Origin of the sequence: Gemmiger sp. An120 (assembly GCF_002160955.1) — a bacterium.
Classification (GTDB): Bacteria; Bacillota; Clostridia; order Oscillospirales; family Ruminococcaceae; genus Gemmiger_A; species Gemmiger_A avium.
Genome location: NZ_NFLN01000007.1, coordinates 1 through 55,291, shown reverse-complemented (window position 1 = coordinate 55,291; position 55,291 = coordinate 1). Strand labels below are relative to the sequence as shown.

The following is a 55,291-nucleotide window of genomic DNA, read 5'->3' as shown; positions in this document are numbered from 1 at the left end:
CTACACCACCCTGCGGGACTGCTATACCGACGCGGGCCCGGGCCGGGCGGCGGAGGCGCTGGCCGGGACGCTGGGGATTGAGGTGCGGTATTATCTGGCGGCTACCCGGCAGGGCTGGGGCACCATCGGCGACGGGCTGGGCCAGGTGCGGGTGAACCTGGACGGGGTGGCCGCCGCCGACAGCCTGGCCCGGGCGGGGCTGGCGGATGACCCGGTGGCGCAGCTGGCGCCCGCCAAACTGGACGAACTGCTGGAAAAACTGGGCTGCGAAAGCCCGGAGAGCGATGGGGTGCGGGCGGCGGTCTGGCTGGCGGCGGCCCGGCAGAAGGCCGAGCAGCTGCCCACCGTGATGCCGGACGGAATCCGGGCGGCGGGCGGCCTGCTGACCAACATGACCGCGCTGGACATCAACACCCTGGCCCAGACGCTGGAGTTCTGGGTGAACGGCCAGGGCGAGGTGGATGGCGGCGTGCTGCCCGGAGAATGGAACGCCCGGGACGGGCGCTATGAATTCACCGACGAGACCCTGACCTTTGCCGCCGAGCGGCTGGGCGCGGCGGACGCCGGGACCGGGAAATCGGGTGAATCGAGACCGCGGGAATGATATAAAACAAGGCCCGCGCAGACCTTTTGGGGTTTGCGCGGGCCTTTTGCTGGTTGGGCAGTATTGCCGTCGCCCGGGATGAATCGTGTTTTTGGCTATTTCTTGCGCAGCGTGCGGGCGTAGGCGGGGCGGCCGGGCTCGGGGGCGGTGATGGGTTCCAGCAGGCCGCGACGGATGAAATTCTCCATGCGCCCGGCCAGCCAGCCGTCGCCAATACCCGGCCGGTACCGGCCCAGCACCTGGCCGATCACCTCCGCTTCCCGGAAGGTCTCGGGCTGGCGGGCGATCTCCCGCAGCAGGAGAAAGTCATAGAAATCTTCGGGGACGCTCCGCAATTGGCCATTTACCACCGCCCGCAGCGGCGCGTTTTCCCGGCACAGCGCCGCCCAGCGGTGGCCCCACATCCGCAGCACCGGCCCGGGTACCGGCCTGACCCTTGCGGCCATCCGGCCCCAGTCGTAGGGGCTGACCTCGCCCCAGCCGGCGTATTCCACCACAGTTCCGTCTTCCCGGACTTCGTATTCCGGCAGGGTTACCCGTTCCACCGCTGCATCGGCAAGACCCGCGTTTTGCAGCTGCCAGGCCAGCCAGAAAAGACCGCATACCTCGTCCGGTTCCGGCCCCTGCCAGACGCGCACCGGTTCCCCGGCGCGGACCCGGCGAAGCAGTTCGGCCAGATTTTTCTGCGCACCGGCCATCGATCCGGCGGCCTGCCGGGGGCCTTCCGGCCAGTGGGCACAGAGGGCGGTCAGGGCTTCCAGCCGGCGGGGGCCGGGCGCGTCCTCCTCCAGAGGGCCCACGCTCAGCGCCAGCGGAAAGGCCAGCACGTCCGCCGGGCTGCCCTCCATGGGTACTGCCGCCGCCCGGGCCCGGCGTTCCTGTTCCTCGGCCCGGCGCTGGGCGGCAAGGCGCTCGGCGGGGGAGGGTTCCCCGCCCAGAAACGCCACCGCGGTGGCCCCGCCAATACACCCGTCCAGCGACAGGGCCATCTTCAGACTGCCCGCCGCGCTTTCGGAAAACACCACCTGTACCATGGACATGGCCTCCTTATAGGCAATACTGTATAATTCCAGTAGAATACAATCAGGATAGCACGGCGAAAAAAGTGGGTCAATGGGCTGTAAGGTTTTGGGGCCAGAGGAGTCATACAGGGTGAAAGGGGGCGGCGGCGGTGACCGGGTTCGAGCAGATTTACCGGGACTATTTTCAGCCGGTGTACCGGTACATACGGCGGCTGTCCGGGGACGAGCTGCTGGCGGAGGAGATCACCAGCGAGACCTTTTTCAAGGCCCTGAAAGCGGCGGGAAAGTTCCGGGGCGAGGGCGAGATGCAGGCATGGCTGTTCCGCATTGCCCGGAACTGCTATTTCACCCACCGAAAAAAGGCGCGGCGGCAGGAACCGGCCCGGCCGGAAACACTGGTCCGCCTGGCCGGGGCGGAGGAAAGCCCGGAGGAACAGCTGGCCCGGCGGGAGGACGCGGCCCGGGTCCGGCGGCTGGCGGACGGATTGCCGGAACCCTACCGGGAGGTATTGCAGCTGCGGATTTTCGGGGAACTGAGCTATAAACAGATCGGGGAACTGTTCGGGAAAACGGAGAACTGGGCCTGTGTGACCGGGTGCCGGGCCCGGAAGATGCTGCGGGAACGATGGGAGGCGGAAGAAGCATGACACGGGATTGTTACATAGTGCGGGACCTGCTGGCGCTGTGCCGGGAGGATCTGGTGAGCGGGGAGACCCGAACGTTTGTGAAGGAACATCTGGCCCGGTGCCCGGCCTGCCGGGCGGAGTGGGAGGCGCTGGACGGGCCGGCTCTGCCGCCGTTGGAGGGGGAAGAACCGGAGAACGGGCAGCCGTTCCGGGCGTTTGCGGCCCGGTGGGCGCGGCGGCGGCGGGCGGTGGCGGCGGCGCTGGCCGCGCTGGCGCTTCTGGCGGCGCTGCTGGGCGGGTGCCTGGCCTCGTACCTGGTTTTTGACACGCCGAACCTGTGCGCGGCGGCGGCCGGGGCGGCCCGGGTGCTGTGGACCGATACGGAAACGGTGACCCTGCGGCAGCAGCCCCGGGTGGTGCTGGCGAAGCCGGACGGCAGTTTGCTGGAAACCTACATGGCCGAACGGGGATTTACGGAGCTCGAGGAGGAACGGATGGGCGCGCTGCGGGTGTTCACCAACGGCGAGACCCGGGAAGCGGTGCTCTGTTCCCAGAACCGGTATTGGTGCCTGTGGAGCTGGCGGTGAAAGCCAATCTGGGGGGGACAACGTCCCCCCGGCGCTGCGGGCGCAACAAGGATGCGCCCGCCCGGCTGCGCCGACCGCGCTGCCGGTCTGGGTCTCCACCGGAGACCCAGCTGCTTCGCAGACCCGGCCCCCGGAAATCGGGCCGAATACTCGGCCCTCAGGAAAATAAAAAAAGACAAGGCCGGTGCGTGTTCCATTTGCGCACCGGCCTTGTCTATGTATAAAATTCCTATGGCCGAAGATATTCGGCCATGATTTCCAGGGGGTCTGGGGGAGATGTTATCTCCCCCAGATCAGCCTCTCACTTGAGCAGATCCCGGAACAGTCCGGCGCGCTGGAGGGCGGGGCGCAGGGCCAGGTAGGCGGCCACGCCCACGGCGGTGCTGATTACGGCGTTGATGCAGGTGGCACCCACGTTCCAGGCCAGGGTCAGGTCGGCGGCGGGCTTGCCCAGAATCAGCAGCTTATAATAATACCCGAACAGCGGATCAAACACGCAGTTGAACGCCAGGCCCGCCGCTGCCGAGATGACGGCATACAGGCTGCGGCGTTTCGGATCGGTCTGCTGGCTTACGTGCAGCACCCGATGAGCCACCACGCCGGTAATCAGGCCAATGCACAGCTTGGTGATCAGGGTTTTGGGCACATAGGTAATATAGGTAGGATCAAACAGGTCCCCCAGGCTCATGCCGATCGCGCCGCCCACGCCGCCGTACATCCCGCCGAACAGCAACGCCCCCAGCACGCAGATGGAATTTCCCAGATGAATGCTGGTGGCGTCCCCGCCCGGCAGCTGAATCCGGAACTGCAGCACCGCGAATCCCACATAGGCCAGCGCCGCCAGCATCGCCAGCACCGTCAGCCGCCGGATATGTCTGTCTTGATTTCGCATACAACTTTCCTCCCCGCCGGGGTTTTTGGGGCAACTCCGCACAATTCGCGCCTGACGGCTCAGACGGCGTATCCCGCCTAAAAATTCCGTGCTATTTTCCAAAAATACTCGGCAAACCACCCAGGTTTGCCTGCGTTTTTTGATTCATATCACAAAAAATTTTTCTGGCGCGCTCCACCGCCTGGAATTGTGCGGAGCTGCCCTTGACTTTTTTCGCCCCGGTCTGTATGCTCTATTATAGCGAACTCTGACCCCATTGAAATGGTCAGAATACATATTTTTTATGGTATCAGATGGGAGGGGCCGCCATGCCGACACCGTTGCTTTCTCTCGACCCGGCGGGGGAACTGCCGCTGTACGAACAGCTGTACCGGGCGCTGGCCGGGCGCATCCGGGCGGGGGAACTGCCCGCCGGCCGCCGCCTGCCCGGCAAACGCAGCCTGGCCGAACAGCTGGGGGTCAGCGTGAACACGGTGGACACCGCCTACCAGCTGCTGGCCGCCGAGGGCTGGCTGGACGCGCGGCCCCGGTCGGGCTTCTTTGTGGCCGGGCGTGCCTCGCTGCCGCTGCCCGGTCTGCCCCAGGCCGCCCCTGTGCCGCCCGTCCCGACGGCGGCCGCCGCGCCGGTCTGGCAGTTCGACTGCGGCACCAGCGGGGTGGATACCGGGCTGTTCCCGTTCCGTACCTGGGGCCGCATCCAGAAAGAACTGCTCTACGCCCAGCCGGGTCTGCTGGCCCACGGCCATCCCCAGGGGGACGAGGAACTGCGCGCCGCCATTGCCGACTATCTGCAAAGCTACCGGGGTGTGGTCTGTACGCCGGACCAGATCGTGGTGGGGGCCGGGGCGGAATACCTGCTCAGCCTGCTGGCGGTGCTGCTGCCCGGCGGCTCCGCCGCGCTGGAGGACCCGGGCTACCTGCGGCCCCGGGCGGTGCTGGGCAACTGCGGCGTGGCCTGTCTGCCGGTGCCCATCGACGCGGGCGGCATGGACCTGGACGCGCTGGAAGCCTCCGGGGCCCGCATCGCCTATGTGACCCCCAGCCACCAGTTCCCCACCGGGGTGACCATGCCCGCCCCCCGCCGGGCCGGGCTGCTGGCCTGGGCGATGGCTGCGCCCGGCCGGTATATTTTAGAGGACGACTACGACTCGGAATTCCGGTTCGACGTGCGTCCGCTGCCCAGCCTGCAGGGGATGGCCGGGCCGGACGGGCCGGTGGTGTACCTGTCCACCTTCTCCAAAAGCCTGGCGCCCAGCATCCGTATCGCCTATATGGTGCTGCCCCGGCATCTGCTGGGGGCTTACCGGGCGCGGTTTTCCGCCTACGCCTCCACCGTGAGCCGGTTCGAGCAGCAGACTTTGTACCGGTTCATGGCCGAGGGGCACTTCACCCGGCATCTGGCCCGGATGCGCAAGGAGTACCGGGCCCGGGCCGCCGCCCTGACCGGCGCGCTGGAATCCGCCTTCGGCGCCGACCGGCTGACCTTCGGCGGGCGGCAGGCGGGGCTGCATTTCCTGTTGCGGGTGGCGGGCGGCCCGCCGGAGGGGGAGATGGTGCGTGCCGCCCGGGCCGCCGGGGTGCGGCTGGCGGGCCTGAGCGAGTTCTGCCAGGCGGCCACCTGCCCGCCCTCCACCGTGGTGCTGGGCTACGGCGCCCTGGCTGCCGGGCAGGCCGAACCGCTGGCGGCGCGGCTGGCTGAACTGTGGCGATAACAAAACGGGACGTTCCTGCGCGGAACGTCCCGTTTTTCATTCAATATCCAGATCCGGCGGCACGTCCAGTTCATGGGGAACCGGACGGCCGTTTTTCTTGCGCTGGCGCACGCACTCGGTGAGGAGGTACTCGATCTGGCCGTTCACCGAGCGGAAATCATCCTCCGCCCAGGCCGCAATGGCCGCGTACAGGCTGGCGGACAGCCGCAGCGGGATCTGCTTTTTCTCCCCGGCCATCAGTACAGGCTGCCGGAATTGACCACCGGCTGGGCGTCCCGGTTGCCGCAGAGCACCACCAGCAGGTTGGACACCATAGCGGCCTTGCGCTCCTCATCCAGGTTTACCACCTGGTTTTCACTCAGACGCTCCAGGGCCATCTCCACCATGCCCACGGCGCCGTCCACGATCATCTTGCGGGCGTCGATGATGGCCGACGCCTGCTGGCGCTGCAGCATCACCGCCGCGATCTCCGGCGCGTAGGCCAGGTAGGTGATCCGGGCTTCCAGAATCTCCAGACCGGCCTGCTGCACCCGGGCCTGGATCTCGTCCTTGATCCGGGCCGCCACGATCTCGCTGGAACCCCGCAGGCTGCCGTCGTCCGCCTGGCCGTCGCCGGTGGTGTCCACATTGGGGGCCACATCGTAAGGGTAGATGCGCACGATGTTCCGCAGGGCGGTGTCGCACTGCAGGGACAGAAACTCCTTATAATTGTCCACGCTGAACACCGCCTTGGCAGTGTCCACGATGCGCCAGGTCACCGCAATGCCGATCTCCACCGGGTTGCCCAGGCAGTCGTTGATCTTCTGGCGGTTGTTGTTCAGGGTCATGACCTTCAGGCTCAGCTTGTTGCTGACCGGTGTTGCGCTCAGCTCGTTTTTGCCTGTGGGCACCGGCCGCTCGCTTACGTCGCCGCTCTGGTTCAGCCGGGTACGGGCCGCCGGGTTCACGCCGGAACAGAAGGGATTTACATAATAGAAGCCCTCGCCCTTCAGGGTGCCGATGTAGTTGCCGAACAGGGTCAGCACCAGGGCCTCCTGGGGCCGCAGTACCTTCAGGCCGCAGGCCAGGATCCAGCCCAGGCACAGCCAGGCCACGCACACCGCCATGAGCACGCCGGTCAGTGCGGACAGATTCTCCGGCACTGCCGCTTCCCCGAAAGCGCCTGCCGCCCACAGCACTACCAGGATGGCCACAACATACCCCGCCAGGATCGCCAGCAGGATCGGCATACCGTTCTTTTTATTCTGCAACAGTTTTTCCGTCATGATTTGTTCCTCCTTGTGAAAAGGTAGTTATCTGATATCAAAATAATATCACTATGATAGTTACTTGTCAAGGAGGAGGAAGAAAAGAAATTTCACGATTCACAAACAGCACGGTTGCGGGCATTTTTGGTGGCGGGTTTGCCCGGAATGACGCTTTTCGACAGGGAAAGGCGGGCGGTATAATAATATGGAGAATTTGTGAACACGGGGCGAGGCCCCGTGATGGGGAGAAAGTTTCATGAGCGTTTTGACCGATACCGGCATCCCGGCCGAGGTTCTGGGGCAGGATCTGGTGGATGTGCGCCCCCTGAACCAGGAGGGCGGATTCAGCAGCCTGTTCCGGGCCCACAAGCAGGGGCTGGATGTGGACGTAGTAATCAAGCGGGTCAAGAGCCAGTTCAAGGGTAAGATGGACGAGGGCAGCGAGGCCCGCATCCTGACCGGGCTGCGCCACCAGTATCTGCCCCGCATCTACGATTTCAAGCGTGCGTCGGACGGGTACTGCTATACCATTATGGAGCTGGTGCCCGGCTGCACCCTGCGGGAGTATGTGCAGGCCCACGGCGCGCTGGACCAGAAGCAGACCCTGGCCTGGACATTGCAGCTGTGCCAGGTGACCGAGTACATGCACGGGCGCAGCCCGGCCATCATCCACAGCGACCTGAAACCGGAAAACGTGATGATCACCCCCGACGGGGACATCTGCGTCATCGACTTCAACGCCTCGCTGGTGGCCAAAGAGGAAGAGATGGAGGCCATCGGCGCCTCCTCCGGCTATGCGGCGCCGGAACAGTACAATTTTGCGCCGGAGCTGTTCCCGGCGGACAGCCCGCTGCGGGCGCTGGCCCAGGCGGCGGCCGGATTCGGCCATGTGACCACCCGCACCGACCTGTACGCCATCGGCGCGCTGGCCTACTACATGATCACCGGGTACGACCCGCTGGTCTGGGCCCAGGGCGTGGTGCCGCTGGAGCGGTACGACATCCAGCTGGGCGACCCCTTCCGCCAGGTGATCGAGCGGGCCATGACCCCCGACCCGAAAGACCGGTTTGCCTCCGCCTCCGAGATGCTGCGGGCGCTGAACCGGCTGGAAAAGATGGACAAGCGCTACAAGCGCTGGGCGGCGTCCTGCTGGGCGGCGGCCGGGCTGTGGAGCCTGGCGCTGGCGGGCAGCCTGCTCTGCGCGGCGCTGGGCTGGCGGGGGATGCAGCAGGATACCCGCACCGAATACATAAGCCTGGTGCAGCAGGCCCAGACCTTGATGGAACAGATGCAGTACGCCGACAGCGAGCAGCTGCTGATGCAGGCGGTGCAGCTGGAGCCCAAGGCCACCGAGGCTTACGCCCGGCTGGGCGGGCTGCTGTTCCGCACCGGGCAGTACCAGCAGGCGGTGGATCTGTTGTCCGGCCAGACCTTTGAGCCTGACCCGGGCATGAGCGAGGAGCAGTTCCGCCAGGCCCAGGCCGAGGTGCAGTATGTGCTGGGCTCCTGCCATTATCAGCTGGAGGAGTACACCGACGCCTTGCAGGCCTACCAGAACGCCGTGTATCTGGACGGCACCCAGCTGGCCTACCAGCGGGATCTGGCGGTGGCCTGGGCCCGCACCGGCGAGCCGGAACTGGCCCGGGAAACGGTGGAACAGCTGCGGGGCCAGGGATGCCCGGAGGCAGACCTGGCGATGGTGAGCGGCGAGATTGAATTTGCCTATGGCAACTACGAGGCCGCGCTGGAACAGCTGAGCCTGGCGGCCAGCCGGTCGGAGGACGACACGGTGGTGAGCCGGGCCTCCCAGCAGGCGGCTCGATGCTGCCAGCAGCTGGGGGACGCCTGGCTGGGGCAGGAGATCGATCTGCTCACGGCGGCCTGCAGCCGTCTGGGCGCGGCGGGCAACAGCCTGCAATTGCAGATGCTGAGCGAGGCTTATCTGCGCCGGGGCGCCGCGGGCGGCGAGGGCTGGCAGCAGGACTACGAGCAGGCGCTGGCCTGCCTGCAGCAGCTGCTGGACCGGGGCTACGCCACCTTTGCGGTGCGGCAGAACGCCGCCGTGGTGCTGCAGTATCTGGACCGGTACGACGAGGCCGAGCAGCAGCTGCTGGCACTGGAACAGGATTATCCCGGCGACTACCGGGTGTATATGCGGCTGGCGCTGCTCTACGCCGACCGGGAGGGCGCCAAGCCCACCGAGCAGCGGGATTACACCGCCATGGGTGCGGCCTGGCGGCAGGCGCAGCAGCTGTATGCCAGCGCTTCGGTGCAGGATGCGGAGATGCTGCGGCTGGAGGAACTGGTCAATCAGCTGATTGCCGCCGGCTGGGCGATGGAATAAGGAGGAACGGCAATGGAGATGGAACTGACCCGCAGCATGCTGCTGTTTTACGGCGGCCTGGCCGGTGCGGGGATCTCGGTGCTGGGGGCGCTGATAACGGCGGTGCTGCTGCGCCGGGCCCGGCGGCGGATCACCCAGGCGGTGCGCCGGGAGTATCAATAAACCGGTAAACGGCCCCTGGCGGGCCGTGGGGAATATATCGCACACAGAAAGGAATCACAACTATGAAACTGGAACAAGTTTGTCAGACCCTGAACGCCTACCTGAGCCAGAAGGCGCTCTTCCGCACCCTGATGCCTCTGGGCGCCATCATGGGCATCGTGTTTGCCGCGCTGAGCCTGATCAGCAACTTTATCTATCTGGGCGGCTTTGTTACCGCCCTGTGCTTCTGGGGCTTTGTGCTGGGCATGCTGCTGGCTTTGTCCCTGTGCCAGTTCCAGATGCTGGCCATCGCGCTGGGTATCTGGGCTGTGGATTACGCCTACGGCTTTTTGTCCAGCCTGATCCGCTTCCACTCCCTGTCCTACGGCACCCTGCTGTATCTGGTGGTGTACGGGCTGCTGGCGTTCCTGGCGTACAAGAAGTCCCTGGCGAAGTAAACCGCCGTTTTACGGCATCATAAAAAGGAGGTAACCCTACATGGCAGGTTGGAAAGAGAGCGTGGGCCGTTTTGCCCAGAGCGCGGTTAGCAAGAGCAAGGAGATGGCGGAGATCACCCGCCTGAATATGGAGATCTCCAATCAGGAGCAGCGCCTGCGGGAGCTGCACAGCCAGCTGGGCCAGTTCCTGGTGGAGCATCCGGAACTGGTGCCCGTTGACGCGGCGGACGCCCAGGCCCTGCTGCAGGAGGTGGCCCAGGTCAAGGCCGGCATCGAAGCCAGCAAGGCTACCCTGCTGGAGGTGCGCAACGTGAACATCTGCCCCGGCTGCGGCGCCGAGGTAGCCCGCACCAGCAAGTTCTGCCCCTCTTGCGGCGCCCAGATGGACCGCAGCGTGATGGAGCGCCTGGCGCAGACCCCCGTCTGCCCGAACTGCGGCGCGGAACTGGAAGCCGGTGCGGCGTTCTGCGGCAACTGCGGCTCCAAGCTGTAAGATTTGGCAAGGTACGGGCGCGGGCGTTGAACCGGCGTCCGGCCTGAAGCGACAGGTTCTCTCCTTTTTTACCGAAAGGGGAGAGGGTGTGGGAGAGGACCATCAGGGCCCTCTCCCACTTGCCATATTTCCGTTTTTGCTGCTGCAACGGCAGCAAAAACGACCCGCCAGGCTGGCAAAATTTTTTGACAGCCTGGCGGGCGCGGGCTTTCGGGCCTGCGCCCGGTTTGATTTTGTGATACAGGAGTGTGCAGGCGGATGAAACGACGTTTTGGATGGGTCCTGCCGGTGCTGATCGCCCTGACGGTGGTGCTGGCGGCGTATACCATCGCGGCCGCGGTGCTGCTGCGGGGGCTGGGCGCCTACCGCATGGGCACCGGCCTGGGGCAGGTGCTGGCGGTCAGCCGGCCCTATACCCTGGCGGCGGCGGTGGTGCTGGCGGCCGGGCTGCTGATCCGGCTGGCGCTGCGGCGGTGTAAAAAGGCAAAAGAAGCCGCCCGGCAGGACAAGGTGGCCCCCGCGGCTGCTACCGAACTGATGCCCGGCAACGCCGGCAAAAAGATCGCCCCGGCCCGCCCGGTGCCGGAGAAAAAGCCGGCCCGCAAGGGCAAAAAGGTTCAGCCGGTGGAAAAGCTGGCCCCCAGCGCGGCGGAACTGGGCGGGGCGGACAAGATCGCCCCCGCGGGCAAGATTGCCCCGGCAGCCCCCACCGTGCCTATGGCCCAGGCGGCAAAGGCAGAGGAGAAACCCGCCCCGGCGGCTACTGAACTGATGCCGGAGGCAGCGGCAAAGCGGGAAGAGAAGCCCGAACCCGCGGCTACGGTGCTGATGCCGGAAGCGGCGGCAAAGCGGGAAGAGAAGCCCGAACCCGCGGCTACGGTGCTGATGCCGGAAGCGGCGGCGAAGCGGGAGAAGAAGCCCGCGCCGGCGGCCACGGAACTGATGCCGGAGACGGCCCCGGCAAAGCTGCCCACGGCCGGGCCGCGGGTCTGCGCCGTGTGCGGCGCGCCGCTTAAGGCGGGGCAGAAATTCTGCGTAAAATGCGGCGCGCAGGCGCCGGAAGGAGGCGCGGTATGACCGGCTGGATTATGGCCATCGGCTTTCTGGTGCTGGGCGTGGCAGGCCTGGCGGCCGGTGTGCTGCTGCGCAAAAAACTGTCCCGGGTGTGGATGGCGTCCTTCTGTGTGGCCGGGGTGCTGCTGGCGGTGCTGGGCGGCGCGCTGGGCGTGGGCCAGTGGAACCAGACCCGGGAGGAACGCACCTGGAGTTACCTGGCCCTGTGCTATCTGGAGCAGGGCCAGACCGAACAGGCGGCCCAGTATCTGCTGAAAACCGACCGGCAGGATCTGGAGACCACCGCGGCCCAGCTGCTGCTGGAACGGCTGCGGGGCAACGATACCATCGCCCGGCTGCGGGCGGATACCCTGAACAACCTGGCCCGCACCGACAGCGAGAAAAACCTGTGCAGCATGGTGTCCGGCGTGGCAGCCGGGGACTATGAGGCGGTGCGTACCGCCGCCGCCCTGCTGCGGGAGCAGTCGGCCCTGACCGGTGCGGCCCGTACCCAGGCTGACCGGCGGTTTGCCGCCGAGACCGGCGTCTGGCTGGGCGATCCGGAGGACCCCACTGCCTATGACCAGGAGCTGCCCGAGGCTGAGCGCCTGCGCCAGCAGGTGGATCAGGCGCTGAACAACGGCTCCAATCGCTGGGCGGTGGAGAGCGCGGCCCAGCTGGTGCAGCTGGCCCCCAGCGCCGACAACCGTCTGCTGCTGGCCAGCGCGGTGGCTGAGAGCGTCTACAGCGGCGACTATCTGGATGCCTCCTGTTTTGCGGCCGACGGGCAGGAGCCGGACGAGAGCGCCACGGCCGAGCGGGAAAAGCTGGCCGGGCAGATTGAAAAACTGGAATCCCAGCAGGCCCAGCTGGATCTGGCGCTGGAAGGCGCCTCCGATGAAGCCGAGAGCGAGCGGCTGGCCGACGAAAAGGCCCAGCTGTTTGCCCGGCAGGAGGAACTGCAGGCCGAGAGCGACAACCTCTACGCCCGGCGGGCGCTGAGCTCCATCGCGGACATCCACAGCCTGGAGGCGGAGATCGTGCGCGCCCGGCTGCAGTATGCCATGCGGGACTACGAGCGGGCAGTGGATCAGCTGCTGAGCGCGGCCGGTTCGCTGCAGTGCCGCCTGAGCCCCTCCAGCAGCCTGACCAACGGGCTGAACGCCGTGCGCCGCGCCTATGAGGGCGGCTCCGACGCGGTGGGGGTGGAGTCGGATCAGTTCCGGGACACCATGGTGGCGCTGCTGTCCAGCGGTTCCGACAGTGTGGCCCTGGCCTCCGGCAGCCTGACCCAGAGCTTTGCCGACCGGATCGTCAGCGACCAGAAGGTCTACGGTAAGGATCTGTATGCCTCCGGCATTGATCTGAGCGAATTCCCCCAGGTGACCCTGCTGCTCAGCGGCCGGGCCGAAGCCATGCAGCAGCTGGTGGACGGCCAGGGCCAGGTGAAGGACACCCGCGCCGAGGTGGACTGGCAGGCGGAGATGCTGGACGCCGAGGGCGTGACCAACCAGCTGTGCTGCGTGGTGGACTGCAGCGGCAGCATGGGCGGCGAGCCCATGGCCAACCTGCAGGAGGCCCTGATCCGGTTTGCCCAGAGCGATCTGAACGGGGCCTACACCTCGCTGGTTACCTTTGAGGATACCGGGCGGGTGGCGTCGGAGCTGTCCGCCGATCCCACCCGTCTGCAGGCGGCCGCCCGGGAACTGGTGGCCAATGGCGGCACCAACATCTCCGCCGGGCTGGAACAGGCTCTGGCGGTGCTGGGCCGGGCCGACGGCGCCCGCACCGTGCTGCTCATGACCGACGGCCAGAGCAGCCTGGACATGGGGGTGGTGCAGCAGCTGGCCGCCCAGGGCATCGTGGTGCACACCATCGGCTTCGGCCAGGTGGACGACAACCTGCTGCAGACCATCGCCGACGCCACCGGCGGCCAGTACATCCGGGCGGATTCGTCCTCGGAGCTGGAGAACGTCTACGCCAGCCTGGTGGGGCTGATCGGCAACCGGGTGCAGCTGCGCTACACCGCCGCCGACACCGACACCGCCGAGGGCCGCTACGTTTACGTGACCACCGGCGAGGGCTCGGCCAGCGTGCGGGTGGAGTACTCCCTGCAGGACGAGGGCTCCGACGGGCGCGGCCTGCGGGAACTGGATCCGGATTTTGTCACCACCGACGACATGGCCACCCGGCTGGCGGAGGACGGATCCCTGACCATAACCCTGTGGCTGGAACCGGTGCTGGGCGCGGAACACCTGACCGGCGTACAGCTGGGCGGGCAGGACGTGAACTTTATTGCCCGGGAAAATGATGCCTACACGGTGGATCTGACCCTGCCCGCCGCCCCGGCCGCGGGCGGCCACACCCTGACCCTGACCTGGGACGACGGGCTTGTGCAGGAATACCCCGACGCGCTGCTGGTGGGCGCCCGGCTGAACACCGGCTCCTTCCGGCTGGGACGGCTGCGGCTGTCCGCCACGGCGCTGCTGACCGGGGACGGGCGGCTGGCGCTGCGGGATCCCTGGCTGACTGAAGAGGTGGCCGAGGGGCAGGAGAGCGCGTTCAGCCTGTCGGTGCAGGGCAACCTGACCCTGCCGGTGGACGAGGCGGCCATCCTGGCGGCCGACGCCGCGGGCGGCACCATGGATCTGGGCCAGAGCGGCGTGCTGACCGGGTACGGCATGCTGAACCTGAACAGCGGCGACAAGGCCTATACCTGGAACGCCCCCGCCCTGACCGGCGGCACGCCGCAGAATTTCCAGGTGGAGGCCACCGCTGAGTATGTACGGTTCCTGACCGGGGCCGAGGAAGGAGGGGAGACGGATGGAACGGTTCCGCAGGAATAAAGGCCCGCTGCTGCTGCCGGTGCTCTGCCTGGCGGCGGCGCTGCTGATCTACCTGGTGGTAAACAGCCTGTGGGGCGCGGCCAGTGTGGCGCGGCAGCTGTCCCTGGGGCAGCAGTACCTGACCGACATGAACTACAACGCGGCCATCCTGGCCTTCAACAACGCCATCCGCACCGATCCCGTCAGCAAGGAGGCCCACATTGGTCTGGCCAAGGCCTACGCGGGTACCGGCGAATACCAGTTTGCCGGGCAGATGCTGGAGGATCTGAACCAGGGCCCCGTGCCCGATGAGGAGATCAGCGACACCCTGATCGACATCTACACCGACGCGGGCGAGTGGGAACGGGTGATCCGGCTGATCCGGGAACTGATCGATTCCACCGACCGGGACGAATACTACGATCTGCTGCAACAGGTGCTGGCGGCCTATTTTGACCAGCCCCATTCCTATGGCGTGGGCACCGACCAGCGCCTGGTGCTGAAAAACGGCCAGGTGCTCAGCGCCGGGTCCAACAGCCTGGGGCAGCTGGGCGTGGCGCTGGCCGCCGCGCCGGAACAGCCGGAGGCCCAGCCGCTGGCGGATGCCGGATTTAACGGCACGGCGGCGCGGGTCTGGTGCGCGGGCCGCACCAGCCTGGCGCTGGACGAGGCGGGCAACCTGTGGGCCGCCGGTGAAAACCGCTGGGGCCAGATGGGCCTTGCCTACGCCGACGGCACCACCCGCACCGGCTGGACCTGCCTGACCGATACCGGCGACGTGGCCGCGGCGGCGGGCACCACCGGCCATCTGCTGGTGCTGCGCACCGACGGCAGCCTGTGGCAGTCCGGCAGCGAGACCGGCGGACAGCTGGAACCGGTAAGCCGGTTTGCCACCGTGATCCAGCTGGAGAGCAGCGGCGAAACGGTCTGGCTGCTGTCGGCGGACGGCGGGCTGTACACCAGCAACGCGGGCGATCCCTATACCTGGACCCGCGTGGCGGAGGATGTACTGCGGTTCGGCCTGGGGCCGGACGGCGGCGCGGTCTGGCTGGCTTCGGACGGCGGTATCGGCAGCAACCGGTACAGCGTGGAACAGCCGGAGGACTGGACGGCGCTGGAGAGCGGCCGGATGCAGCCGGACTTTGCGGTACGGCAGCTGGCCCAGAGCGAAAGCGGCCTGCTGCTGACCGATGCGGCGGGCACCCTGTACCTGGCCGCGGGCGGGCAGTGCGCCCCGGTGAGCACCGCCAGCCCGGTGGAGACCCTGTACCGCCAGGGCGAGGGCGTGGTGCTGGAACTGCGCACCGGCGAGGTGCAATACTGGGCGGACGGGGATACGGCCCCCGCCCCGCTGGCCTGAGTTTTCCACAGGGAATCTGCTTTTTGTGGAAAACCGGACCGCTGAATCATACAAAACAGGCGCGCCGCCCGGCATCTCCCGCCGGGCGGCGCGTTTTTTGCTGCCGGGATGCAATCCGCCTGCATAAACCGGGGCGGGGCAGAGGATACTAAATCCAAAACACACCGCGCCCCCGTCCCGGCGGGGCGCGCAGACGGAGGCGTTTGGCTATGAAAGCAACCGGCATCGTGCGCCGTATCGACGATCTGGGGCGGGTGGTGATCCCGAAAGAGATCCGCCGCACCCAGCATATCCGCCAGGGAGACCCGCTGGAGATCTATGTGGGCGGGGAAGGCCAGGTGATCTTTAAAAAGTATTCGCCGCTGGGCGAACTGAACGACTGCGCCGGGCTGTACGCCGAGGTGCTGGCAAAAAGCCTGTCGGCTACGGCGCTGGTCTGCGACCGGGAACGGGTTCTGGCCGCCGCCGGGCCGGGAAAACGGGATTACCAGGACAAGCCGGTGTCCCAGCCGCTGGAGCGGCTGATGGAACAGCGGGCGCCCTACCGGCACAGCGGCCGGGCCGAGGACTGCCTGTTCCCCTGCCAGGGCGCCGACCGGCATCTGCTGGCGGTGGCCCCCATCCTGAGCGGCGGCGATATCGCCGGGGCGGTGGCGGTGCTCAGCGCCGACAAGAACGCCCGCCCCGGCCCGGAGGTGGAGCGGGTGGTGGCGGTCTCCGCCGCCTTCCTGGCCCGGCAGCTGGAGGAATAGGGTACCAGGGGCCGATCTGGGGGACCGGTCCCCCAGCCCCCCATTCAGCGAGCCGGAATTCTCCGGCTCGCGGGAAAAATCTGTCCGGACGGCGGGCTTATGGACGAATGCTTCCTGTATTTCTTTGCGGGCCAAGGATTTGGCCCGCGATTTCCAGGGGGACCGGGGGAGATGTCATCTCCCCCGGACCGGCCCTCTGTACAGCTTCGCCGGGGTGTGGTATGCTGGCAGTGTGCGGAAGGCTTTCCGCGCGGAAAGGAGCCATGCCATGTCTGCCCGATCATCTGCCGCCGCCGGGCCGGTAGCCCATCCGCTGGCCCCGGTCTGGGACGCGGACAGCCGGGTGCTTATTCTGGGCACCCTGCCGTCGCCCGCCTCCCGGCAGGCCGGATTCTACTATATGCATCCCCAGAACCGGTTCTGGCCGGTGCTGGCCGCCCTCTTTGACCAGCCGGTGCCCCAGGGCCCCGAAGCCCGCCGCGCCTTTGCGCTGGCCCACCGCATCGCGTTGTGGGACACCCTGGCCTCCTGCACCATCACCGGCGCGTCGGACGCGTCCATCCAGGACCCGGTACCCAACGATCTGGGACCCATCCTGGCCGGTGCGCCCATCCGGGCTGTGTTTACCACTGGCGCCGCGGCCGACCGGTTCTACCGCCGGTTCCAGTACCCCCGCACCGGGCTGGCCGCCCACCGGCTGCCCAGCCCCAGCGCCGCCAACTGCGCCACCCCCTTTGACCGGCTGGTGCAGGAATACACCGCCATCCTGCCCTTTTTACAGCCCTGATCCGCCCCCGTGCCCGCCCTGTTGCGGTCACGGGGGTTTTTGGCAGACAGGCCCCGCCGCAGCCTGCCCGCGCCCGCCGGCAGCGCCGCCGCGCCGGGGGCGGGCGGCCCCCGCAAACCTCGGCCCGGGGCGGGTTTGTGTCTAAACTGTTAAACTTGAAAAAATTTTGCGAAGAGGTCTTGACAGCGGCATCTTTTGGAGTAGAATAAGATTAGCACTCGGGGATAAAGAGTGCTAAATCAATACGAAACGAGGTGGCGGATATGGCAATGGACGACCGAAAGCGCCGGGTGCTGCAGGCAGTCGTTACCCTGTACGGGATAGACGGCGAGCCGGTGGGCAGCGGGCTGCTGTGCCGGTATTTTGACTCCGCCGTGTCCAGCGCCACCTTGCGCAACGAGATGGCGGCGCTGACCAAGCTGGGATTGCTGGAACAGCCCCACACCAGCGCCGGGCGGGTGCCCAGCGCCAAGGGCTACCGGTACTACCTGGATCATATGGATGCGCCCGCTGCGCTGCCTGCCGCTGAAAAACGTAAGATCGACCGGCTGTTCGCCGGGATGGATTACGAGCCCGACAAGCTGACCCAGAGCGCGGCCAAGGCCCTGAGCGACTGGGCCGGGTTCACGGTGGTAGCCACCACCCCCGCCGCGCCGGATCTGTGCATCGCCCACTTTGAGGTGGTGCAGGTGGGCCGGTACTCGGCGGCTGTGCTGGCCGTGACCGGTGCGGGCGGCGTCCGTACCCGGGTGGCCCGGGTGGAGGGCGGTTTGAGCCGCACCGACGCGGTGCAGCTGGCCGGTCTGTTGAACCGGAGCCTGACCTTTGTGTCCCCGCCGGATCTGACCGAAGCGCTGCTGGCCGAGCTGGCCATGAGCCTGGGCCCCCGCCGCAAGGAGCTGTGGGGCGTTGTGCAGGCGGCGGCCGATCTGCTGGAGGAGGCCGCCAAGCCGCGGGTCCATGTGGAGGGCATCGCCCATCTGCTGGAATGGCCCGAACTGAGCGGCGATCTGGCCCGGGTGCTGGAACTCTTCGGCGACGAAGAGACCGCCTGCCGCCTGTGTGCCCCCGCCGGGCAGCGGGGCGACGTGCTGCTGGGCGAGGATCTGAGCGATCCGATCCCGGGGCTGTCGGTGATCCGCAAACGGTATCTGGCAGGCGGCGGCCTGATGGGCGGGCTGGCCATTATGGGCCCGGCCCGGATGCCGTTCCAGAAGCTGATGCCCGGCCTGGACTATTTTGCATTGAAACTCGGTCAGAGCATGGCCGGTAATCTACAGGAGGACGCAACATGAGCGAAGAAACCAAGCGCACCGACGCCCCGCAGCCGGAACCGGCTGAACAGCCGGCCCCCGAAACGGACGCTTCCGAGACCCAGGCCCCCGAGAACGGGGCGGGCAGGGAGAACCGGCCCGACGAGGCCGCCGTGCAGGCGCTGCAGGCCAAGCTGGACGCGGCAGAGAAAAAAGCCGCTGAACTGAAAGACCAGCTGCTGCGCACCGCCGCCGAGTACGACAACTTCCGCAAGCGCAGCGCCCGGGAGCAGGATGCTTCCTTCAACAACGGCGTGGGCTTTGCGGTGAATCAGATCCTGGGCATCCTGGATACGCTGGAGATGGCGGCCAATGCCCCCACCACCGACGAGAACTACAAAAAGGGCGTGGTGATGACCCTGGATAAGGCCGCCGCCGCCCTGAACACCCTCAAGGTGGAGGAGATCCCCGCCCAGGGCCAGCCGTTTGATCCCAACGTTCACGCGGCGGTACAGCAGGTACCGGCCGAAGAGGGCGTGGAGAGCGGCACCGTGGTGCAGGTATACCAGAAAGGCTATCGCCTGGGCGACCGGGTGATCCGCCACGCCACCGTTGTGGTGGCCGAATAAACCGGCATAAAAGGCCGAACAGCCTTTTATCATACACTAAGAAGAACAACCAAATTTTGAATACGCGGTTTGCATAAAAAGGAGAGAACGATTATGAGCAAGATCATTGGTATCGACCTGGGTACTACCAACAGCTGTGTGGCTGTTATCGAGGGCGGCGAGCCCGTTGTCATCGCCAACGCCGAAGGCGCCCGCACCACCCCCAGTGTGGTGGGCTTCACCAAGACCGGCGAGCGTCTGGTAGGTCAGGTGGCAAAGCGTCAGGCCATCACCAACCCCGAGCGCACCATTTCTTCCATCAAGCGGGAAATGGGCACCAACTACAAGGTCAACATTGACGGCAAGGACTACACCCCGCAGGAGATCAGCGCGATGATCCTGTCCAAGCTGAAGGCGGACGCCGAGGCTTACCTGGGCGAGAAGGTCACCGAAGCGGTCATCACCGTGCCGGCCTACTTCAACGACAGCCAGCGTCAGGCCACCAAGGACGCGGGCACCATCGCCGGCCTGAACGTGAAGCGTATCATCAACGAGCCCACCGCGGCCTCCCTGGCCTACGGCGTGGACAAGGAAAATGATCAGAAGATCATGGTTTACGACCTGGGCGGCGGCACCTTCGATGTGTCCATCATCGAGATGGGCGACGGCGTGACCGAGGTTCTGGCCACCAACGGCGATACCCGCCTGGGCGGCGACGACTTTGACCAGCGCATCATCGACTGGCTGGCCGACAACTTCCAGAAGGAGAACGGCATCGACCTGCGCAAGGACAAGATGGCCGCGCAGCGCCTGAAAGAGGCTGCCGAGAAGGCCAAGATCGAGCTTTCCGGCGTGGCTTCCACCGCCATCAACCTGCCCTTCATCACCGCGGACGCCACCGGCCCCAAGCACCTGGACATGACCCTGACCCGCGCCCAGTTCGACGCCATGACCGCCGATCTGGTGGAGCGCACCATGGGCCCCGTGCGTCAGGCTATGCGTGACGCCGGCCTGAAGGCCAGCGACCTGAGCAAGGTTCTGCTGGTGGGCGGTTCCACCCGTATCCCCGCCGTGCAGGAAGCGGTCAAGAAGGAGATGGGCATGGAGCCCTTCAAGGGCATCAACCCGGACGAGTGCGTGGCCATCGGCGCTGCCATCCAGGGCGGCGTGCTGCAGGGCGACGTGAAGGGCCTGCTGCTGCTGGACGTGACCCCGCTGAGCCTGGGCATCGAGACTCTGGGCGGCGTGTGCACCAAGATCATTGACCGCAACACCACCATCCCCACCAAGAAGAGCCAGGTGTTCTCCACCGCGGCCGACAACCAGCCCAGCGTGGAGGTCAACGTGCTGCAGGGCGAGCGTGAGTTTGCCCGCGACAACAAGAGCCTGGGCACCTTCCATCTGGACGGCATCGCGCCGGCTCCCCGTGGCGTGCCGCAGATCGAGGTTACCTTTGACATCGACGCCAACGGCATCGTGCACGTAAGCGCCAAGGATCTGGGTACCGGCAAGGAGCAGAGCATCACCATCACCGCCTCCACCAACATGAGCAAGGAGGATATCGACAAGGCTGTCAAGGACGCCGAGCGGTTTGCCGATGAGGACCGCAAGCGCCGCGAGGAAGTGGATCTGCGCAACGGCGCCGACCAGATGGTGTTCCAGACCGAGAAGGCTCTGGGCGAGCTGGGCGACAAGATCGACGCCTCCGAAAAGGCCGACGTACAGGCCAAGCTGGACGCCCTGAAGGAAGCCCTGAAGGGCAGCGACACCGAGGCCATCAAGGCCAAGCAGGAAGAGCTGCAGAAGGCCTTCTACGCCGTGAGCGAGAAGGTATATAAGGCCGCCGCCGAGGCCCAGGCCGCCCAGCAGCCGGGCGCGGGTGACGCCGGTGCGCAGAGCGCCGGTCAGAAGCCGGACGACGGCGTGGTGGACGCGGACTTCAAGGAAGTCTGATCCAACCAGGAACGGTAAGAAAGGCCGCCCGGCGGAATTTGCCGGGCGGCTGTTCCCGTCAATATACACCGCGCGGGGCTGATGCGTCCGGCGCATGACAGGTGGAGAGGTATATGGCAGACAAACGTGATTATTATGAGGTTTTGGGCATCGCCAAGGGCGCGTCCGAAGCTGAGATCAAAAGCGCCTACCGCAAGCTGGCCAAAAAATACCACCCGGACCTGAACCCCGGCGACAAGACCGCCGAGGAGAAGTTCAAGGAGGTAGGCGAGGCCTACGAGGTGCTGAGCGACCCGGACAAGAAGGCCAAGTACGACCAGTTCGGCTTTGCCGGCGTGGACCCGAGCTACGGCGCGGGCGCCGGCGGGGCGGGATTTGGCGGCGGATTCGGCGGGGTGGACCTGGGGGATATCTTCGGGGACATCTTCGGCGGCGGATTCGGTTTCGGCGGCGGGCAGCGCACCTCCAAAGCCAATGCGCCCCGCAAGGGCGCGGACCAGCGGGTCAGCGTGGTGCTGAGCTTTATGGAGGCGGTGCACGGCTGCACCAAGACCATTACATTGACCCGGCAGGAGACCTGTCCGGACTGCGGCGGCACCGGTGCGGCCAAGGGCACCAGCCCCGAGACCTGCCCGGACTGCGGCGGCCGCGGGTATGTGGTGCGGCAGACCCGCACCCCCTTTGGCGTGATGCAGAGCCAGCAGCCCTGTACCCGCTGCGGCGGCAAGGGCAAGATCGTCAAGACCCCCTGCGAACACTGCCACGGCAGCGGCCGTACCCCAGTGAAGAAGCGCCTGGAGGTGCGGATCCCGGCGGGTATCAACGACGACCAGAGCATTGCGCTGCGGGGCCAGGGCGACGCGGGCACCAACGGCGGACCCAACGGGGACGTGATCGTGATCGTGACCGTGCGGCCGGATCCGATGTTTGAGCGGGACGGCTATGATGTGTGGGTCACGGTGCCCATCACCTACAGCCAGGCCGTGCTGGGCGCCGATGTGGTGGTGCCCACCGTGGACGGCAAGGTGGAGTACACCGTGCCGGAGGGAACCCAGAGCGGTACCACCTTCCGGCTGCGGGGCAAGGGTATCCAGTACCTGGGCGGCCGGGGCCGCGGCGACCAGTATGTGAAGGTTACCGTGGAGATCCCCAAAAAGCTCACCCGCGCCCAGCGCGACGCCCTGAAAGCCTTTGAGAACAGCCTCAAGGACGACAACTACGAACAGCGCAAAGGCTTCTTCAAGAACCTGCGCGAAAAGTTCGAAAAGGGCGACAATAAGTAACGAGAGGCCAATATGGGGGGAATCAACGATTCCCCCCATGCCCCCTGGAAATCGGGCCGGAATACTCCGGCCCTGGGGATAAGACAAAAGATAAGGCCGGTGCGTAATCCGTTTACGCACCGGCCTTGTTTTATATTATATCCTGAGGGCCAAGTATTTGGCCCTCGATTTCCGGGGGTATGGGGGATATGTTATATCCCCCATATTAGCCAATTTACGATTCGCCTACCCAGCGGGGAGCGGTGACCCAGGCGGCCTGACCGGCGGCCAGGCTGGCGGGCACGTTCAGGATCCGCTGGTTGCGGCTTCCGCGAAACCGCAGTTCCAGGCTCATCTCCGCCTGCACAAACGGCCCGTCCACCAGCACGTCCAGATTCTGCAGCAGCGCCCGGCGATCCTCGTCGGCGTTCAGCAGCTGCTCAAAGGTGAATCCCGTATAGGCGGCCACCTCATACCCCGCGGCTTTCAGCGCCGCGGCCAGCTGCGCCGCTTCGGCGGCCTGATCGAACGGTTCCCCGCCCGACAGGGTCACGCCCCGGCACAAAGGGCTTTCCTTCGCCTGCGCCACCAGCTGCTCCACGGTGTACTCCTCGCCGCCCTCAAAGGGCCATGTGGCGGGGTTCTGGCATCCCGGGCAATGATGATGGCAGCCCTGGAAAAACACCGTCAGACGCAGCCCCGGGCCGTCCACGATGCTGTCGTGGGCAAGTCCTGCGATCCGCATGGCTTACAGATGCTTCACGCGGTCGCGCTCTTCCGCCTTCTTGGCGTCGTTCCACTTGTCCATGGTGCCCACCAGGTACCCGGTGATCCGGCGGATCCGCTCAAAGGGCACGTCCTTGCCCACGACCGACTGTTTTTGCATTGCAGACATTTTCTTTTCCTCCTCACAGGTATGATTCGTTTTCTTCCCGCTTAGTATAGCAGGGGAACAGGTAAAAGGATGTTGCGGCGGCAACCCTTATTCGCAGCCGCAGAAGGTGGGCACGGTGGGGAACTTCTTGCGCAGTTCCGCCAGCTTCTCCGGGGAGAGCGCTTCGCCGCTGCGGCGGCCGCACCGGGGGCACACGTCCCCGATCACGCCCACATAGCCGCACACCGGGTCCCGGTCCACCGGGTGGTTGATGCTGCCGTAACCCACGCCCGCGTCGTGCATGCAGCGCACCACGCTCTCAAAGGCTTCCAGGTTGTGGGCGGTGTCGCCGTCCAGCTCCACGTAGCTGATGTGGCCCGCGTTGGTCAGGGCATGGTAGGGGGCTTCCTTCTGGATCTTGTCGTAGGCCGAGATGGGATACCACACCGGAATATGGAAACTGTTGGTGTAGTATTCCCGGTCGGTCACGCCCGGAATGGTGCCGTACCGCTTCTGATCCATCCGGGTGAACCGGCCGGAAAGGCCCTCCGCCGGGGTGGCCAGCAGGGTGAAGTTCATCTTCATGGCCTGGCTCTTGTCGTCGCAGAACTGGCGCATATGGCCCACGATCTCCAGGCCCTTTTTCTGCATCTCGTCGCTCTCGCCGTGGTGGTGGCCGTAGAGGGCGGTCAGGGTCTCGGCCAGGCCGATAAAGCCGATGGACAGGGTGCCGTGCTTCAGCACCTCCCGCACCTCATCGGTGGGGCCCAGCTTGTCGCTGTCCAGCCAGACGCCCTGCCCCATCAGGAACGGGTAGTTGTACACCCGCTTGGCCGCCTGGATCTCATACCGGTCCAGCAGCTGCTTGGCCACCAGCTCCAGCTTTTCGTCCAGCATCTCGTAGAACTTGGCCTCGTCCCCGTGGGCCTCGATGGCCAGACGGGGCAGGTTGATGGAGGTGAAACTCAGGTTGCCGCGGCTGTAGGCGATCTGACGCTCCGGATCATAGACATTGCCCATCACGCGGGTACGGCAGCCCATGGTGGCCACCTCGGTTTCCGGATGGCCGGGCTTGTAGTACTGCAGGTTGAAGGGCGCGTCCAGGAACACGTAGTTCGGGAACAGCCGCTTGGCGCTGACCTTCATGCTCAGCTGGAACAGATCGTAGTTGGGATCGCCCTCGTTGTAGTTGACCCCTTCCTTTACCTTGAAGATGTGGATGGGGAAGATGGGGGTCTCGCCAAAGCCCAGGCCGGCGTCCTCGGCCATCAGGATGTTCCGGATGACCATGCGGCCCTCGGGGCTGGTGTCGGTGCCGTAGTTGATGCTGCTGAAGGGGGTCTGGGCGCCGGCGCGGCTGTGCATGGTGTTCAGGTTATGCACAAAGCCTTCCATGGCCTGGTAGGTCTCCCGGTCGGTCTGCTTCCAGGCACGGCGGCGGGCGGTGGCCACCAGACGGGTGGAGGTCTCGCTGTCCAGACGGGTGGCGCGGGCCAGAGCCTCGGCCACGATGCGGTCAAACTCCGTCTCGCTGTCGCCCTCACCCAGGCGGGCCCCATGGCCGGTGGCCTGGGCGGCCTCGGTCACGGCGGCGCGGGCGGCGGCGCTCTCGTCTTCGGTGTTCAGGATATCCTCCATGCTCTCGGCCAGCTTGGCGGCGTAGGCGCGGGCAAAGGTCTTGGCAACGCCCTCGGCCATGCCGTAGTCAAAGTTCGGGATGCTCTGGCCGCCGTGCTGGTCGTTCTGGTTGGACTGGATCGCAATTGCCGCCAGCGCCGCATAGCTGCCGATGCTCTTGGGTTCCCGCAGGAAACCGTGCCCGGTGGAGAACCCGCCGTGGAACAGCCGCAGAATATCGATCTGGGTGCAGGTGGTGGTCAGGGAATAGAAATCGAAATCGTGGATGTGGATATCGCCCTCCCGGTGGGCCTTGGCCTGCTCCGGCGTGAGCAGATAGGCCGCGTTGTAGGACTTGGCACCCGCGGTGCCGATCTGCAGCATGCTGCCCATGGCGGTGTTGCCGTCGATGTTGGCGTTGTCGCGCTTCATATCGGACAGCCGGGCGTCCACGTTGGTGATCTCGTCGATGGTCTTCATCAGCTGGGAATTGGCTTCCCGGATGCGGGTACGGTTGGCCCGGTACAGGATATACCGCTTGGCCGCCTCGTCGTGGCCGCATTCCATGAGCTGCCGCTCCACCAGGTCCTGGATCTGCTCGATCCGGGGGGTGTTGGCACCGCATTCCAGCGCCAGTTCCCGCTCCACACGGTTGGCAACGCGGGCGGCCTCGGCGGCGTCCCCCTCGCCGGCGGCCTCCAGGGCTTTCAGGATGGCGGATGCGATCTTGCCTGCGTCGTACAGCACCACGCGGCCGTCACGCTTCATAATGCTCGTGATCATGACGTCTCTCCTTGCCTACGGTTTCGGTCCGTCTCCGGCACAGGAGCAGAACGAATCCATATATCTTGTGTTTTTTGCTAACGATTCATATTATGCCACCATATTTAGTACCCTGTCAAGGAACGGGGGTGCCAACATTTTGTGTGTATTTTTGGCGAAACTGTAGCACAGTGCCAAGAATGCGTGAGACGCCCGGGTGCGCGTTCCTTGTTTGCGCCGGGGAATTGTGGTACAATACACGGAAAAGGGGGCAGGCGGATGGCACAATCGGAAACACAGCACCGCACGGCCGGCGGGGTGGAGTACGAGCTGACCCGCAAACGGGTGCGCAACATCAACCTGCGGGTACGGGCGGACGGCACCGTGGCGGTGAGTGCCCCGGCCCGCACGCCGCTGGGCCGGGTGGACGAATTTGTGGCTGGCCGGGCCGGCTGGATCGCCGACGCCCGGCAGCGGCAGGCCCAGCGGGCCGCCGCCGAGGCCGCCCGCCCGGTGCCGGACAAGGCCGCTGCGCTGGCACTGTTTGAAGCGTCCAGCGCCCGGATCTGGCCGCTGTTTGCTGAGATCCGGCCCGCGCCGCCCGAAATCCGGGTGCGGGACATGCGCAGCCGGTGGGGTGTGTGCTGCCCGGCCAAAAACCGCATCACTCTGGCGCTGCGTTTGGCCGCCCGGGAGCCGGATCTGATCGACTATGTGATGCTGCACGAATACTGCCACTTTGTCTGGCCGGATCATCAGCCCCGTTTCTGGGCGCTGGTGGCCCGCTATATGCCGGACTGGAAAGAACGCCGGGCCCGTCTGCGGGGATGAGCGCCCGGGTATCCTATTTATAAAAGGAGGCTGCGCCGTGGCCGAGCAAGACCGATACAAAAAACTGGCGGGGAACACGGTGATCTTCGCCATCAGCAATTTTTCTTCCAAGCTGCTGAGCCTGTTTATCCAGCCCTTCCTGACCTACGCCATGAAGGAGGTACAGGAGGTGGGCGTCACCAAGCTGACCAGCCAGTGCGCCAACCTGCTGATCCCGCTGGTCAGCCTGGGCACCAGCTTTGCGGTGATCCGCTTCGGGCTGGACCGGGCCAACAACAAAAAGCAGGTGTTTACCAGCGGGCTGGTGACCATCCTGATGGGCTTTGTGCTCATGCTGCTGGCCTATCCCATCATCCGGCTGCTGCCGGTGTTCTCGGACTACGCGGCGCTGCTGTACGTGTATGTGCTGGTAAGCTGCCTGCGCACCCTCTGCACCCAGTTTGTGCGCAGCCGCCAGCTGAACCGGCTGGTGGCCATCGACGGCATCCTGTGCACCGGGGCCACCCTGCTGTTCTATGTGCTGTTCCTGGTGGTGAAGCCGCTGGGCGCCACCGGCTATCTGCTGGCCATCATCTGCGGCGACGGCTGCAGCACCCTGTTTGTTTTCTGCGCCGCGGGGCTGTGGCGGTATATTGATTTCCACCATTTCAACCAGCGGCTGTGGCGGGCCATGCTGCGGTACGCGCTGCCCATGATCCCCGCCCAGATCAGCTTCTGGATCATCAACGCCAGCGACCTGTTCTTTGTGGCGGGCATGATGGGGGACGAGGGCACCTACTGGTCGGGCCTTTTGGGCACCGGGTACTTCCTGCCCACCATCCTCACCACCCTGGGCACCATCTTCTACGAGGCCTGGCAGCTGTCGGCGGTGACCGAGCGCAGCCGCCGGGAAGCCTTCTTCAGCCGGGTGTTCGGGGTGTACCAGGCAGTGATGTTCTGCTGCGGGGCGGGCATTATCTGGCTGTGCCGGCCGCTGATGCTGATGTTCCGCTCCAACTTTTACGAGGCCTGGCAGTTTGTGCCGCTGCTGGCCATTGCCACCGTGTTCAGCTGCTTCAACCAGTTCCTGAACACCATCTACGTGGTGGAAAAGCGCAGCACCCTGAGTTTGTACACCATGCTGGCGGGCGCGCTGGCCAACTGCGTGATGAACTGGCTGATGATCCCGGTGATGGGCCCCAACGGGGCCACCGTGGCCAGCCTGCTGAGCTACGTGCTGGTGTTTGCGCTGCGGGCGGTGAACACCCGGGGCCTGCTGCGGGTGGATTTCAGCCTGCTGCGGATGTCCGCCAACACCCTGCTGCTGCTGGTGGAGGCCGCCGTGATGCTGGCCCAGCCGGTAGGCTGGCCGGTCTGGACCACCCTGCTGACCGGTATCGTAATTCTGTTCAACTTCAAGGGCGTGTGGAGCCTGACCAAACTGATGGGCCTGCGGCTGCCGGGGCAGCGGCGGCACGCACGGTGATCTGTGTACCATAAGCGGAAAACGCCGCCCGGCGGTCCTTTGAGGACCGCCGGGCGGCGTTTGGCTATTGGGGATTATTTCTCCGCCTGGGTTATGGTCAGTTCGTCCAGGCCGTTGCTGGTGAAGGTCAGGTCGCCGTCGGCGGTGCAGTACAGGTCCCGCAGCTTCAGGTCCTCCATGCCGTTCAGCAGGGTGAGCAGCTCTTCACTGGGGGCCTTTGCGCCGGTGAGCACCGCCGCCTGGGGATCCACCGCCCGCAGGAACGCCTCGGTGTTTTCATGAACCGCGCCCTGCTCCGGCAGTACCAGCACCGTGTGGCTCAGGGGTAACTGGGCCATCAGCTCGCCCAGGCGCTGCTCGCCTGCGTCGCCGGGAAACAGGAAGGAAAATACCCCGTGTTCCAGGCTGGCCGCCAGGGAATAGTCCCCCTCGGTGGCCTCGTAATGGCCCTGCAGCGGCCGCTCCAGGGTAAGCTGGGCGTCCCCCAGGGTCAGGGTATCCCCCTTTTCGTCCGGCAGCTGTACCGGGATGCCCGCGTCCTCAATGGCCTGCAGCAGGCGGCGATAGTCGCCCTGGCTGTCGGCGGGCGGGTCGTAGTCCGGCGCGTAGACCGCTTCGGTGGGGATGCTGCGCAGCACCTGGGCCGCGCCGCCCATCCGCAGCGGCGAGAAATAGCTGAGCACCAGCGCATCCAGCCGGGTGACCTGACGGTCCTCCAGCTCCTGCAGCAGGGCGGGGGCGTCGTCGGCGCTGCCTTCGTCGATCAGCACCGCGTGGTCGCCGCACTGGATCAGCGCCGCCTGGCCGTTTTCCAGCGAGAAGCAGGTGACCTGCAGCTCGCCCAGTTCCTGGTTGGAGGGGCTCTGCCCCCGGGAACCGATCAGCACAGCGGCCCCCGCCATCAGCAGGATACAGATAAACAGGCTCACATGGCGCATGGTATGGCGCACAACGCACCCCTCCTTTGTCCCGGCGGGCCGGGTGTAACATGGTGCTATTATACCATACGCGGCTTGTACAAACCAGCCCTGCGGCATTTTTCGGCCAAAGGCGGCAAACAAAAACAGCACGGGCCGCAGCCCGTGCCGTTTGGGTTTAGAAATACAGGTCCTTGCTGGGGTAGACCGGCTCCATGGTCAGGCGCAGGCCCAGCTTGCGCAGGGTGCCCTCGTCGCCGGAATGCAGCATCTGGCTGGAGTGCATGTCGCAGTCCCGCAGCAGAGGCAGCGCGGCCATGGCCTTGGCGGCCACGGGGTCATCGGCGGCGGTCACCGCCAGGCCGGCCAGGGTGTCGTCCACCTTCAGCACGCTGGAACGGCTGCCCAGGATGTCGATCTTCATCCGCAGGATGGGCTCCAGCACCTCGGGACGGATCAGGGTGATGTCCTGGATGCCGGCAATGGCCTTGATGCTGTTCAGCACGGTGGCGCTGCAGGCGCTCATCAGATTGCTGGCACGGCCGGTCACGATCCGGCCGTCCGGCAGGCGGATGGCGGCGGCGGGCTGGTGGGTCTCGTCCCGGCGCTTCAGGGCCGGGGCCACCACCGCCCGGTCGGTGGGCTGCAGGCCCAGCTGCTGCAGAATATTCTCGATCTTGTGCAGGGACGCCTCGCTGGCCTTGCCCTGCTTGCAGTCGCAGGCGGCCTTGTAGTACCGGCGCAGGATCTCCTCGCAGGCGGCGGTGCGCACCACCTCGTCGTCAAAGATCGCGTAGCCGGCCATGTTCACACCCATGTCGGTGGGGCTGCGGTAGAACTCCTTGTTGCCGGTGATCCGCTCCAGGATGGTCTGCACGATGGGGAAGGCTTCCACGTCCCGGTTGTAGTTGACGGTGGTCTTGCCGTAGGCCTCCAGGTGGAACGGGTCGATCATGTTCACGTCGTTCAGATCGGCGGTGGCGGCCTCATAGGCCAGGTTCACCGGGTGCTTGAGCGGCAGGTTCCAGATGGGGAAGGTCTCAAACTTGGCGTAGCCCGCCATCACGCCCCGGCGGTACTCGTGGTACACCTGGCTCAGGCAGGTGGCCAGCTTGCCGCTGCCCGGGCCGGGCGCGGTGACCACCACCAGCGGCTTGGTGGTTTCAATATAGGGATTGGAGCCGTAGCCCGCGTCGCTGCAGATGTGCTCCACCGCGGCCGGATAGCCGGCGATGGGCCGGTGGATGTAGTTGCGCACCCCGCGGCTGGTAAGCTTCTTGGCAAAGGCGTCGGCGGCGGGCTGGCCGGTGTACTGGGTGATGACCACGCTGTTCACCGAGATGCCGGTCTCGGTGATGTCGTCGATCAGGCGCAGCACTTCCATGTCGTAGCTGATGCCCAGGTCCGCCCGGATCTTGGTCTTCTCAATGTCCCCGGCCGAGATGGCAAAGATGATCTCCGCCTGGTCCTTCATGGCCTGCAGTAGCCGGATCTTGCCGTCGGCGTGGAACCCGGGCAGCACCCGGGCGGCGTGGTAGTCGTCAAACAGCTTGCCGCCAAACTCCAGATACAGCTTGCCGGAAAACTGGGCAATCCGCTCGCGGATTTTCTCGGTCTGCTTCTGTACATATAAATTGTTGTCGAACCCGATTTCCATAAACGTTCCCCCAACTCAATACAAACAATCCGCGGCCCGGCGGCCGCACATAACCGCCTACTAGCGTATCACATTCCGGGCGGCGGGGCAAGCGTCCCGGCAAAAAATCCGGCGAACCGCATCAAAAAGCCGCAAAACCGGCCCGGACAACCCGTTTTGAAAAAATATAAAAAAGGGGTTGCATTTTGCAAAAAGCCGTGCTATAATAATGCCTGTTCCCGGAGGATTAGCTCAGCTGGTTAGAGTGCCTGCATCACACGCAGGAAGTCTGGGGTTCGAGTCCCTAATTCTCCACCAGTCCCGATCGCATTGCGATCGGGATTTTTTTGTGCGGCGGCCCGGCGGGGCTGCCGCTTTTTTTCATGTTCTGAAAAAATTTGCAGAATTTTTTGCCGGCGGTGTAGTATCCGGCGCGAAAAACGCAGTATAGGGGTGAAGCCGGAAAGGAGGCGGTACGATGAAAGAGGACGAGGCGATTCTGGATTTGCTGTTCGCCCGGTCGGAGCAGGGCATCCGGGAACTGGACGGAAAATACGGTCCGGTGCTGCGCGGGATCTCCCGCAACATCCTGAACAATCCGCAGGATGCGGAGGAATGTGTCAACGACGCCTATCTGGGCGCCTGGAACGCGATCCCGCCCGCCCGGCCGGACCCGCTGCTGGCCTATCTGTGCCGGGTGGTGCGCAACATCTCCCTGCACGCCTATTATAAAAAGAAGGCGGTCAAGCGCGGCAGCGAGTATACGGTGGCCATGGAGGAGATCGAGGCTTGTCTGGCGGGCAGCGAAACGGTGGAGGGGGAAGAGCTGGTCCGGCAGATCGGGCAATAAAAAACGCCGCGGGCGGCTGCCGGGTAAGGCGGCCGTCTGCGGCGTCCAAAAAGAAAACGGCATGGCCGAAGCCATGCCGTTTTGTTGCATGCTGCATCAGGCGATCAGGCCACGGTGGCGGCAGCCACAGCGGCGGCCACAAAGGCGGAAGCGCCCACGGTGCAGCCGGCAGCCAGGTCAGCGTCAACGGCCTTGCCGTCCTCGCCCACGCCGGCAGCGATCTCGTCGGCGGTCTTGCCTACGGTCCAGGCAGCGAAGGCGTCAGCCTGCTCGAACCACTCCTTGCCGATGCCGGAAGCGCCTACCATGCCGTAGTCAGCACCCAGCTCCTGCTTGGTGGTGGGGGCGGCCAGGTCGCTGGTCACAACGCCGGTGGCGTCAAAGGTGATCTTGGCTTCGACCACGTCCAGAGCGGAAGCGGTCACAACGCCCTCGGCGTTCAGGGCCACGGCGCTGACGGTCACGTCAGCCTGCGCGGCGCCGTCCTTGCCGTCGGCAGCGTCCTTGCTGCTGGAGGCATCGGCCACCATGGCCAGACGGACGGTGTCGGTCTCGGAAGCGGTGCAGTCCTTGGCGTTGGCAATAGCCTTGTCCATGGCCTCCACAAAGGCGGAAGCGCCCACGGTGCAGCCGGCAGCCAGGTCGGCGTCGGTAGCCTTGCCGTCCTCGCCTACGCCGGCGGCGATCTCTTCAGCGGTCTTGCCCACGGCCCAGGCGGCGAAGGCGTCGGCCTGCTCGTTCCACTCCTTGCCGATGCCGGAAGCGCCCACCATGCCGTAGTCGGCGCCCAGAGCCTGCTTGGAGGCGAACTCGGTGCCCTCGGCGATGTTCATGGCGCCCTCAGCGGTGAAGGGCATGGAAGCATCCATCACGTCGATGTAGCAGGACAGAACCTTGCCCTCAGCGTCCAGCAGAACGCCGGCGGCGGTCACGGCGGCCTCGCCCTTGCCGTCCTTGTCGGCGGTGGCGTCGGTGCCGCTCAGCTCGGTGACCAGGCCCAGGCCGAACTTCAGGCCGGTGCCGGAAGCGGTGCTTTCGGAAGCGGGCTCAGAAGCGGAAGAGCTTTCCGGAGCGGAGCTGTCCACAGCAGCGGAGGAAGAACCGCTGTTGGAGCCGCAGCCGGCCAGCAAAGTGGCCAGCAGAGCGCCGGCCGCAAGAATAGAAACAAACTTTTTCATGGTAATGCTCCTTTCGCGTAAAAAACCGGAGAAGTACATTCTCCGGAAGGACGTCCGGAAACGGACGCGAATCTAGCATACCACAATAATTTTGTCAAAAGTGTGGCAGAAAATCGAAAAAATGAGAAATTCAGCGGATGGACTGGTTTTCTTCGGTTTCCTTCACCACATACAGGGGACGATGCTTGACCTCCAGGTAGGTTTTGGCCAGGTATTCGCCCAGGATGCCGGTGCAGAACAGCTGCACCCCGCTGCACAGCAGAATAATGCAGGTCATGCTCTGCCAGCCGGCCACCGGGTCCTGCCAGCCCAGAGCGTACCGGATCAGGATGAACAGGATGCCCACAAAAGCCGCCAGGCAGAACAGAACACCCACCAGCGCCGCAATCGCCAGCGGCGCGGTGGAAAAGCCCACGATGCCCTCGATGGAATAGAGGAACAGTTTCCAGAAATTCCATTTGGTCTGGCCGGCCACGCGCTCCACGTTCTCGTACTCGAACCATTTGGTGCGGAAGCCCACCCAGCCGAAGATGCCCTTGGAGAACCGGTTGTACTCGGTCACCTGCAGCACCGCGTCCACCATCGGGCGGCTCATGAGCCGGAAATCCCGGGCGCCGTCCACGATCTCGGTCTTGCTCATCTTGTTGATGATCCGGTAGAACATCCGGGCAAAAAAGCTGCGGATGGGCGGTTCGCCCTTGCGGGTGGTGCGCCGGGTGGCGGCGCAGTCGTATTCGCCGGAAAGCAGCGTGTCCAGCATGGCGGGCAGCAGGCTGGGCGGGTCCTGCAGGTCTGCGTCCAGCATGGCCACATAGTCGCCCTTGGCGGCCTTGAGCCCTGCGTAGATGCCGGCTTCCTTGCCGAAGTTGCGGCTGAAACTCACGTACCGCACCCGCGCATCGTCCTCGTGCAGCCGGCGGGCCACCGTCAGGGTGCCGTCCTTGGAGCCGTCGTCCACAAAAATGAACTCAAAGTCCGCCCCGTGGCTGGCCTTCATCTCGCCGGCTACCCGGGCAGCTTCCTTATAGAAAAGGGGAAGGGATTCTTCTTCGTTATAACAGGGAACGACCAGGCTGATCAGCATGGAGGTCACCGCCTTTCGATTTGGAAAAGATAACCGGCACGCCGCCGGTGTGCCTCTATTATACTAAAGGAAAAGAGAGGGCGCAAGGGCTGCCGCCCTGCCTCGGCTTTTCCCGCGGGGCGGAATATGGTATACTAGCCGCAAGTACAGATGAAAGGGTGAATAGCCCATGCGGCTGGATAAATTTTTGAGCGGGGCGCTGCAGATTCCCCGCAGCGCGGCCCGCAGCCTGGCGGGCAGCGGACGGGTGACGGTGGACGGGCAGGTGTGCCGCAAGGCGGACACCCCGGTGCCGGAGGGGGCCGCGGTGGCGCTGGACGGCGCCCCGCTGACCCGGGAGGAACATGTGTACCTGATGCTCAACAAACCCGACGGGGTGGTGAGCGCCAGCGAGGACGGCCGGGACACCACCGTGGTGGACCTGGTGCGGGACGCCTATCCCCGGCGGGAGCTGTTCCCGGCCGGGCGGCTGGACAAGACCAGCACCGGCTTTGTGCTGCTGACCGATGACGGGCCCTTTGCCCACCGGCTGCTGGCCCCCCGCCGCCATGTGCCCAAGACCTACCGGGTGGGGCTGGACGGCCCGGTGACCAATGAGATGGTGGAGGGATTCGCCGCCGGGGTGACCCTGGCGGACGGCCAGACCCTGCACCCCGCCCGGCTGCAGCCGGACCCGGCCGACCCCTGCGCCGCCACGGTGGTGCTGACCCAGGGGGTGTACCACCAGATCAAGCGGATGTTCGGGGTGTACGGCCTGGGGGTGAACACCCTGCACCGCACCGCCATCGGCCCGGTGGCGCTGGACGCGGCCCTGGAACCGGGGCAATGGCGGCCGCTGACCGAGGCGGAGCGGCAGGCGCTGTTCAGCCCGGTGCGATAAAATCTGAGAAATTGCCGCCGTTTTCAAAAAATGAACACATTTTTCTGGTACGGTAAGGGCGGAAATGACCGGAATTTTGCCAGATTCTTCAACTTACACAGACAAAAGCATCTTTTTTTACTGAAAGTTGTTGCAAAAGTAGATTCCGTTGTGTAAGATATACAGTGAAGCCGTGATAAATTGTCTAAAATCACAAGGCGCACTGTGGAAAACGAATGCGATAGCGAAAAGGAGATACAGGATTATGGCAAACCGGGTATTTCAGAGTGTCGTATACCAGATGAAGGACGCCATCGACCGAATTGTGGCCGTGGTGGATGAGACCGGCACGGTGATCTCCTGCTCGGAGCTCAGCATGATCGGCGAGGTGCGCGAGGGCTATGTGGCCGAACACCTGAGCGCCGGCGAGAGCTTCGTCAAGGACGGGTATACCTATCATCAGTTCAGCTCTTCCAAGCACAACGACTATGCGGTCTGCGTGGAGGGCACCGACGAGGCCGCGGGGCAGTTCGCCAGCCTGCTGGCCATCAGCCTGCAGAGCATCAAGCAGTACCACGACGAGAAGTTTGACAAGGCCAACTTCATCAAGAACGTGGTGCTGGACAACATCCTGCCCGGCGACATCTACGCCAAGGCCCGTGAGCTGCATTTTGTGGCCGACGTGTCCCGCGTGGTGCTGCTGATCCGGGTCACCAGCGGCAACGACATCTCCGCCTACGACGTGGTGAGCGGCCTGTTCCCGGACAAGCAGAAGGACTTTGTCTTCAACATCAGCGAAAACGACACCGTGCTGGTCAAGGAGATCCGCCGCGGCATCGACCAGCGGGATATCGAAAAGCTGGCCGCCAGCATCGTGGATACCCTCTCCGGCGAGCACTACATCAAGGCGGTTGTGGGTATCGGCACCCCCATCTCCAACGTAAAGGATCTGGCCACCAGCTTCAAGGAAGCCCAGATCGCCATGGAAGTGGGCAAGGTGTTCGACACCGAGCAGTCCATCATCAGCTACGACAACCTGGGCATCGCCCGCTTGATCTACCAGCTGCCCACCACCCTGTGTGAGATGTTCCTGAAAGAAGTCTTCAAGCAGGGCAGCATCGAGAGCCTGGATCAGGAGACCCTGTTCACCATCCAGCGCTTCTTTGAGAACAACCTGAACGTATCCGAGACCAGCCGCGGGCTGTTTGTGCACCGCAATACCCTGGTCTACCGGCTGGAAAAGATCAAAAAGCTCACCGGTCTGGATCTGCGGGAGTTCGACGACGCCATCGTATTCAAGGTGGCCCTGATGGTCAAAAAGTATCTCAGCGCCAACCCCGCCAAATATTGACGGGCCCCGGCCGGCCGCGCCACGGCCGGCTTTTTTACAGCGCCGGATGCGAAATCTGCCGCTTGCGGGCACAAACCGTCGGCCGCTTGCAATAAGGAGTCTGCCATGATCGTATTTGAAAATGTAACCAAGGTCTATCCGGGCGGCAACACCGCCCTGCAGGATCTGAGCCTGCATATCCATAAGGGCGAGTTTGTGTTTGTGCTGGGACATTCCGGCGCGGGCAAGTCCACCTTCCTCAAGCTGATCCTGCGGGAGGAAAAAGCCACCTCCGGCCGGGTGCTGGTGGGCGGCAAGGATCTGACCCGCCTCAAGGAGCGGGAGGTGCCTTATCTGCGCCGCAACATGGGGGTGGTGTTCCAGGATTTCCGGCTGATCCCCACCATGACCGCCTACGAGAATGTGGCCTTTGCCATGCGGGTGACCAACATCCCGGAAAAAAAGATCCGCACCCGTGTGCCCTATGTGCTCAAGCTGGTGGGCCTGGGCGAAAAGATGGACTGCCTGCCCGAACACATGAGCGGCGGCGAGCAGCAGCGCGTGGCCCTGGCCCGGGCGCTGGTGCACAGCCCGCAGCTGATCATTGCCGACGAGCCCACCGGCAACATCGACCCGGAACTGAGCCTGGAGATGATGGAGCTGCTCAGCGCCATCAACAGCGTGGGCATTACGGTGGTGGTGGTTACCCACGAGCATGAACTGGCCCGCCAGTTCAACAAGCGGGTCATCACCATCGACCATGGCCATCTGGTGGACGACACCGACCACGGGGCCGACCTACATAACAGCAAGGCCGAGGAGCCGGTAGGGGAGGTGCGCCTGTGAACTGGTCCAGTTTTAAGTATTTGGCCCGGCAGGGCCTGCACAGCCTGCGGGCAAACCGGCTGATGACCCTGGCCAGCATCGGCGTGCTGACCGCCTGCCTGGTACTGACCGGCATCGCCGGCCTGTTCGGCGCCAACATCAACAGCCTGGTGGCCTATCTGGGCGACCAGAACGAGACGGTGGTCTATCTGGATACGGACCTGACCGACGAACAGCTGGCCCAGGTGGACGAAGCCATCCGCAGCATGGAGGGCCTTGCCTCGGTGACCTACATGAGCAAGGACGCGGTGCTGGAGACCTACAAGGGCTACATGGGCGAATACGCCGACCTGTGGGACGGCTTTGAGGGCAGCGAAAACCCCTTCATGGCCAACTACCGTGTTGTGCTGGAAGACCTGGCCGACCTGGACGCCAAGGTGGCAGAACTGGAAGCCATTCCCGGCGTGTCCAAGGTCAACCCGCCCACCGAACTGGCGGGCGTGTTCCTGGGGGTTCAGAAAGCGGTGAACATCGCCGCCTGGAGCCTGGTGGGCGTGCTGGTGGTGGTCAGCGTGGTGGTGATCAGCAACACCATCCGTCTGACCGTGTTCAGCCGCCGCAAGGAGATCAACATCATGAAGTACGTGGGTGCCACCAACGGCTTCATCCGTCTGCCTTTCTTTGTGGAGGGCATGACCAGCGGCTTTATCTCCGGCTGCATCGCCTCCGCGGCGGTGCTGGGGGGCTATGCCCTGGTGCTGTACTTCTCCGACCGGCTGGAGGGCCTGTGGGAGACGGTCATCGGCGCCAGCCTGCTGCCCATGGGGCAGATCTGGTATTTTGTCGTGGGCGGCTTTTTGCTGTTCGGGGTGCTGATCGGCAGCCTGGGCACCGCCGTCTCGGTGCGCAAACACCTGAAAGTTTAATCACGCCGTGAATTCCCGGCCCGGGGGAGGGGCCTTGTCATGACGATGAATGAGCATCCCGTTGCCCGCCGCCTGCTGCAGGTGCTGGCTTTGCTGCTGGCACTGGCTTCGCTGCTGGTAGCTGTGTCGGCGGCGCCGGCCCATGCGGAGACCGCCGCCGAAAAGTACGAGCGGCTGCGCAAGGAACTGGAGGCCCAGAACCAACAGCTGGAAAGCATCGAAAAGGATCTGAAAAACGCCAAGAATACCCGCAGCGCCCTGCAGCAGCAGCAGACCATCCTGAAAGAACAGATCAACACCCTGGTGGCCGCCATCAATGAGGCCAACCTGGCGATTCAGGAAAAGCAGGCGGAGGTGGACGCCCAGCAGGCGGCCATCGACGAGCGCTGGGATGAGTTCCAGATGCAGATGCAGGCCATGCAGGTCATGCACGACGGCGGCGCGGTGGCCATGCTCTCCAGCGCCCAGAGCCTGTATGAGCTGCTGACCTTCTCCGACAGTCTGCAGCAGGTGAGCGAAAAGCAGAACCAGGTGCTGGAGGATATGCAGGCCGCCAAGGCGGAACTGGAAAGCCGCAAGGCGGAGCTGGAAGAGCAGAAAGCCAATCTGGAAACGGCCCAGGCGGAACTGGAGACCAAGCAGGGCCAGCTGTCCAGCAATATCCAGCAGCTGGATTCCACCATCAGCAAGGCCGAGGCCGACAAGCAGGCCCAGCAGGATGTGGTGGACGCCACCGAGGCCGCCTTTGAACAGGCCGAGCGGGAATACGAGCAGTGGATCAAGGAGAATTCCTCTTCCGGCAGCGGGCATATCTCCGACGCCGGCTGGATGTGGCCGCTGCCCGGCCAGAGCCGGATCACCACCTATTTTGGCGGCAACAACGGATTCTACTCCGGCCATGGCGCCATCGACGTGGCAGCCCCCAAGGGCACGCCGATTGTGGCGGCGCTGTCCGGTGTGGCCTATACCCAGAGCCTGCACTGGACCTACGGCAACATGGTCATGATCGACAGCGGCGACGGCGTGGTGACCATCTACGCCCATATGGATTCCCACGCGGTGAGCAACGGCCAGGCTGTGGTGCAGGGCCAGACCATCGGCTATGTGGGCAACACCGGCCGTTCCAGCGGCTACCACCTGCACTTTGAGGTGCGAATCAACAACGTAAAGCAGAACCCGCTCAATTATGTGAGCTACAGCTGACGGAAGGAGAGCCTATGAACAGCAAACGTTGGGTGCGCATTACCTGCCTGCTTCTGGCGGGGCTGATGCTGGCTACCCTGGTGGGCAGCATCGGCATGCAGCTGCTCTATTACATCTGATAACGCCCGAAGGGAGGACCCCGCGCCATGAATAAAAAAATTTCCGTGAGCGTGGCCATCACGGTGGCGCTCATCGCCATGACGGTGACCTTCTCGATCACCATGATCGTGGCCATGCAGATCTTTGACAACACCGTTACCTCGGTGAACGAAAAGCAGAGCATGTACAACAAGCTGGCCGAGATCGACAAGTATGTGCGCGCCAACGCCTACAACACCATCGACGACGCCACCCTGAACGACTACATTGCCTACGGCTATATGCTGGGCATCAACGACAAGAACGCCAAGTACTACACCGAGAAGGAGTACTCCGACCTGCTGGCCGTGCAGAACGGCAAGCTGCTGGGCATCGGCGTGGATCTGATCAAGGACACCGCCACCGGCTACGGCCGGGTGATCCGGGTGTACAGCGGTTCGCCCGCGGCCGAACTGGGCATTGAGGTGGGCAGCTACATCACCCGCATCGGCGAGACCGATACCAAGAACCTGACCAAGGACGGCATGCTGACCCGTCTGCGGGGCGAGGACGGCACCACCGTGACCATCACCTACCTGACCCGCGGCACCAGCGAGGAGAAAACGGTGGAGGTCACCCATGTGGGCTACACCACCCCCACCGTGGAGTACCAGACCCTGAACGACACCTACGGCTATGTGAAGATCACCCAGTTTGGTTCCACCACCGCCAGCGAGCTGGACTACGCGGTGAACCAGCTGACCGGCGCCGGGGTCACCGCGCTGGTGTTTGACCTGCGCGACAACGAGGGCGGCCTGCTGGACAGCGCCAACGAGTGCATCGACCTGCTGGTGGGCGAGGGCGTGATCGCCTACGCCGAGTACAGCGACGGCACCCGGGAGATCCTGGCCGAATCGGACGAGAACAAGGTGGACCTGCCCATGATCTGCCTGGTGAACGGCAACACCGCCAGCAGCGCCGAACTGTTTGCGGCCAGCCTGCGGGATATGGCCGGGGCCAAGCTGGTGGGCACAAAGACCTACGGCAAGGGCACCATCCAGGCCGCGCCCCAGCGCCTGAGCGACGGCAGCGCCGTTTCGGTGACGGTGGCCCGCCTGCTGACCGGCAAGGAAGAGTGCTTTGACGGCACCGGCCTGACCGTGGATCAGGAGGTTCAGCTGGCCGAGAACACCGTGATGTATGACTACGCCCTGGCCGAGGATGCCCAGGTGCTGCGCGCCGTGAGCGTGGCGGATACCCTGACCGGTGTGACCACCATGGAAGGCAGCAGCAACGCTGGCACCCAGACCGGCACCGACAGCAGCGCGGCCGGCGAGGACGGCAGCAGCGCCGCGGAGAGCACCGACGGCGAAACCGGCGAAACCGGTGACAGCGCGGCAGCGGAAGGCGGCGATTCCTCCGCCGACAGCGCCGCATGACGGGCGAACGCGCCCTGACCGATATTGCCTATGTGCGGGATCTGTGCGCACGGCACGGATTTACCCTGTCCAAGGGGTTCGGTCAGAACTTTATCGTGAACCCCGGCGTATGCCCCAAGATCGTGGAGGCCGCCGGCATCGGCCCGGAATGGGGCGTGCTGGAGGTGGGCCCCGGCATCGGAGTGCTCACCCGGGAACTGGCCCGGCGGGCGGCCCGGGTGGTGGCGGTGGAGGTGGACAACCGTCTGCCGCCGCTGCTGGCGGAAACGCTGGCGGGATATGACAATGTGGAAATTGTCATGCAGGATATACTGAAAGTTGATATTGCCGCCCTGATCCGGGAGAAGTTTGCCGGTATGCCGGTGGCGGTCTGCGCCAATCTGCCCTACTACATCACCAGCCCGATCCTGATGCGGCTGCTGGAGGAAAAACTGCCCATCCGGCAGATCACGGTCATGGTGCAGAAAGAGGCCGCCGAGCGGATCTGCGCCGCGCCGGGTACCCGGCAGGCGGGGGCCATCAGCTATGCGGTAGCCTACTACGCCAAGCCCCAGGTGCTGTTTTCGGTGCAGCCGGGCAGCTTTTATCCGCCGCCCAAGGTCACCAGCGCGGTGATCCGGCTGGAGGTACACCCCGAGCCGCCGGTGCCGGTGCCCGACGAGGCCGCGTATTTCCGGCTGGTACGGGCGGCGTTCGGCCAGCGGCGCAAGACCGCGGCCAACGCCATCAGCGCCGGATTGGGCCTGCCCAAGGCGCAGGTGACCGCCGCCATGGAGCAGGCGGGCCTGCCCGCCACGGCCCGGCCGGAACAGCTTACGCTGGAACAGTTCGCCGCGCTGAGCCGCGCCCTGGCACAACAGCCAAAATAATAGTGGTATAAAGAATGGAAGGCCCCCGGACACGATGTGTGCCGGGGGCTTTTGCGTGGGGGCGGCGGGGAAAGTTAAAGAAATCTTAAGAACAGGCCCGGGGCGGATTTAAGAAACCGGCGCTATACTGGCCCTATCGAAACAAATGAGGGGGCGGCACAAGATGCGCAACGGGGGAAAACAGGTAGTTTGGCTGCTGGGAACAGCCCTGGCGGCCTTTACGGCGGGCTGTCTGCTGCTGGCAGGCAGAGAGTGGGGCTGGGGTACCTCCGCGGTTCTGTTTGCCGCACCTGCCTGGTTGGCCGGGGCCCTGGCCCGTACCCGCCGGGGCAGCGTGCTGGCCGGTATGGCCGCCGGCCTGGGGGTATGGGCGGCGCTGGGCTGCCGGCCATTGCTTCTGGCCCCTGCGCTGGCCGCGGGCGGTGTGCTGGGTACGGCGGGCCTGCGCTGGCAGCTGGGCGGCCGGGACTGGCTGAGCCTGGCGGTCTGCATCGAGGGGGCAGCGGTACTGCTGCTGGGCGGCAGCCCGGCTATGGCGGCGGGCCGTGTGGCGGCAGGGCTGCTGCTGGCCATCCTGGCCGCCTGGACCCCGGTGGCCGAGCCAACAGCCGCCGCGCGGCAGCTGCCCGCAAAAGAATAAGGATTTGACCTTGCAAAACGCCGCCCGGTTTGCTATACTGGATGGGTAATCATGCTGGTGTAGCACAGCTGGTAGTGCAGCTGATTTGTAATCAGCAGGTCGGGGGTTCGAATCCGTCCACCAGCTCCAAAAACCGGCAGGCCCCAGACGGAGCCTGCCGGTTTTTCCTTTGCTGTGTTCCGGGGCCAGCTGACGGGACATGCCGATGATAAAACCAGAGAATCCGCCCGACGGCAGGTGCTGCCTGCTGCCGGGCGGTTTGTTTTTTGCGGCGGGGGTGCTATACTGATGAAAAACGACGGGGCTGCCCGCCGGGGAAAGGATGGGAAAACCATGCAGCAGAACGACCGGCCGCAGGCCATTCAGGTGCGCGGGGCGCGGGTACACAATCTGAAAAATGTGGATGTGGAGATTCCGCTGGGCGGCGTTGTGGGGGTAGCCGGGGTGTCCGGTTCCGGCAAGTCGTCGCTGGCGCTGGGGGTGCTCTACGCCGAGGGGTCCCGCCGGTATCTGGAGGCCCTGTCCACCTACACCCGGCGGCGGATGACCCAGGCCGCCCGGGCCGATGTGGACGAGGTTCTCTATGTGCCGGCAGCGCTGGCGCTGCATCAGCGGCCGGGGGTGCCCGGCATCCGCAGCACCTTCGGCACCGGCACCGAACTGCTCAACAGTCTGCGGCTGCTGTTTTCCCGGCTGGCCAGCCACCGGTGCCCCAACGGCCATTACCTGCCGCCCAGCCTGGCGGTGGCGGCCGGGCAGTCGCTTACCTGCCCGGAATGCGGCGCGGTCTTTTTTGCCCCCAGCGCCGAGGAACTGGCCTTCAACAGCCAGGGCGCCTGCCGCTGCTGCGGCGGCACCGGCATTGTGCGCACAGTGGACCGGGCCACCCTGGTGCCGGACGAAAGCCTGACCATCGAACAGGGGGCCGTGGCCCCCTGGAACAGCCTGATGTGGTCGCTGATGGTGGACGTCTGCCGGGAGATGGGGGTGCGCACCGATGTGCCGTTCCGGGAACTGACCGACCGGGAAAAGGCCATCGTCTACGACGGCCCCGCCGAAAAAAAGCACATTCTGTACCAGAACAAGAAGTCCGGCCAGGCCACCGAACTGGATTTTACCTACTACAGCGCCGTGCACACGGTGGAAAACGCCCTGGCCAAGGTCAAAGACGAGAGCGGCATGAAGCGGGTGGAGCGGTTTTTGACCGAATCTGCCTGCCCGGAGTGCGGCGGCAGCCGTTTGTCCGAGGCCGCCCGGGCGCCCCGGGTGCGGGGGCTGGGGCTGGACGAAGCCTGCCGGATGCCCTTGTCCGATCTGATGGACTGGGTGGCCGGCGTGCCGGACAGCCTGCCGGAGGAGATGCGCCCCATGGCCCGCAGCATCTGCGACGCGTTTGCGGTCACGGCGCGCCGTCTGCTGGATCTGGGGCTGGGGTATCTGGCGCTGGACCGGGCCGCCGCCACCCTCTCCACGGGGGAACGGCAGCGGATGCAGCTGGCCCGGGCGGTGCGCAACCGCACCACCGGTGTGCTGTACGTGCTGGACGAGCCCTCCATCGGGCTGCACCCCGCCAATCTGACCGGGCTGAACGCCATCATGCGGGATCTGGTGGCGGACGGCAACTCGGTGCTGCTGGTGGATCACGACACCCAGGTACTGGCCGGGGCGGACTGGATCATCGAGATGGGCCCCGAAGCCGGGGCCCGGGGCGGGCAGGTGGTGGCCGCGGGCACCGTGCAGGATCTGGCGCAGAATCCCGATTCCCGGATCGGGCCGTTCCTCTGCGGGCGGGAACAGGTGCGGGTGCACCGCCCCGCGCCGGAAAACGAGATGTTTGCCAAAGGGGAGATCCGGCTGGTGACCGGCCCGCTGCACACGGTACAGCCGCTGGAGGTCCGCATCCCGAAAGGAAGGCTCACGGTGGTGACCGGGGTATCCGGCTCCGGCAAGACCACCCTGATCCTGGAAAGCCTGGTGCCCGCGCTGGCCGCCGCGGCGGCAGGGGGCAAACTGCCCGCCCATGTGCGGGAACTGGAGGCCCCGGGCATCCGGCGGGTCAAGCTGATCGACGCCACCCCCATCGGGGTGAATGTGCGCTCCACCGTGGCCACCTACGCCGGGGTGCACGACGAGCTGCGCAAACTCTACGCCCGCACCCCGGATGCCAGGGAGAAGGGGTACAAGGCGGGGGACTTTTCCTACAACACCGGGCGGCTGCGCTGCCCGGTCTGCGACGGTACCGGCTCCATCAGCCTGGATGTGCAGTTTTTGCCGGATGTGGAGATTCCCTGCCCGGAATGCCGGGGCGCCCGCTACGCCCGGGAGGCCGCCGGGGTGCGGCACCCGGCGGCGGGGGTGTCCCTGCCGGAACTGATGGCCATGGATGTGCGCACCGCCCTGCCTTTGTGCGAGGGCTGGAAAACCGTGCGCACCCGCCTGGAGGTGCTGCGGGATCTGGGGCTGGGATACCTGACCCTGGGCGAAGCCACCCCCAGCCTGTCCGGCGGGGAGGCCCAGCGGCTGAAGCTGGCGGGGGAGATGGGCCGCGGCCAGGAGGATACGGTGTTCGTGTTTGACGAGCCTACCATCGGGCTGCATCCGCTGGACGTGCGCACCCTGCTGCAGGTCTTCGACGCGCTGCTGGCGGGCGGGGCCACGGTGGTGGTGATCGAACACGACCAGGATGTGATCCGCAACGCCGACTGGCTGCTGGACATGGGCCCCGGCGGCGGCGAACAGGGCGGCCGGATCGTGGCAGCGGGCACCCCCGCCCGGGTGGCCGCCTGCGAAGAGAGCGTGACCGGCCGGTATTTGCGCGGGGCCGGGCTGTAAGGCTGTTTGCCTTGCAATGGGCCGGGCAATCTGGTATAATCGGCTACATATGAGGGCGCGTGCCCTCTGCAGGTGCCGGGCGGCGGGATGCCCGGCGGGAAGAGAAACGAGGAGGACACCGATAATGCAGTTTGAGGTCTTTATGCAGGAGCTGCTGGACGTTCTGGTTGCCAACGCCATCCATCTGTTTGAGCTGGTGGGCGTGATCGTGCTGATCGTGGCCGGCGTACAGGGCGTGATCAACTACATCCGGCATGATCCTATGGTGCGGCTCAAGCTGGCCAAGGGCATGGCCCTCTGCCTAGAGTTCAAGCTGGGCAGCGAGATTTTGCGTACCGTGGTGGTGCGCGACTTGAGCGAGATCGCCATCGTGGGCGCGATCATTGTGCTGCGGGCGGCGCTGACCTTCCTGCTGCACTGGGAAATCAAGAACGAGGAGGCCGAGGCCGAAGCCGCCCTGAACGAGGAGTTCCGGGAGATCAAGGCCCAGGCGGCCGCCCGGGGCTGCAGCTGCGACCCCCATTCCCACGCGAAAGCTGCTGTGCAGGAACAGGAAAAACAGGATTGAACCCTTTGCGCCGCGCATCCGGGATACCGGGTGCGCGGCGTTTTTTGCCGAAACCGGGGAAAAAACAAAAGTCATACTTCATCCGCTTCTATTGCCCCCGGAAAATAAACCGGGTATAATGATACCTGTTCGTCAGGCCGGGCGGTCCCGGCCTGCTTGTTTTTTTGCGGGGCGCGGCCCCGTGTGTGGTGTAAGGAGCGTGTAGAATGGAATACTTGCAGGATCTGCTGGCAGCCATCGGCGTGGTGCTCAACGGCATCCCCCAGGGTCTGCTGGCTATGAGCTTTGGCTTTGCTTCGGTGCCTACGGCGCTGGGCTTTATCGTGGGCGCGGTGGGCTGCCTGGCCCTGGGCAGCGTGGCCCCCATTTCTTTCCAGGCCGAGACCATTGTCATGGCCGGTTCCATGGGTAAAAACATGCGGGAACGGCTGAGCATGGTGTTCTTTGCCGGTGTGACTATGGCGGTGCTGGGCGCCTGCGGCCTGATGACCGCCATCACCAGCTTTGCCGGTGATACCGTGATCCACGCCATGATGGCCGGTGTGGGCCTGGTGCTGACCAAGCTGGCCCTGGGCATGATCAAGGAGAACGCCCTGGTTTCCATTGTTTCCATCGTGGTGGCGGCGCTGGTCTACTTCTTTATGGGGCATGACCTGGTGTACACCATCATCCTGTCCCTGGTGGCGGGCAGCGTGGCCGCCAAGATCGCCGGTCAGAAGATCGGGGAGAACGCGGTGAGCGAGAAGATGGCGACCATCAAGCTGGAAAAGCCCACCTTTAACCTGCGGGTGCTTCGCGGCGCGCTGGCTCTGGCCTGCCTGACTGTGGGCGCCAACATCGCTTTCGGCGGCATCACCGGCGGTATGGCCGGCGCCGCCCAGAACGTGGACCACCTGACCATCTACTCCGGCCTGGCCGACGCCATCAGCAGCCTGTTCGGCGGCGGCCCGGTGGAGGCCATCATCTCCGCCACCGCTTCCGCCCCCCATCCGGTGGGCGCGGGCGTGCTGATGATGATTCTGATGGCCGCTATCCTGTTCCTGGGCCTGCTGCCCAAGATCGGCAAGTTTGTGCCCAGCCAGTCCATTGCCGGTTTCCTGCTGATCCTGGGCGCTGTGGCCACCGTGCCCGGCGACGCGGCGATCGCTTTCGCTTCTACCGAGGCCGGCGGCACCATCGTGGCCGGTGTGACCATGGGCGTGACCGCCTTTGTGGACCCCTTTGTGGGTATGCTGGCCGGTATCCTGCTCAAGACCCTGTTCGGCTTCGGCCTGGGCCTGTAACCCGATAGGAGGTACATGATGAACGAGTGCTATGAACTGAATGTGGCGGGCGTGACCCGTCAGCTGCCCATCATCCAGATCGCCCCGAGCCTGGCCATTGCCAGCTTTGTGATCCTGGGCGACTGCGAACTGGTGACCGCCGCCGCCCCGCTGCTGGCGGAAAAGCTGCCCCAGGTGGACTATCTGGTGACCGCCGAGGCCAAGGGCATTCCCCTGGTGCAGGAGCTGAGCCGCCTGCTGGGCCTGCCCTACTACATCGTGGCCCGCAAGAGCGTGAAGCCCTACATGGAGCAGCCGCTGGTGGACGAGGTGAACTCCATCACCACCCAGAAGACCCAGACCCTGTGCCTGGACGGCAAGGACGCCCTGGCCATCCACGGCAAGCGGGTGGCCCTGGTGGACGACGTGATCAGCACCGGCGAGAGCCTGCAGGCCATCGAGCGCCTGGTGGAGAAGGCCGGCGCCCAGGTGGTGGCCCGTGCTGCCATCCTGGCTGAGGGCGACGCCGCCAAGCGGGACGACATCCTGTTCCTGGAGCCGCTGCCCCTGTTCCCCCTGTAATCTGCCTGCCAAAAGCCGCCGCAGCCCTGTGCTGCGGCGGCTTTTCTGCGTTAAAGCAGTATTGCCCGGCTGTACGGGCCGTGGTAAAATATACATACATATGGCCCCTTTGCGCCGCCGCTTTGGCGGTTGTGCGGATTGACTTTTTGGCTCGGCGGTATTACACTATGATAGTATGATAAAGTGATAAAGTGGTCGGGCGCGGGAATGGCAGTCCCCGCCGTGCCGCGACCTATATACGGGGCTTTCCCCGGGAAAGGCAAGGTCACCATGGAAGAACGAACCATTCCCCGCGCCGAACAGGCGGCTGACCGGCTGCAGGGGCTGTACCGGCAGTACGGGTATCTGCCCTATAAAATGAGCAAGTTTGAGGAATACGATCTGTATGTGCGCAACAAGAGCTTTCTGAACAGCCCGGATATTCTGACCTTTACCGATCTGGACGGCAAGCTGATGGCGCTGAAGCCGGACGTGACCCTCTCGATCCTGAAAAACAGCCGCCCGGCCCCGGCACTGCAGAAGGTGTTCTACCAGGAAAACGTCTACCGCACCGGGCGGGACACCCGCAATTTCCGGGAGATTCTGCAGATGGGGCTGGAGTGCATCGGCCCGCTGGACGGCTACGCCGAGGCGGAGGTACTGGAGGTAGCGGTGCGCAGCCTGGACGCGCTGGCGCCGGACTGGCTGCTGGACATCAGCCACCTGGGTGTGGTGAACGGGCTGCTGGCCGCGCTGGGCCTGCCCGCCGAGGAGGAGCGCCGCCTGCTGGAGGCGCTGGGGGAGAAGAACACCCCCCGCCTGACCGAACTGTGCCTGGCGCTGGGGGTGGAGGATGCCGCCCGGGACCGGCTGTGCCGTCTGGCACTGCTCTACGATACCCCCGCCGCGGCCCTGCCCCAGCTGGAAGCCCTGGCCGCGGGCAGCGACGCCGCCATGCGGGCGGTGGAGGAACTGCGGGCGTTGTGCGAACTGCTGATCCCCTGGGCCGACCGGCTGCGGCTGGACTTTTCGCTGGTCAGCGATCGGCAGTATTACAGCGGGGTGGTGTTCCGGGGCTTTGTGCCCGGGCTTCCGGTGGCGGTGCTGAGCGGCGGCCGGTATGACCATCTGCTGGCCCGGATGGGCCGCCGGGGCGGCGCCGTGGGCTTTGCGGTGTATCTGGATCAGCTGGACCGGCTGGCCCCCCAGGAGCGGCCCGCCGTGGACGTGCTGCTGCTTTACGGGCCGGACACCCCCGCCGTCGGTCTGGCAGCCGAGGCCCGGCGGCTGCGGGCACAGGGCAAGACCGTCCGGGTGGAGCGGGAGGCCCCCGAGGGCCTGACCTTCGGCCAGGTGTGCCGGATGGGAGGTTGAGGTATGGAATGGATCAATGTGGCCCTGCCCAAGGGCCGTTTGGGCGAAAAGGTCTATCGCAGCTTTGAGGCCGCCGGGTACGCCTGCCCCGGCCTGCTGGAGGATAACCGCCGCCTGATTTTTGAAAACGCCGAAAACGGGATGCGGTATTTCTGGGTCAAGCCCAGTGACGTGGCCATCTATGTGGAACAGGGCGCGGCGGACATCGGGGTGGCCGGCAAGGACATCCTGCTGGAATACCGCCCCGACGTATACGAGCTGGCGGATCTGGGAGTGGGCCGCTGCCGGATGTGCGTGGCGGGGAAAAAGGAGTTCTATGACGACCGGTCCCGCACCCTGCGGGTGGCCACCAAATTCGCCCGCATCGCCCGGGACTACTACGCTGGGCAAAGCCGGGAGATCGACATCATCCACCTGAATGGCTCCATCGAGCTGGCCCCGATTCTGGGCTTGAGCGATGTGATCGTGGACATCGTGGAAACCGGCCGCACCCTGGTGGAGAACGGGCTGGAAGTGAAAGAGGAGATCGTGCCCATCAGCGCCCGGCTGATCGCCAACAAGGTGGGCTATAAATTCAAAAACGAGCGTCTGCGGCAGCTGTGCCGGGCGCTGGAAGAGCAGCGAAAGGGGTAATCCGTTATGATCCGCATCTATCCCTACGGGCAGGTGCCCGACGAGGAGATTTTTGCCCGTGTGCAGGATGACCGGGATGTGTCCGGCATCGTGGCCGATATCATTGCCCGGGTGCGGGCACAGGGGGACAAGGCCCTGGCCGCCTACGCCGAACAGTTCGACGGGGCCGCCCCCGAACGGCTGGAGGTGACCGGGGCGGAACTGGACGCCGCCGTGGCCGCCCTGGACCCGGAATTTGTGGAGATCCTGCGGCAGGCCGCCGCCAACATCGAAGCCTTTCACAAGCATCAGGTGCGCTCCAGCTTTGTGGTGACCGACCAGCCCGGCGTGGTGATGGGCCAGAAGGTGATGCCCATCGAAAAGGTGGGCCTGTATGTGCCCGGCGGCACGGCGGCCTATCCCAGCTCAGTGCTGATGAACTGCATCCCGGCAAAGCTCGCGGGCTGCCGGGAGATCGTGATGGTGTCGCCCCCCACCTGCGGCGGGGACATCAATCCGGTGATTCTGGCCGCGGCCCGCATCGCCGGGGTGCACCGGGTGTTCCGCACCGGCGGCGCCCAGGCGGTGGCCGCCCTGGCCTACGGTACCGAGAGCGTGCCCCGGGTGGACAAGATCGTGGGTCCGGGCAACGCCTTTGTGGCCGAGGCAAAACGGCAGGTGTTCGGGCAGGTGGCCATTGACATGATCGCCGGGCCCAGCGAAATTCTGGTGGTGGCAGATGGCAAGTCCGACCCGGCCGCCGTGGCCGCCGACCTGCTGAGCCAGGCCGAGCACGACAAGCTGGCCAGCGCGGTGCTGGTGACCGACAGCGAAACCCTGGCCAAGGCGGTGCAGGCCGAGATCGAGCGGCAGCTGCCCCTGCTGGCCCGGGAGGAAATTGCCCGCGCCTCCATCGACAACAACGGCAAGATCATCGTGGCCGGGGATCTGGCGGTGGCGGTCCAGATCGCCAACCGCATCGCCCCGGAACATCTGGAACTGTGCATGGACAACCCTTTTGACTGGCTGGACCGCATTCAGAACGCCGGGTCGGTGTTCATGGGGCGGCACTGCCCCGAGGCGCTGGGGGATTACTTTGCCGGGCCCAACCACACCCTGCCCACCAGCGGCACCGCCCGGTTCTCCAGCCCCCTGTCGGTGGACGATTTTGTCAAAAAGACCCAGTTCACCTACTTCACCGGCGACGCGCTGGAACGGGTGGCCGGCAAGGTGGATTACTTTGCCCGGCAGGAGGGGCTCACCGCCCACGCCCGCAGCGTGACCATCCGGTTTGATAAGACAAAGGAGTGAGAGCCATGAGCCGCTTTCTGAGCGCCCGGATGGCCGCGCTGGAGCCCTATGTGCCCGGCGAACAGCCCCGGGACCGGCAGTATGTGAAGCTGAATACCAACGAGTCGCCCTTTCCGCCCGCGCCCGGCGTGATCGCCGCCGTGCGGGGGGCCGAGGCCGAGCGGCTCAACCTCTACCCGGACCCCACCTGCCGGGACCTGCGCCGGGCGCTGGCCGCCCGGTTCGGGGTGGGGGAGGAGAATGTCCTCGTTTCCAACGGGTCGGACGATATCCTGAACTTTGCGTTTCAGGCTTTCTGCGGGCCGGACAAGCCGGTGGCCTTCCCGGCGGTGAGTTACGGATTCTATCCGGTGCTGGCCGGGCTGTACGGCCTGCCGCACACCGCCATCCCGCTGCGGGAGGATTTATCCATTGATGTGACGGATTACATCGGCCGGGGAGAAAACGTGGTGCTGGCCAATCCCAACGCCCCCACCGGGCTGGCGCTGGGGGTGGACGAGATCGAGCGGATCGCGGCCTCCAACCCCGACCACCTGGTGCTGGTGGACGAGGCCTATGTGGATTTCGGCGCCGAAAGCTGTGTGCCGCTGACAAAGCGGTACGAAAACCTGCTGGTGGTGCAGACCTTCTCCAAATCCCGCTCCATGGCCGGGGCCCGGCTGGGCTTTGCCATCGGCAGCGCGGCGCTGATCGCCGATCTGGAGGCGGTGAAGTATTCCACCAACCCCTACAGCCTGGATCGGGTGGCCCTGGCGGCGGGCACGGCGGCGCTTACCGAGGAATCCGAGGCCTACCACGCGGCCAACTGCCGCACCGTGATGGAAAACCGGGCCTACACCACCGAAGAGCTGACCAAGCGGGGCTTTACGGTGGTGCCCAGCCTGGCGAATTTTGTGTTTGCCCGCCTGCCCGGCACCGACGGGGCGCAGCTGTACGACGCGCTGCGCCGGCAGGGGGTGCTGGTACGGCATTTCAACAAACCCGGCATCCGGGACTACCTGCGCATCACCATCGGCTCCAAAGCCGAGATGGACGCGCTGCTGGCCGCCCTGGATGTGATATGCAACGAAAAAGGAGAATGAACCATGCGCAGCGCCAATATTCAGCGGGCCACCAGTGAAACCAGCGTGCTGCTGGGCCTGGATCTGGACGGCACCGGCAAAAGCCAGATCGACACCGGCTGCGGTTTTCTGGATCACATGCTCACCCTGTTTGCCCGGCACGGCCGGTTTGATCTGACGGTGGAGTGCGAGGGGGACAGCCAGGTGGATTTCCACCACACGGCGGAGGATATCGGCATCTGCCTGGGGGACGCCTTTGCCCAGGCGCTGGGGGATATGCGGGGCATCACCCGCTACGGCAGCTGCATCCTGCCCATGGACGAGGCCCTGATTTTAACGGCGGTGGATATCTCCGGCCGGGGGCTGCTGTGCTGTGAGCTGGACATCCCCTCCCCCCGGGTGGGCGAGTTCGACACCGAACTGGGGGAGGAGTTCTTCCAGGCGCTGGCCCGGCGGGCCGGGCTGACCCTGCACATCCGCCAGCTGGCGGGCAGGAACAGCCATCATATTCTGGAGGGTACCTTCAAGAGCCTGGCCCGCAGCCTGCGGCAGGCGGTGGCCATCGAGGCCGCCTACGCGGATGAAATTCCCTCCACCAAAGGGGTGCTGTAAATGGTAGGCATTGTGGATTACGGGGTGGGCAACCTGTTCAGCCTGCGCAGTTCGCTGGCGGTGCTGGGGGCCGAGACCCTGGTCAGCGGCGACGGGGACGCGCTGGCCGCCGCTGACCGGCTGATCCTGCCGGGGGTGGGGGCGTTCGGCGACGCGGCCGCCGCTCTGCGGGAAAAGGGGCTGGACGAGGTGCTGCGCCGTCTGGCCGGGCAGGGTAAGCCGCTGCTGGGCATTTGTCTGGGCATGCAGATGCTGTTTGACTACAGTGAGGAGTACGGCCGCCACGAGGGGCTGGGGCTGATCCCCGGCCATGTGGCCCCGCTGGCCCCCGATCTGCCCCCGGAGAAAAATCTGAAAGTGCCCCACATCGGCTGGAACGGGCTGCACCGCCGCAATCCGGTGCATCCGCTGCTGGCGGGGGTGAACGAGGGGGACTGCGTGTATTTTGTGCATTCCTTCCATGCGGTGGACTGCGCGGAAAGCGTGATCGCCACCGCCGAATACGGCCCGGAGGTCACCGCCGCGGTGGCCCGGGGCAATGTGATGGGCACCCAGTTCCACCCGGAAAAAAGCGGCGCGGTGGGGCTTGGCATCCTGCGCAATTTCTGTGAGGGAAAGGGGGGCGCGGTATGATACTGTTCCCTGCCATTGACTTAAAGGACGGCCGGGTGGTGCGGCTGCTGAAAGGGGATTTTGCCACCGTACACCAGGTGGCGGACGACCCGGTCACGGTAGCCCGGGCCTTTGCCGGCGCGGGGGCCGCCTGGGTGCATATGGTGGACCTGGACGGCGCCAGAGACGGGGTGCGCCGCAACGCCGACGCGGTGCGGGCGGTGTGCGAAACCGGCCTGCGGGTAGAGCTGGGCGGCGGCATCCGCCGTTTGCAGGATATTGAGGATGTGTTTAAGCTGGGGGTATACCGGGCGGTGATCGGTTCCGCCGCCGTGACCGACCCGGAGCTGGTGCGCCGGGCGGTGGAAACCTTTGGCCCGAAGCGGATCGCCGTGGGGGTGGACGCCCGGAACGGCCGGGTCTGCACCGCGGGCTGGGTGGAGGATTCCGGCGTGGAATACCGGGAATTCGCCCGCCGTATGGAGGCCCTCGGGGTGCGGCATCTGATCTTTACCGACATTGACACCGACGGCACCCTGGCGGGCCCGGCCTACGACCGGCTGGCGGCGCTGCAGGCTGCCGTAAACTGCGACATCACCGCCTCCGGCGGGGTGGGCAGCAACGAGGATCTGCGCCGTCTGCAGGCCGCCGGGCTGTACGGGGCCATTGTGGGCAAGGCCTACTACACCGGCGCGGTGGATCTGGCGCTGGCCGTCCGGGAAGGGGGGCCGCAGGCATGATCACCAAGCGCATCATTCCCTGCCTGGACGTAAAGGACGGGCGGGTGGTCAAGGGGGTCAACTTTGCCGGGCTGGCGGACGTGAACGACCCGGTGGCCCTGGGCAAATTCTACAGCGACAACGGGGCCGACGAGCTGGTGTTCTACGACATCACCGCCTCCGCCGAGGGGCGGCGGCTGTTCACCGACGTGCTTACCCGGGTGGCCTCCACCATCTTTATCCCCCTGACGGTGGGGGGCGGCATCAACACCCTGGAGGATTTTGACCGGGTGCTGAAATGCGGCGCGGACAAGGTCAGCGTGAACAGCGGGGCTTTGCGGGACCCCTCCCTGATCGGCAAAGCGGCCAAGAAATACGGCGACCAGTGCGTGGTGCTGAGCGTGGACGCCCGCCGGGTGGATGGGCAGTACCATGTATTTGCCCGGGGCGGCCGGGAGGACACCGGCCGGGAACTGCTGGACTGGGTGCGCCGGGGCGTGGATGCGGGCGCGGGGGAGATCGTGCTGAACAGCATCGACACCGACGGGGTGCGCCAGAGCTTTGATCTGGAGATGCTGGACGCGGTCTGCCAGGTGGCGCCGGTGCCGGTGATTGCCTCCGGCGGCGCGGGCTGCATCCAGGATTTCATCACCCTGTTCAAGACCCTGCCCGCCGTGGACGCGGGCCTGGCCGCCAGCATCTTCCATTTCGGGCAGGTGGCCATTCCCGACCTGAAACGGCAGCTGGCCGATGCGGGCATCAACGTGCGGCTGTAAACAAAGGAGGAACGATATGCTTACGATAGACGATCTGAAGTTCAATTCTCACGGCTTGATTCCGGCCATTGTGGTGGATGCCACTAGCAAAAAGGTGCTGACCCTGGCCTACATGAACCGGGAGAGCCTGGCCATCAGCCTGGAGGAAAAGCGCACCTGCTTCTGGAGCCGTTCCCGGCAGGAACTGTGGCGAAAAGGGGAGACCAGCGGCAACGTGCAGCACATCCGCACCATCGTGGCGGACTGCGACCGGGACGCGCTGATGGTGACGGTGGACAAGGAGGGCCCGGCCTGCCATCTGGGCACCGACAGCTGCTTCAATGACCCGCTGTTCATCGGCGAGGGCGGCGAGCCTTTCAGCGTGGAGGGGCTGTATGCTCTGCTGCAGGGCCGCAAGGAAACCCTGCCGGAGGGCAGCTACACCACCTACCTGTTCCAGAAAGGGCTGGACAAGATTCTGAAAAAGGTGGGCGAGGAGTCCACCGAGGTGATCATCGCCGGCAAGGCCGAGGACAAGCGGGAAACGGTGTACGAGATCGCGGATCTGATGTATCATGTGATGGTGCTGATGGTGGAGATGGGCATTTCGGTGGAGGATGTGCTTGCCGAACTGGCCAGCCGCCACGTGATCGACCACAAGGTAAAACAGGAGAAGATGGTATGAAGCCCCAGACCCTGCACTGCCACACCACCTTCTGCGATGGGGCGGACAGCCCCGCCGCCATGGCGGCCGCGGCTTTTGCGGCGGGATGCGGGGCAATTGGATTTTCGGGCCATTCGCCGCTGCCGGGGCAGGAGGCCTGGGCTATGGACCCGGCCCGGGTGGCCGACTACCGCCGGGCGGTGATGGAGCTGAAAGCCGAATACGCCGGGCGGATGGAGGTATATCTGGGCCTGGAACAGGATTTTTATTCGCCGGACACCGGCCCGGACTGGGACTACAAGATAGGGTCGGTGCACTGTCTGCTCATGCCGGACGGGACGCAGCTGCCGCTGGACGAGAGCGCGGCCACCCTGGCAAGCGGGGTACAGCGCTGGTTCGGCGGGGACTGGAACGCCCTGGCCCGGGATTACTATGAGCGGATGGCCCGGGTGGACACCGTGACCGGCGGGGAGATCGTGGGGCATTTTGACCTGATCACCAAGTTCAACGAGAACATGGCCCAGTTTGACGAGGGCGACCCGGCGTACCGGGAGGCGGCCTTTGCGGCGCTGGATGAGCTGGCGGGCCGGGGACGCATTTTTGAGATCAACACCGGGGCCATCAGCCGGGGATACCGCACGGCGCCCTATCCGGCGGCGTTTCTGCTGCGGCGGCTGGCGGAGAAGGGCGGGCGGATCACGTTTTCCAGCGATACCCACAGCGCCGGAACGGTGCTGTACGGGTACCGGGAGGCGGTGCAGCTGGCCCGGGACTGCGGTTTTTCCAGCTGCTGGTATCTGACGGCCCGCGGCTTTGCGGAAGGGCCGCTGCCTGTGGTATAACGGAACTGGGCCAATCTGGGGCCAGCGGGCTGCGGGCGCGTCAAGGATGCGCCCGCTCTGCTTCGCAGACCGCCCTGCCGGTCCGGGGCTCCACCGGAGCCCCGGCCGCTTTGCGGACCCGGGCTGCGGGCGCGTCAAGGATGC

Annotated in this window: 52 protein-coding genes, 2 tRNA genes and 1 pseudogene (1 of these 55 cut by a window edge); 44 read left to right on the top strand and 11 right to left on the bottom strand. The window is 65.2% G+C overall.

The window, feature by feature from the left end; all coding sequences use genetic code 11:
- On the top strand, positions 1 to 604 hold the 3' portion of the coding sequence (locus B5E65_RS16200; RefSeq protein WP_087171199.1) for a hypothetical protein. 305 nt of this gene lie to the left of the window's left edge; the window shows 604 of its 909 coding nt (coding positions 306–909); the start codon falls outside the window, past its left edge; the stop codon is at positions 602 to 604.
- A 95-nt stretch (positions 605 to 699) separates the two neighbouring features.
- Here the strand turns inward: B5E65_RS16200 and B5E65_RS07745 are convergent, their stop codons facing one another.
- Positions 700 to 1,638: a DUF3658 domain-containing protein gene (locus tag B5E65_RS07745; protein ID WP_158098541.1), complete on the bottom strand. Its 939-nt coding sequence runs from the start codon at positions 1,636 to 1,638 to the stop codon at positions 700 to 702.
- A gap of 137 nt (positions 1,639 to 1,775) precedes the next feature.
- Between B5E65_RS07745 and B5E65_RS07740 the strand changes: the two genes are divergently transcribed.
- Positions 1,776 to 2,273, top strand: coding sequence for an RNA polymerase sigma factor (locus tag B5E65_RS07740; RefSeq protein ID WP_087171197.1), 498 nt, complete (start codon positions 1,776 to 1,778; stop codon positions 2,271 to 2,273).
- Complete coding sequence (locus B5E65_RS07735) at positions 2,270 to 2,839, top strand: zf-HC2 domain-containing protein (protein WP_158098540.1); 570 nt, start codon at positions 2,270 to 2,272, stop codon at positions 2,837 to 2,839. Before B5E65_RS07740 ends, B5E65_RS07735 begins: the two co-directional genes overlap by 4 nt.
- Before the next feature lie 301 nt (positions 2,840 to 3,140).
- Here B5E65_RS07735 and B5E65_RS07730 read toward each other — a convergent pair whose 3' ends face one another.
- Positions 3,141 to 3,731 carry an ECF transporter S component gene (locus B5E65_RS07730; protein ID WP_087171195.1) on the bottom strand — a complete coding sequence of 197 codons (591 nt, stop codon included), beginning with the start codon at positions 3,729 to 3,731 and terminating at the stop codon, positions 3,141 to 3,143.
- A gap of 308 nt (positions 3,732 to 4,039) precedes the next feature.
- Between B5E65_RS07730 and pdxR the strand changes: the two genes are divergently transcribed.
- Entirely contained in the window at positions 4,040 to 5,443 is a 1,404-nt protein-coding gene (gene pdxR / locus B5E65_RS07725; protein ID WP_087171194.1) for a MocR-like pyridoxine biosynthesis transcription factor PdxR, read from the top strand.
- Positions 5,444 to 5,479: 36 nt separating this feature from the next.
- Here the strand turns inward: pdxR and B5E65_RS07720 are convergent, their stop codons facing one another.
- Positions 5,480 to 5,680: a type II toxin-antitoxin system antitoxin gene (locus B5E65_RS07720; protein ID WP_087171193.1), complete on the bottom strand. Its 201-nt coding sequence runs from the start codon at positions 5,678 to 5,680 to the stop codon at positions 5,480 to 5,482.
- Positions 5,680 to 6,708, bottom strand: coding sequence for an SPFH domain-containing protein (locus tag B5E65_RS07715; RefSeq protein WP_087171192.1), 1,029 nt, complete (start codon positions 6,706 to 6,708; stop codon positions 5,680 to 5,682). Before B5E65_RS07715 ends, B5E65_RS07720 begins: the two co-directional genes overlap by 1 nt.
- Positions 6,709 to 6,946: 238 nt before the next feature.
- Between B5E65_RS07715 and B5E65_RS07710 the strand changes: the two genes are divergently transcribed.
- From B5E65_RS07710 to dnaJ, 13 genes are all read left to right on the top strand, one after another.
- Positions 6,947 to 9,034 carry a serine/threonine-protein kinase gene (locus B5E65_RS07710; protein ID WP_087171191.1) on the top strand — a complete coding sequence of 696 codons (2,088 nt, stop codon included), beginning with the start codon at positions 6,947 to 6,949 and terminating at the stop codon, positions 9,032 to 9,034.
- Between the two features lie 12 nt (positions 9,035 to 9,046).
- Complete coding sequence (locus B5E65_RS16195; RefSeq protein WP_158098539.1) at positions 9,047 to 9,196, top strand: hypothetical protein; 150 nt, start codon at positions 9,047 to 9,049, stop codon at positions 9,194 to 9,196.
- Between the two features lie 62 nt (positions 9,197 to 9,258).
- Complete coding sequence (locus tag B5E65_RS07705; protein WP_087171190.1) at positions 9,259 to 9,633, top strand: hypothetical protein; 375 nt, start codon at positions 9,259 to 9,261, stop codon at positions 9,631 to 9,633.
- Positions 9,634 to 9,673: 40 nt separating this feature from the next.
- Positions 9,674 to 10,126: a zinc ribbon domain-containing protein gene (locus tag B5E65_RS07700; protein ID WP_087171189.1), complete on the top strand. Its 453-nt coding sequence runs from the start codon at positions 9,674 to 9,676 to the stop codon at positions 10,124 to 10,126.
- Between the two features lie 258 nt (positions 10,127 to 10,384).
- Positions 10,385 to 11,203, top strand: a complete 819-nt coding sequence (locus B5E65_RS07690) for a zinc ribbon domain-containing protein (RefSeq protein ID WP_143402987.1) — start codon at positions 10,385 to 10,387, stop codon at positions 11,201 to 11,203.
- Positions 11,200 to 14,025 carry a VWA domain-containing protein gene (locus B5E65_RS07685; RefSeq protein WP_143402986.1) on the top strand — a complete coding sequence of 942 codons (2,826 nt, stop codon included), beginning with the start codon at positions 11,200 to 11,202 and terminating at the stop codon, positions 14,023 to 14,025. Before B5E65_RS07690 ends, B5E65_RS07685 begins: the two co-directional genes overlap by 4 nt.
- Complete coding sequence (locus B5E65_RS07680; protein WP_087171185.1) at positions 14,003 to 15,364, top strand: hypothetical protein; 1,362 nt, start codon at positions 14,003 to 14,005, stop codon at positions 15,362 to 15,364. The genes B5E65_RS07685 and B5E65_RS07680 overlap by 23 nt, the downstream gene beginning before the upstream one ends.
- A gap of 209 nt (positions 15,365 to 15,573) precedes the next feature.
- On the top strand, positions 15,574 to 16,116 hold the full coding sequence (locus B5E65_RS07675) for a stage V sporulation T C-terminal domain-containing protein (protein WP_087171184.1): 543 nt from the start codon (positions 15,574 to 15,576) through the stop codon (positions 16,114 to 16,116).
- A gap of 268 nt (positions 16,117 to 16,384) precedes the next feature.
- The gene (locus B5E65_RS07670; protein ID WP_087171183.1) at positions 16,385 to 16,903 is read left to right on the top strand and encodes a DNA-deoxyinosine glycosylase; all 519 of its coding nucleotides are present in this window, start codon (positions 16,385 to 16,387) and stop codon (positions 16,901 to 16,903) included.
- 263 nt (positions 16,904 to 17,166) lie between these two features.
- The gene (gene hrcA, locus B5E65_RS07665; protein ID WP_087171182.1) at positions 17,167 to 18,198 is read left to right on the top strand and encodes a heat-inducible transcriptional repressor HrcA; all 1,032 of its coding nucleotides are present in this window, start codon (positions 17,167 to 17,169) and stop codon (positions 18,196 to 18,198) included.
- On the top strand, positions 18,195 to 18,785 hold the full coding sequence (locus B5E65_RS07660) for a nucleotide exchange factor GrpE (protein ID WP_087171181.1): 591 nt from the start codon (positions 18,195 to 18,197) through the stop codon (positions 18,783 to 18,785). Before hrcA ends, B5E65_RS07660 begins: the two co-directional genes overlap by 4 nt.
- Positions 18,786 to 18,878: 93 nt before the next feature.
- Positions 18,879 to 20,717 (top strand): molecular chaperone DnaK, encoded by a 1,839-nt coding sequence (gene dnaK / locus B5E65_RS07655; RefSeq protein WP_087171180.1) that lies wholly within the window; start codon positions 18,879 to 18,881, stop codon positions 20,715 to 20,717.
- Between the two features lie 113 nt (positions 20,718 to 20,830).
- The gene (dnaJ, locus tag B5E65_RS07650; RefSeq protein ID WP_087171179.1) at positions 20,831 to 22,000 is read left to right on the top strand and encodes a molecular chaperone DnaJ; all 1,170 of its coding nucleotides are present in this window, start codon (positions 20,831 to 20,833) and stop codon (positions 21,998 to 22,000) included.
- A gap of 214 nt (positions 22,001 to 22,214) precedes the next feature.
- Here dnaJ and nrdG read toward each other — a convergent pair whose 3' ends face one another.
- From nrdG to B5E65_RS07640, 3 genes and pseudogenes are all read right to left on the bottom strand, one after another.
- Entirely contained in the window at positions 22,215 to 22,724 is a 510-nt protein-coding gene (nrdG, locus tag B5E65_RS07645; RefSeq protein WP_087171178.1) for an anaerobic ribonucleoside-triphosphate reductase activating protein, read from the bottom strand.
- A gap of 3 nt (positions 22,725 to 22,727) precedes the next feature.
- Positions 22,728 to 22,889, bottom strand: a pseudogene (nrdD, locus tag B5E65_RS16715) (anaerobic ribonucleoside-triphosphate reductase); the annotation flags it as partial.
- Positions 22,890 to 22,961: 72 nt separating this feature from the next.
- Positions 22,962 to 25,253, bottom strand: coding sequence for an anaerobic ribonucleoside triphosphate reductase (locus B5E65_RS07640; protein ID WP_087171177.1), 2,292 nt, complete (start codon positions 25,251 to 25,253; stop codon positions 22,962 to 22,964).
- Between the two features lie 258 nt (positions 25,254 to 25,511).
- Between B5E65_RS07640 and B5E65_RS07635 the strand changes: the two genes are divergently transcribed.
- Positions 25,512 to 26,063 (top strand): M48 family metallopeptidase, encoded by a 552-nt coding sequence (locus B5E65_RS07635; RefSeq protein ID WP_087171176.1) that lies wholly within the window; start codon positions 25,512 to 25,514, stop codon positions 26,061 to 26,063.
- A gap of 37 nt (positions 26,064 to 26,100) precedes the next feature.
- Positions 26,101 to 27,528, top strand: a complete 1,428-nt coding sequence (locus B5E65_RS07630; protein WP_087171175.1) for a lipopolysaccharide biosynthesis protein — start codon at positions 26,101 to 26,103, stop codon at positions 27,526 to 27,528.
- Between the two features lie 74 nt (positions 27,529 to 27,602).
- Here B5E65_RS07630 and B5E65_RS07625 read toward each other — a convergent pair whose 3' ends face one another.
- Both B5E65_RS07625 and B5E65_RS07620 read right to left on the bottom strand, forming a co-directional pair.
- Complete coding sequence (locus B5E65_RS07625) at positions 27,603 to 28,478, bottom strand: ComEC/Rec2 family competence protein (RefSeq protein WP_087171174.1); 876 nt, start codon at positions 28,476 to 28,478, stop codon at positions 27,603 to 27,605.
- A 145-nt stretch (positions 28,479 to 28,623) separates the two neighbouring features.
- On the bottom strand, positions 28,624 to 30,102 hold the full coding sequence (locus B5E65_RS07620) for a DUF1846 domain-containing protein (protein WP_087171173.1): 1,479 nt from the start codon (positions 30,100 to 30,102) through the stop codon (positions 28,624 to 28,626).
- A gap of 220 nt (positions 30,103 to 30,322) precedes the next feature.
- Between B5E65_RS07620 and B5E65_RS07615 the strand changes: the two genes are divergently transcribed.
- Together B5E65_RS07615 and B5E65_RS07610 are read left to right on the top strand one after the other, a co-directional pair.
- A tRNA-Val gene (locus B5E65_RS07615) sits at positions 30,323 to 30,399 on the top strand.
- A 160-nt stretch (positions 30,400 to 30,559) separates the two neighbouring features.
- Entirely contained in the window at positions 30,560 to 30,931 is a 372-nt protein-coding gene (locus B5E65_RS07610; protein ID WP_087171172.1) for an RNA polymerase sigma factor, read from the top strand.
- A 104-nt stretch (positions 30,932 to 31,035) separates the two neighbouring features.
- On the opposite strand, the gene B5E65_RS07605 is transcribed toward B5E65_RS07610, so the two are convergent.
- Complete coding sequence (locus tag B5E65_RS07605; protein WP_087171171.1) at positions 31,036 to 32,109, bottom strand: hypothetical protein; 1,074 nt, start codon at positions 32,107 to 32,109, stop codon at positions 31,036 to 31,038.
- A 130-nt stretch (positions 32,110 to 32,239) separates the two neighbouring features.
- Positions 32,240 to 33,193 (bottom strand): glycosyltransferase family 2 protein, encoded by a 954-nt coding sequence (locus B5E65_RS07600; protein WP_087171170.1) that lies wholly within the window; start codon positions 33,191 to 33,193, stop codon positions 32,240 to 32,242.
- A 169-nt stretch (positions 33,194 to 33,362) separates the two neighbouring features.
- Here B5E65_RS07600 and B5E65_RS07595 point away from each other — a divergent pair, with 169 nt between their 5' ends.
- From B5E65_RS07595 to B5E65_RS07485, 23 genes are all read left to right on the top strand, one after another.
- Positions 33,363 to 34,073: a pseudouridine synthase gene (locus tag B5E65_RS07595; protein WP_087171169.1), complete on the top strand. Its 711-nt coding sequence runs from the start codon at positions 33,363 to 33,365 to the stop codon at positions 34,071 to 34,073.
- Positions 34,074 to 34,317: 244 nt separating this feature from the next.
- Positions 34,318 to 35,403 carry a PucR family transcriptional regulator gene (locus B5E65_RS07590; protein ID WP_087171168.1) on the top strand — a complete coding sequence of 362 codons (1,086 nt, stop codon included), beginning with the start codon at positions 34,318 to 34,320 and terminating at the stop codon, positions 35,401 to 35,403.
- Positions 35,404 to 35,508: 105 nt separating this feature from the next.
- On the top strand, positions 35,509 to 36,228 hold the full coding sequence (gene ftsE, locus B5E65_RS07585) for a cell division ATP-binding protein FtsE (RefSeq protein ID WP_087171167.1): 720 nt from the start codon (positions 35,509 to 35,511) through the stop codon (positions 36,226 to 36,228).
- Positions 36,225 to 37,133, top strand: coding sequence for a permease-like cell division protein FtsX (gene ftsX / locus B5E65_RS07580; RefSeq protein WP_087171166.1), 909 nt, complete (start codon positions 36,225 to 36,227; stop codon positions 37,131 to 37,133). The genes ftsE and ftsX overlap by 4 nt, the downstream gene beginning before the upstream one ends.
- Before the next feature lie 39 nt (positions 37,134 to 37,172).
- Positions 37,173 to 38,336, top strand: coding sequence for a murein hydrolase activator EnvC family protein (locus B5E65_RS07575; RefSeq protein ID WP_087171165.1), 1,164 nt, complete (start codon positions 37,173 to 37,175; stop codon positions 38,334 to 38,336).
- Between the two features lie 146 nt (positions 38,337 to 38,482).
- Positions 38,483 to 39,853: a S41 family peptidase gene (locus tag B5E65_RS07570; RefSeq protein ID WP_087171164.1), complete on the top strand. Its 1,371-nt coding sequence runs from the start codon at positions 38,483 to 38,485 to the stop codon at positions 39,851 to 39,853.
- Positions 39,850 to 40,722, top strand: a complete 873-nt coding sequence (gene rsmA / locus B5E65_RS07565) for a 16S rRNA (adenine(1518)-N(6)/adenine(1519)-N(6))-dimethyltransferase RsmA (protein ID WP_087171163.1) — start codon at positions 39,850 to 39,852, stop codon at positions 40,720 to 40,722. Before B5E65_RS07570 ends, rsmA begins: the two co-directional genes overlap by 4 nt.
- 163 nt (positions 40,723 to 40,885) lie before the next feature.
- Positions 40,886 to 41,362, top strand: a complete 477-nt coding sequence (locus B5E65_RS07560) for a hypothetical protein (RefSeq protein ID WP_087171162.1) — start codon at positions 40,886 to 40,888, stop codon at positions 41,360 to 41,362.
- Positions 41,363 to 41,415: 53 nt separating this feature from the next.
- A tRNA-Thr gene (locus B5E65_RS07555) sits at positions 41,416 to 41,491 on the top strand.
- Between the two features lie 204 nt (positions 41,492 to 41,695).
- The gene (locus B5E65_RS07550) at positions 41,696 to 44,194 is read left to right on the top strand and encodes an excinuclease ABC subunit UvrA (protein WP_087171271.1); all 2,499 of its coding nucleotides are present in this window, start codon (positions 41,696 to 41,698) and stop codon (positions 44,192 to 44,194) included.
- A gap of 124 nt (positions 44,195 to 44,318) precedes the next feature.
- Complete coding sequence (locus B5E65_RS07545; RefSeq protein ID WP_087171161.1) at positions 44,319 to 44,762, top strand: DUF1622 domain-containing protein; 444 nt, start codon at positions 44,319 to 44,321, stop codon at positions 44,760 to 44,762.
- Positions 44,763 to 44,968: 206 nt separating this feature from the next.
- A complete protein-coding gene (locus B5E65_RS07540) occupies positions 44,969 to 46,045 on the top strand; it encodes a guanine permease (RefSeq protein WP_087171160.1) in 1,077 nt (358 codons plus the stop codon).
- An 18-nt stretch (positions 46,046 to 46,063) separates the two neighbouring features.
- Positions 46,064 to 46,606 carry a phosphoribosyltransferase family protein gene (locus tag B5E65_RS07535; RefSeq protein ID WP_087171159.1) on the top strand — a complete coding sequence of 181 codons (543 nt, stop codon included), beginning with the start codon at positions 46,064 to 46,066 and terminating at the stop codon, positions 46,604 to 46,606.
- 270 nt (positions 46,607 to 46,876) lie between these two features.
- Complete coding sequence (locus B5E65_RS07530) at positions 46,877 to 47,959, top strand: ATP phosphoribosyltransferase regulatory subunit (protein ID WP_158098537.1); 1,083 nt, start codon at positions 46,877 to 46,879, stop codon at positions 47,957 to 47,959.
- A gap of 3 nt (positions 47,960 to 47,962) precedes the next feature.
- The gene (hisG, locus tag B5E65_RS07525) at positions 47,963 to 48,592 is read left to right on the top strand and encodes an ATP phosphoribosyltransferase (RefSeq protein WP_087171157.1); all 630 of its coding nucleotides are present in this window, start codon (positions 47,963 to 47,965) and stop codon (positions 48,590 to 48,592) included.
- Between the two features lie 6 nt (positions 48,593 to 48,598).
- Complete coding sequence (hisD, locus tag B5E65_RS07520; RefSeq protein ID WP_087171156.1) at positions 48,599 to 49,882, top strand: histidinol dehydrogenase; 1,284 nt, start codon at positions 48,599 to 48,601, stop codon at positions 49,880 to 49,882.
- A 5-nt stretch (positions 49,883 to 49,887) separates the two neighbouring features.
- Entirely contained in the window at positions 49,888 to 50,964 is a 1,077-nt protein-coding gene (hisC, locus tag B5E65_RS07515) for a histidinol-phosphate transaminase (protein ID WP_087171155.1), read from the top strand.
- Between the two features lie 3 nt (positions 50,965 to 50,967).
- Positions 50,968 to 51,555, top strand: coding sequence for an imidazoleglycerol-phosphate dehydratase HisB (hisB, locus tag B5E65_RS07510; protein ID WP_087171154.1), 588 nt, complete (start codon positions 50,968 to 50,970; stop codon positions 51,553 to 51,555).
- Complete coding sequence (gene hisH, locus B5E65_RS07505) at positions 51,556 to 52,188, top strand: imidazole glycerol phosphate synthase subunit HisH (RefSeq protein ID WP_087171153.1); 633 nt, start codon at positions 51,556 to 51,558, stop codon at positions 52,186 to 52,188.
- On the top strand, positions 52,185 to 52,907 hold the full coding sequence (hisA, locus tag B5E65_RS07500) for a 1-(5-phosphoribosyl)-5-[(5-phosphoribosylamino)methylideneamino]imidazole-4-carboxamide isomerase (RefSeq protein WP_087171152.1): 723 nt from the start codon (positions 52,185 to 52,187) through the stop codon (positions 52,905 to 52,907). The genes hisH and hisA overlap by 4 nt, the downstream gene beginning before the upstream one ends.
- On the top strand, positions 52,904 to 53,662 hold the full coding sequence (hisF, locus tag B5E65_RS07495) for an imidazole glycerol phosphate synthase subunit HisF (protein WP_087171151.1): 759 nt from the start codon (positions 52,904 to 52,906) through the stop codon (positions 53,660 to 53,662). Before hisA ends, hisF begins: the two co-directional genes overlap by 4 nt.
- Positions 53,663 to 53,678: 16 nt before the next feature.
- Positions 53,679 to 54,326 (top strand): bifunctional phosphoribosyl-AMP cyclohydrolase/phosphoribosyl-ATP diphosphatase HisIE, encoded by a 648-nt coding sequence (hisIE, locus tag B5E65_RS07490; RefSeq protein WP_087171150.1) that lies wholly within the window; start codon positions 53,679 to 53,681, stop codon positions 54,324 to 54,326.
- Positions 54,323 to 55,147 (top strand): histidinol-phosphatase HisJ family protein, encoded by an 825-nt coding sequence (locus B5E65_RS07485; protein WP_087171149.1) that lies wholly within the window; start codon positions 54,323 to 54,325, stop codon positions 55,145 to 55,147. Before hisIE ends, B5E65_RS07485 begins: the two co-directional genes overlap by 4 nt.
- Positions 55,148 to 55,291 lie beyond the last annotated feature (144 nt).

Excerpts from the sequence above, each read along its gene's own strand:
- B5E65_RS07715 (WP_087171192.1), bottom strand. The coding sequence starts at position 6,708 with ATGACGGAAAAACTGTTGCAGAATAAAAAGAACGGTATGCCGATCCTG.
- dnaK (WP_087171180.1), top strand. The coding sequence starts at position 18,879 with ATGAGCAAGATCATTGGTATCGACCTGGGTACTACCAACAGCTGTGTG.
- B5E65_RS07710 (WP_087171191.1), top strand. The coding sequence starts at position 6,947 with ATGAGCGTTTTGACCGATACCGGCATCCCGGCCGAGGTTCTGGGGCAG.
- dnaJ (WP_087171179.1), top strand. The coding sequence starts at position 20,831 with ATGGCAGACAAACGTGATTATTATGAGGTTTTGGGCATCGCCAAGGGC.
- B5E65_RS07640 (WP_087171177.1), bottom strand. The coding sequence starts at position 25,253 with ATGATCACGAGCATTATGAAGCGTGACGGCCGCGTGGTGCTGTACGAC.
- hisG (WP_087171157.1), top strand. The coding sequence starts at position 47,963 with ATGGAATGGATCAATGTGGCCCTGCCCAAGGGCCGTTTGGGCGAAAAG.
- hisIE (WP_087171150.1), top strand. The coding sequence starts at position 53,679 with ATGCTTACGATAGACGATCTGAAGTTCAATTCTCACGGCTTGATTCCG.
- B5E65_RS07690 (WP_143402987.1), top strand. The coding sequence starts at position 10,385 with ATGAAACGACGTTTTGGATGGGTCCTGCCGGTGCTGATCGCCCTGACG.
- B5E65_RS07620 (WP_087171173.1), bottom strand. The coding sequence starts at position 30,102 with ATGGAAATCGGGTTCGACAACAATTTATATGTACAGAAGCAGACCGAG.
- B5E65_RS07700 (WP_087171189.1), top strand. The coding sequence starts at position 9,674 with ATGGCAGGTTGGAAAGAGAGCGTGGGCCGTTTTGCCCAGAGCGCGGTT.
- hisB (WP_087171154.1), top strand. The coding sequence starts at position 50,968 with ATGCGCAGCGCCAATATTCAGCGGGCCACCAGTGAAACCAGCGTGCTG.
- ftsE (WP_087171167.1), top strand. The coding sequence starts at position 35,509 with ATGATCGTATTTGAAAATGTAACCAAGGTCTATCCGGGCGGCAACACC.
- B5E65_RS07575 (WP_087171165.1), top strand. The coding sequence starts at position 37,173 with ATGACGATGAATGAGCATCCCGTTGCCCGCCGCCTGCTGCAGGTGCTG.
- B5E65_RS07560 (WP_087171162.1), top strand. The coding sequence starts at position 40,886 with ATGCGCAACGGGGGAAAACAGGTAGTTTGGCTGCTGGGAACAGCCCTG.
- rsmA (WP_087171163.1), top strand. The coding sequence starts at position 39,850 with ATGACGGGCGAACGCGCCCTGACCGATATTGCCTATGTGCGGGATCTG.
- hisF (WP_087171151.1), top strand. The coding sequence starts at position 52,904 with ATGATCACCAAGCGCATCATTCCCTGCCTGGACGTAAAGGACGGGCGG.
- B5E65_RS07720 (WP_087171193.1), bottom strand. The coding sequence starts at position 5,680 with ATGGCCGGGGAGAAAAAGCAGATCCCGCTGCGGCTGTCCGCCAGCCTG.
- B5E65_RS07485 (WP_087171149.1), top strand. The coding sequence starts at position 54,323 with ATGAAGCCCCAGACCCTGCACTGCCACACCACCTTCTGCGATGGGGCG.
- B5E65_RS07660 (WP_087171181.1), top strand. The coding sequence starts at position 18,195 with ATGAGCGAAGAAACCAAGCGCACCGACGCCCCGCAGCCGGAACCGGCT.
- B5E65_RS07540 (WP_087171160.1), top strand. The coding sequence starts at position 44,969 with ATGGAATACTTGCAGGATCTGCTGGCAGCCATCGGCGTGGTGCTCAAC.
- B5E65_RS07570 (WP_087171164.1), top strand. The coding sequence starts at position 38,483 with ATGAATAAAAAAATTTCCGTGAGCGTGGCCATCACGGTGGCGCTCATC.
- pdxR (WP_087171194.1), top strand. The coding sequence starts at position 4,040 with ATGCCGACACCGTTGCTTTCTCTCGACCCGGCGGGGGAACTGCCGCTG.
- B5E65_RS07635 (WP_087171176.1), top strand. The coding sequence starts at position 25,512 with ATGGCACAATCGGAAACACAGCACCGCACGGCCGGCGGGGTGGAGTAC.
- B5E65_RS07535 (WP_087171159.1), top strand. The coding sequence starts at position 46,064 with ATGAACGAGTGCTATGAACTGAATGTGGCGGGCGTGACCCGTCAGCTG.
- hisA (WP_087171152.1), top strand. The coding sequence starts at position 52,185 with ATGATACTGTTCCCTGCCATTGACTTAAAGGACGGCCGGGTGGTGCGG.
- B5E65_RS07530 (WP_158098537.1), top strand. The coding sequence starts at position 46,877 with ATGGAAGAACGAACCATTCCCCGCGCCGAACAGGCGGCTGACCGGCTG.
- B5E65_RS07735 (WP_158098540.1), top strand. The coding sequence starts at position 2,270 with ATGACACGGGATTGTTACATAGTGCGGGACCTGCTGGCGCTGTGCCGG.
- B5E65_RS07705 (WP_087171190.1), top strand. The coding sequence starts at position 9,259 with ATGAAACTGGAACAAGTTTGTCAGACCCTGAACGCCTACCTGAGCCAG.
- B5E65_RS07745 (WP_158098541.1), bottom strand. The coding sequence starts at position 1,638 with ATGGTACAGGTGGTGTTTTCCGAAAGCGCGGCGGGCAGTCTGAAGATG.
- hrcA (WP_087171182.1), top strand. The coding sequence starts at position 17,167 with ATGGCAATGGACGACCGAAAGCGCCGGGTGCTGCAGGCAGTCGTTACC.
- B5E65_RS07730 (WP_087171195.1), bottom strand. The coding sequence starts at position 3,731 with ATGCGAAATCAAGACAGACATATCCGGCGGCTGACGGTGCTGGCGATG.
- B5E65_RS07595 (WP_087171169.1), top strand. The coding sequence starts at position 33,363 with ATGCGGCTGGATAAATTTTTGAGCGGGGCGCTGCAGATTCCCCGCAGC.
- nrdG (WP_087171178.1), bottom strand. The coding sequence starts at position 22,724 with ATGCGGATCGCAGGACTTGCCCACGACAGCATCGTGGACGGCCCGGGG.
- B5E65_RS07685 (WP_143402986.1), top strand. The coding sequence starts at position 11,200 with ATGACCGGCTGGATTATGGCCATCGGCTTTCTGGTGCTGGGCGTGGCA.
- B5E65_RS07680 (WP_087171185.1), top strand. The coding sequence starts at position 14,003 with ATGGAACGGTTCCGCAGGAATAAAGGCCCGCTGCTGCTGCCGGTGCTC.
- B5E65_RS07605 (WP_087171171.1), bottom strand. The coding sequence starts at position 32,109 with ATGAAAAAGTTTGTTTCTATTCTTGCGGCCGGCGCTCTGCTGGCCACT.
- B5E65_RS07600 (WP_087171170.1), bottom strand. The coding sequence starts at position 33,193 with ATGCTGATCAGCCTGGTCGTTCCCTGTTATAACGAAGAAGAATCCCTT.
- B5E65_RS07545 (WP_087171161.1), top strand. The coding sequence starts at position 44,319 with ATGCAGTTTGAGGTCTTTATGCAGGAGCTGCTGGACGTTCTGGTTGCC.
- B5E65_RS07670 (WP_087171183.1), top strand. The coding sequence starts at position 16,385 with ATGTCTGCCCGATCATCTGCCGCCGCCGGGCCGGTAGCCCATCCGCTG.
- B5E65_RS07590 (WP_087171168.1), top strand. The coding sequence starts at position 34,318 with ATGGCAAACCGGGTATTTCAGAGTGTCGTATACCAGATGAAGGACGCC.
- hisH (WP_087171153.1), top strand. The coding sequence starts at position 51,556 with ATGGTAGGCATTGTGGATTACGGGGTGGGCAACCTGTTCAGCCTGCGC.
- B5E65_RS07550 (WP_087171271.1), top strand. The coding sequence starts at position 41,696 with ATGCAGCAGAACGACCGGCCGCAGGCCATTCAGGTGCGCGGGGCGCGG.
- B5E65_RS16195 (WP_158098539.1), top strand. The coding sequence starts at position 9,047 with ATGGAGATGGAACTGACCCGCAGCATGCTGCTGTTTTACGGCGGCCTG.
- B5E65_RS07610 (WP_087171172.1), top strand. The coding sequence starts at position 30,560 with ATGAAAGAGGACGAGGCGATTCTGGATTTGCTGTTCGCCCGGTCGGAG.
- hisC (WP_087171155.1), top strand. The coding sequence starts at position 49,888 with ATGAGCCGCTTTCTGAGCGCCCGGATGGCCGCGCTGGAGCCCTATGTG.
- B5E65_RS07675 (WP_087171184.1), top strand. The coding sequence starts at position 15,574 with ATGAAAGCAACCGGCATCGTGCGCCGTATCGACGATCTGGGGCGGGTG.
- hisD (WP_087171156.1), top strand. The coding sequence starts at position 48,599 with ATGATCCGCATCTATCCCTACGGGCAGGTGCCCGACGAGGAGATTTTT.